Raw genomic sequence first — 57,166 nt, forward strand, 5'->3', positions numbered from 1 at the left:
ATGGAGATCAGGCTGGCCTCGGGGCGGGGGCGCTGGGTGGTTTTCACCACGGTCCTCGGGTCGAGCATGGCGTTGCTGGACTCGACCGTGGTCAATGTGGCGCTGCCGCACATCGGGGCGTCGCTCAACGCGGATCTGGCCGTGCTCCAGTGGACCGTGAACGCCTACATGCTGACGCTGGCCGGGCTGATTCTGCTCGGCGGGGCGCTGGGGGACCGCTACGGGCGGCGGCGGGTGTTCGTGGTGGGGGTGGTGTGGTTCGCGGCGGGGTCGCTGCTGTGCGGGGTGGCGCCCGGGGCGGCGGTGCTGATCGTGGCCCGCGCCGTGCAGGGGGTGGGCGGGGCGCTGCTGGTGCCGGGGTCGCTGGCGATCATTCAGGCGAGCTTCCACCCGGACGACCGGGCGCGGGCCGTCGGGCTCTGGTCGGGGCTCGGCGGGGTCGGGGCGGCCGTCGGGCCGTTCCTGGGCGGCTGGCTGGTCGACGGGCCCGGCTGGCGGTGGGTGTTCCTGATCAATGTGCCGCTGGCCGCGCTGTGTGTGCCGGTGGCGCTGCGGCACGTACCGGAGACCAGGGACCCGGCGGCGCACGGTCGGTTCGACGCGCTGGGAGCCGGGCTGGGGGCGGTGGCGCTGGCGCTCGTCACGTACGCGCTCATCGGGCGGGTGTGGTGGGCGGGGCTGCTGGGCGTGCTGGTGGCGGTCGGTTTCGTACGGGTGGAACGGCGTCGGCCGGATCCGATGCTGCCGCTGTCGATCTTCCGGTCCCGGCTGTTCACCTCGGTCAATCTGGTCACGCTCTGCGTGTACGCGGCGTTCGGCGGGTTCTTCTTCCTCGCCGCGCTCCAGCTCCAGGTCGTCGTGGGCTACTCGGCGCTCGGCGCGGGCGCGGCGCTGCTGCCGACGACGGTGCTGATGCTGCTGCTGTCCGCGCGGTCCGGCGCGCTGGCCGAGCGCATCGGGCCGCGTATCCCGCTGACCGTCGGCCCGCTGCTGTGCGCCGCCGGGATGCTGCTGATGCTGCGCGTGGGCGAGCACGCCACGTATCTCACGGATGTGCTGCCCGCGCTGGTGGTCATGGGGGCGGGGATGGTCTCGCTGGTCGCGCCGCTGACGGCGACCGTGCTCGGCTCCGTGGACACCGCGCGCGCCGGGCTGGCCAGCGGCATCAACAACGCCGCCGCCCGCGCGGCCGGGCTGCTCGCGGTGGCCGCGCTGCCGCTGCTGGCGGGCATGGGCCCGGAGGCGTACCGCTCGGCGGCGGAGTTCGGCGCCACGTTCCGGCGGGCGATGCCGATGTGCGCGGGGGTGCTGGTGCTGGGCGCGCTGATCGCCTGGACGACGGTACGTACCCCGGCCGGGGCGCCGGGTGAGACCCCCGTCCGGGCGCCGGCCGAGGTCCCGGCCGTAGCGGAAGGTACGGCGTCGGTCCGGCCCGAGTGCCGCGTCCACTGCGGGCTGACGGCGCCGCCGCTGGAGCCGAGGACCACCGCGGGCCGCGCCGGGGGCGTTGGGGGAGACGGAAGCGACGGGGGCGGCGGGTGATCCGGCCGGGCAGGGCAGACTGTAGGTATGGCCATGCATGAAAACCTCCTGGGGGGACCTCCCCCCACTCAGCTGCCCGATGACCCCAAGCCCCGTGAGCTGCTCGCGAACGGTACGCCGCCCGCCGAGGTCGCCGCGGAGTATCCGACCTCCTCGCTCGCCTGGGCACAGCTCGCCGATGGCGCGTTCGAGGGCGGGCGGGTCGTCGAGTCGTACGCGTACGCGCGGACCGGATACCACCGCGGGCTCGACTCGTTGCGGCGCAGCGGCTGGAAGGGACACGGGCCCGTGCCGTGGGAGCACGAGCCGAACCGGGGCTTCCTGCGCGCGCTGCACGCGCTCGCCCGGGCCGCGCAGGCGATCGGTGAGGAGGCGGAGTACGAGCGCTGCGCGACGTTCCTGCGCGATTCCTCGCCGCTGGCGGCCGACACCCTCGGCTGACGCGCCGCGCCGCGCCGGCCGCTCGCGTCACATGAGCCGGTGCGGGCCGCTCACCCAGCGTGAGCTGCCCCGTTCCACCAGGTGCTCGTGAGTCTCGTCACTGCGTGAAAGTGGAACCGTACGAAGGCCCCGCCCGTATCCCTGGGCGCGGGCCTTCGCTTGTTCGATCGCGCGCACTGTCGAACAAGGAGACCGTTTGTGGGCCAGCGTGCTGTCACCCTCCAAGGCCGCCGTCGGCGTCGGCCCTCCGCGCCGCTGGCGGTGGTCGGGCTGGTGGTGGCCACCGCGGTGATAGGCGGCGGCGTCGCCCTCGCCTCCTGGCGGGACAGCGGGGGTGCCGGGAGCGCGGCTGGTGGTACGGGCGCCGATGCCGCTCCCGGGGCCGTCGTTCCGGCCCCCGGCGCGGGGGCGCCCGCGGCCTCGGCGCCGGCCTCGCCCTCCGTGGAGCCGCTGCCCACGCCCACTCCTACCCCGACCCCCACCCCCACGCCGACGCCCACCCCGACCCCCACCAGCGTTCCCGTCTCCGGGCCCGGCACCTTCACCACCGCGCGGGCGCAGGGCGACCGGACCGGCTCCGGGCCGCTGCGCCGCTACCTCGTACAGGTCGAGGACGGGATCGATGTCTCGGCCGCCGGGGCCGCCGAGGAGATCCAGCAGATCCTGGCCCATCCGCAGGGCTGGGCCGCGCACGGCCGGGGCTCCTTCCAGCTGGTCTCCCAGGAGGCCGCCGCCGACTTCATCATCCGGATCGCCACCCCCACCACCGCCGACAACCTCTGCGCCAAGGAGGGCCTCAACACCCGCGGTGAGCTGAACTGCGAGACCACCGAGGGCGTCGTGGTCAATCTGCGGCGCTGGATGCTCGGATCGCCGAAGTTCGACGGACCGCCGTCGGAGTACCGGCACCTGATCATCAACCACGAGGTCGGGCACGAGATCGGTATCCGCCAGCACATGGGCTGCGGCGGCCCCGGCAAGCTCGCGCCCGTAATGATGCAGCAGATCAAGGGCCTCGACGGGTGCCGGTCCAACGCGTGGCCGTACGACAAGGACGGGGAGTTCATCGAGGGTCCGATCGTCTGACGGCCCGACCCGGGGCGGGCGGCGGGCGCCGGGTATCTCCTGGGGCGTGAGGTGCTCGTGGGGCGACCGTCCTATGATGCGAGGAGGGGACCGGGGCTCCATAGCCAATCGGAAAGGGGCGGACCGCTACCCGGCAGCCATATCGAGGAGACAGCGATGTCGCATACCCCCGATGCTCCCGGAGCCGGTTCGGACGCCCCGAACCTCGACTTCGCCGGGACCACTCCGTACGAGGACTACGTCCAGGCCGACGTCCTCACCCATTTGCAGCAGCCGCGCTCCGACGACCCCGGTGAGCTGGTCTTTCTCGTCACCACCCAGGTCATGGAACTGTGGTTCACGGTGATCGTCCACGAGTGGGAGACCGCCGCTCGGGCGCTGCGCGAGGACCGTGTGCCGCGCGCCCTGGACGCGCTCAAGCGGTCCGTACGGGAGCTGGAGGCGCTCAACGCCTCCTGGAAACCGCTCGGCCAGCTGACCCCCGCGCAGTTCAACGCGTACCGGAGCGCGCTCGGTGAGGGCTCCGGCTTCCAGTCGGCGATGTACCGGCGGATGGAGTTCCTGCTCGGCGAGAAGTCCGCGTCCATGCTCGTACCGCACCGGGGCGCGCCGCGCGTCCACGCAGAGCTGGAGAAGGCCCTCCAGGAACCCAGCCTGTACGACGAGGCCCTCGCGTTCCTCGCCCGGCGCGGGCTGCCGGTGCCGCGGACGGTCCTCGACCGCGATCCGGCGCTGCGTTACGAGCCGTCGCCCGAGGTCGAGGCGGTCTGGGCCGGGATCTACGCGGACCCCGACCAGAACGCCGAACTCGTACGGCTGGGCGAGGCGTTGACGGATGTCGGGGAGCTGGTCTGGCGATGGCGCAACGACCATCTCGTGGCCACCCGGCGCGCGATGGGCGCCAAGACGGGCACGGGCGGCTCCGCGGGTGTCGCGTGGCTGGAGAAGCGGGCCACGAAGAGCGTGTTCCCCGAGCTGTGGACGGCGCGCAGCCATGTCTGAGTCCTCGGCCGGGAAGATACCGGCACACACGGCGAACGCCACGGGCACGGTGCACACCGCGAGCGCCGCGCACACCGCCCTCGCGCTCAAAGCCCGCGCCCTCGACGCCGCCGACGAACTCGCTCCCCTGCGCGACCTGTTCGCCCTCGACGACGCGTCCGTCTACCTCGACGGCAACTCGCTCGGCGCCCTCCCCGCCCATGTCCCCGCCCGGGTCCAGGATGTGATCACCCGTCAGTGGGGTGAACTCCGTATCCGCTCCTGGTCCGAGGGCGACTGGTGGACCGCGCCCGAGCGCATCGGTGACCGTATCGCGCCGCTCGTCGGCGCGGGCCCCGGCCAGATCGTGGTCGGCGACTCGACCAGCGTCAACATCTTCAAGGCGGTGGTCGGCGCCGTACGCCTGCTGGACACCGAACGGGCGGACGAACCCGCGCGGGACGAGATCCTGGTGGATGCCACGACCTTCCCCACGGACGGCTATATCGCCGCCTCCGCCGCCCGGATGACCGGCCGGCCCGTCGTGCCCGTCGACCCCGGGCGGGTGCTCGGCTCGCTCGGGCCGCGTACCGCCGTCGTCCTCCTCAACCACGTCGACTTCCGCACCGGACGCCTCCACGACCTGCCGGGCATCACGGCCGCCGCGCACAAGGCGGGCGCGCTCGTCGTCTGGGACCTGTGCCACAGCGCGGGCGCCCTGCCGGTCGGGCTGGACGCGCACGGCGTCGACCTCGCCGTGGGCTGCACGTACAAGTACCTGAACGGCGGGCCGGGTTCGCCCGCGTTCCTCTATGTCGCAGAGCGCCACCAGTCGCGCTTCGACTCCCCGCTGCCGGGGTGGAATTCGCACGCCGATCCGTTCGCGATGGACCAGGCGTACACGGCGGCGGACGGCGCGGTACGCGGCCGGGTCGGCACCCCCGACATCCTCTCCATGCTGGCGCTGGAGGCGTCCCTCGACGTGTGGGACGGGGTGAGCGTGGCGGCCGTACGGGAGAAGAGCCTCGCCCTCACCGATCTCTTCCTGGAGTGCGTGGAGGCGTACGCGCCGAAGGCCGGCGCCGGTTCCGTCGTACCGCTGACCCCCGTCGCGCACGCCGAGCGCGGCAGCCAGGTCGCGCTGCGCTGCGCGGCGGCGCCCGCTGTCATGGCCGCGCTCATCGCGCGCGGGATCGTCGGGGACCTGCGCAGGCCGGATGTGCTGCGCTTCGGGTTCACACCGCTGTACACGGGGTTCGCGGAGGTGGAGCGGGCGGCGCGGGTGCTGGGGGAGGTGCTGGCGGCGGTTGGTGATGTCGCTGATGTTGTCGAGGTTAGTGATGTTGCTGAGGACCCGTTGAGGTGAGGTAGAGGCGGGTTCGGGGGACTTCGTCGGTGCCGGTATTGGTGCTTGCGAGGCTTGTGTGACGGGTGCTCAGGGAGGGGCGCGGGCCGAAGCGGCCCCGCCCCTGCCCCCACCCCGGGGCCGGGCAGGTGATCAACCCCCGCCGGGGCTGATAGCGTCCCCGCTGATCAGGTCAATTCGGCCCCCGCACCGAAAGGTTGGAGCAAGATGCCGGACCCCGCCGCGCACGATGCCGTTGCTCGTGACGCCGCAGAGACCGAATCGGTCTTCGCCCATCCGGTTGTCCGGCCCGATGCCACCGCCGCGTACGGCGAACATCCTGATCAGGTGATCGACTTCTACGCCCCCCGGGGCGACCGCGATCACGACCGCGTACCGCTGGTCGTGATCCTGCACGGCGGCGCGTGGCGCGCGCCGTACGACCGGGCGCATGTGACGCCGTTCGCGGCATTCCTGGCGCGGCGCGGTTACGCCGTCGCCAACGTCGAGTACCGGCGCGGGCCGGGTACGGAGGAGCCGGGCGGGGAGCGGGCGGCAGCGGCCGGGGCGCAGGGCGGGGGCCCGGTGGCCGGGCGCTGGCCCGAGACGTTCGACGACATCGCCGCCGCGATGGACGCCCTGCCCGCGCTCGCCGCCGACGCGCTGCCGCAGGCCGACGCCCGGCGGACCGTGGTGACCGGGCACTCCGCCGGTGGCCATCTCGCGCTCTGGGCCGCGGCCCGCCATGTGCTGCCCCCGGGCTCGCCCTGGCGGCTCGACGGGCCGCCGCCGCTGCGCGGGGTCGTCGCGCTGGCACCGATCGCGGATCTCGTACGGGCCGCCGAACTGGGTGTGTGCGGCGGGGCGATTCACCAACTCCTCGGTGGCGAGGAGGAGTTCAAGCAGCGCAAGGAACACGCGGACCCGGCCGCGCTGCTGCCGACGGGCATCGCGACGGCGGTGGTTCAGGGCCGTACGGACCTCACCGTGCCGTACGAGGTCGCCGAGGCGTTCGTGGACGCGGCGGCGCGGGCCGGCGAGATGGTCGGGCTGACGCTACTGGAGGAGGTCGGCCACTTCCCGCTGATCGACCCGGCGGCGGACGCGTGCGCGGTGGTGGCGGAGGAGATCGCCCAGCTGGCCTGGTGAGGGGGAGCGGGGCGGAGCGGGGGCGTTGGTCCTCCAGCGTCGTTCCGCCCCGTCCCGCCGGGGCGGCCCCGTCAGCGCGTCATCAGCGCGCCATCAGCCCGCGCAGCTCCTCGGCGATCTTCGCCGGGGCCTCCTCCGCCATGAAGTGCCCGTACGCCACACTGCTGTGCCGCAGATCCGGCGCCCACGCGCGCCACAGCGCCGCCGCGTCGAAGCCGAGCGCGGCGCCCCAGTCCTGCTGGAGCACGGTGACCGGCATACGCAACCGACGGCCGGCGGCCCGGTCGGCGCGGTCGTCGTCGAGGTCGGGGCCGGCGGAGGCGCGGTAGTCGGCGACGATCGAGGGCACCGCGTCGCGGCAGGCTGCGAGATAGGCGGCGCGGACATCGGCGGGGATCGCGTGCGGGTCGTTGGTCCAGATGTCGAGGAAGTGCCCGAAGAACGCGTCCGGGCTCGCCGCGATCATCCGCTCCGGCAGGCCCGGCGGCTGGGCCATCAGATACAGGTGGAAGCCGACGGCGGCCGTGACGCCGTGCATCACGTCCCACATGTCGAGGGTGGGCAGCACGTCGAGGCAGGCCAGGTGGGTGACCGTCGCGGGGTGGTCGAGCGCCGTACGGAACGCGACGAGGGCGCCGCGGTCGTGCCCGGCGAGTGCGAAGGTCTCGTGGCCGAGGGCGCGGGCGAGGGCGACGATGTCGGCGCCCATGGTGCGCTTGGAGTAGGTGGCCGCCGTGTCCGCCTCGGCTGGTTTGTCGCTCGCGCCGTAACCGCGCAGGTCGGGGCAGATCACGGTGTGGTCGGCCGCGAGGTCGGCGGCGACGTGCCGCCACATCAGATGGGTCTGTGGGAAGCCGTGCAGCAGCACGATCGGGGTGCCCGTACCCGTGCCCGCGGTGGCTACGTTGAGGGAGACGCCGTCGGCGACGGGGACGCGCCGGTAGTCGAAGCCGGGGATGACGGGGACGGCGGGGGCCATGGTTTGCTCTTCTCCGTAGGCGTGCTTGTGCTCGTGCTTGTGCTTCGACGAGCTTGCCGCGCGCGGATGAGCATCTGGTCAGCACACGCGGGAGATGCGGCGAGAGAGGTGAGGTGACGGGTATGCCGGAGCCGCGGTCGCAGCCGCAGTCGCAGTCGGAGCAGGTCGGGTTCGGCGTGCTGGGGCCAGTGACGGCCTGGGACGCCGCCGGGGATCCGATTCCGCTGAAGGGGCCCCGGCACCGTGCCGTACTCGCCCGGCTGATCGTCGCGCGGCGGCGTGTCGTTCCGGTCGGCCGGCTGGTCGAGGAGCTGTGGGTGGTGCCGCCGCCGGGGGCGGTGGGGGCCGTACGTACGTTCGTGGCCGCGCTCCGGCGCGCGCTGGAGCCCGAGCGCCCGCCGCGCGCGCCCGCGCGGCTCCTGGTCACGGAGGGCCCGGGATACGCGCTGCGCGCTGGGGCGGACGCGGTGGATGCCTGGCGGTTCGAACGGGCGGTGGCCGCGGCCCCGGAGCCCTCGTCCTGGGCGGGGGCGTTCGGGGACGGGGACGGGGGCGGGGAGGTGCTCGTACGGCTCGAAGAGGCGCTCGGGTGGTGGCGCGGGCCCGCGTACGCGGAGTTCGCCGATGAGCCGTGGGCGCGCGCGGAGCGGTCGCGCCTGGCGGAGCTGCGGCTGCACGCCGTGGAGCGGCTGGCCGGGGCGCGGCTGGCGCTCGGCCCGGCCGCGGCGGCGGTACCGGATCTCGACGCGCATGTCGCCGAGCACCCCTGGCGCGAGGACGCCTGGCGGCTGCTGGCGCTCGCGCTGTACCGCTCCGGCCGCCAGGGCGACGCGCTCGCCGTGCTGCGCCGGGCCCGTACGCTCCTGGTCGAGCAGCTGGGGGTGGACCCGGGCCCGGGGCTGCGCGCCCTGGAGGCGGACATCCTCGCGCAGGCGGAGCACCTGGCGGCTCCTTCTTCGGCTGGGGCCTCGGCCGCCGCTTCCGTGTGGGCGGAGGCCGCCGCCGCGTACGACCGTACGGTGTCGGCCGGCGCCCGCGCCCGCCTGGAGTCGACCGTGGGCCTCCTGCGCAACCTCGCGGTGACCGGGGGCGGCGGCCTGGAGGCGGCCCGCGGCCACCGGGTACGGGCCATCGCGGCGGCCGAGGAGCTGGGCGACGCGGAGCTGACCGCCCGGGTGATCGGCGCGTACGACGTCCCGGCGGTCTGGACCCGCTCCGACGACCCCGGCCAGGCGGCCCGCGTCGTATCCGTCGCCGAACGCACCCTGGCGGCGCTGCCCGCCACCGGCGGAGAACCGGCCCGGGCCCGGCTGCTGGCGACGATCGCCGTGGAGTCGCGCGGGGGCGACCGGCGGTCGGCAGGGCCCGCCGCGCGGCAGGCCGAGCGGATCGCCCGGGGGCTGGACGATCCGGCCCTGCTGGCGTTCGCCCTCAACGGCGTGTTCATGCAGACCTGCCACCGCGCGGGCCTCGCCCCGGAACGCGACGCGATCGGCGCCGAGCTGATCACGCTGTCGGCCCGCCACGGCCTGGTCGGCTTCGAGGTGCTCGGCCACCTCGTCCGCCTCCAGGCCCGCAGCGCACTCGCCGACTTCACCACCGCCGACACGCACGCCGCCGCGGCCGACCGCCTGGCCGAACGCCACGAGGTGCCGCTGGTCGCCGTATTCACGCGGTGGTACCGAGCACTACGCCTCGCCGCGACGGGCAAGGCAACGCCCGCCGAACAGGCAACGGCCTACCACGAGGCCGCCGCCCCACTAGCCGACGCCGGCATGCCCGGCCTACGCGACGGCCTACTCCCGCTGGCGCTGCTCAGCATTTACGTACGCACGGAGTTCGCGGGGCGGGTGGGGCCGGTGGGGCCTTCAGGGCCCACGGGGCGTACGGGGCCTGTGACGCCAGTGGTGCCCGCGACGCCTGCGGTGCCCGTGGTGCCCGCGACGCCCGTCGTGTCCACGGCGCCGACGGGGGGCCTGGGGCCCGTAGCGCCTGCCGCGCCCACGAAGCCTGCGGCACCCGCAGGGTCCCCGGCGGGCACCGGTCCCATGGCGCCTGCGGAGCCCGCGACGAGCACAGCACCGGCATCGCCCACCGCACCTGCGGCCCGCACCGGGCCCGAGGCGCCCGCATCGCAGGCGGCAGCCATACAGCCCGCGCCCGCGGAATCGGCGCCCGCCGCACCCGCAGAATCTACGGACGCCGCCGCAGGCATCGCGGCATGGACCACCGTCGACTGGGGGCCCTACGCCCCCTGGGCGCGGCCCCTCGTGCATCTTGCGCAGGGGCGTCGCGACGACGCCGCCGACGCGTTGCGTCGTACCCCTGAGCCCGCCCGTGACCTGCTGTTCGAGGCGATGTGGTGCCTTACCGCGTGGGCGGCGCTTGTGCTTGGTGATCGGGAGGTGATGGCGCGGGCGCGGCGGGCGCTTGCGCCGGCTGTTGGGGAGTTGGCCGGGGCGGGCAGCGGGCTGCTGACGTTGGGGCCGGTCTCCGGGTGGCTCGACGCGCTCGATGGCGCCCTGCGCTGCGGAAGGGCCGGACGGGCCGGAAGGGCCGGACCATCCGCGTAGTCCCACGTGCCCGCACCCCGCACCGCCCCCGTCACCCCCCGTAGTACCTGCGACGGACGCCCGAGGATCCCCTTCCGTAGGGACGACCCCGGCCCGTCGTCCGCCTACCGTGGCAGCGTGACCGAGACAACCACCGGGGAGACCCGGAGCCCTGAGTTCCACCTGGCGGCCAGGGCCTTCGCCGGACTGCGCCAGGACCTCATCCACGATGCCTTCGCGTACCGTCCGCTGCGGCCCCTGCGTACGCTCGGCCCGTTCGACCGGGTGGTTCCGCGCCGGATACGCGCGCTCGCCGCGTGGGTGCCGCACGCCGTGGTCGTCTTCGGTGCGCTGATGGTGTTCGCCGTCGCCATGGGGAGCGCCGGCCCGGTCTTCGCGCTCATGATCACACTGCCGGTGCTGCTGACGATGGCCCGGCCGGTCGGCGCGTGGTGGCTGGCGCTGGGGGTCTCCGGTGCGGTGAGCATCCTCACGTTCGGCGGCTGGCCGTGGACGGCGGGGACCTTCGCCGGATACCTCGTGGTGATCGCCATCGTGGGCGCCCGTACCCGGCCGCGCGTCGCTGTCTGGATGTGGTTGATCACGGCGGCGTACTCGCTGTTCGCCGGGATCTTCTTCGACCGCGGTTACAGCAACGTCGGCAGCGCGGTCCCCATGCTCTTCCTCTCCGCCATCGCGCTGCTCAGCGTGAGCATGGTGCACGTACGCCGCGAGGCGGAACACCAGGTCGCCGAGCAGCAGAGCGTCACCGCCGTCGAACGCGGCCGGCGCACACTGCTGGAGGAGCGCACCACCATCGCCCGCGAGCTGCACGACGTCGTCGCCCACCACATGTCCGTCGTGGCGATCCAGGCGGAGGCCGCGCCGTACCGGGTGGAGAATCCACCGCCCGAACTGGAGCAGGCGTTCGTCACCATCCGCGAGAACGCCGTCGCCGCGCTGACCGAGCTGCGCCGCATCCTCGGTGTCGTACGGGCCGACGACTACGAGGCGCCCGACGCCCCGCAGCCCACCCTCGCCGAACTCGACGGGCTGCTCGACAACGTCCGCGACGCCGGGCTGACCGTGGAGAAGACGGTCACCGGCTCGGTACGGGAGCTGCCGCCGGGCGTCGAGCTGTCGGCGTACCGCATCGTGCAGGAGGCGCTGAGCAACGCGCTGCGGCACGCGCCGGGGGCGACGGCACGGGTCGAGATCAGTTACGTACTCGGCGGGCTGGGCCTGCGGATCGTCAACACCGCGCCGCGCGGCCTGGTCAAGCCGTCGCCAGGGGCGGGGCACGGCATCACCGGGATGCGGGAGCGGGTGTCCATGCTGAACGGCGAGATGACCGCGGAGCCCACGGAGGACGGCGGCTACGAGGTCGCGGCGTTCATTCCGGTGGCGCTGGTGAGGGACACCGACAGGGACGGCGACAAGGGCAAGGGCGGTAACGCGTGATGACGGACCGCACCGGGAGCGCGGGCGGCGGCGCTGGAGCCTCCGCCCCCACCATCAAAGTGCTCATCGTGGACGACCAGGTCATGGTCCGCGAGGGCTTCTCCGTCCTGCTGAACGCCATGCCCGACATCGAGGTCGTCGGCGAGGCGGTGAACGGCCGCGAGGCGGTGGGCCGGGTCGCCGCGCTCCGCCCCGACGTGGTGCTGATGGACATCCGTATGCCGGAGCTGAACGGTATCGACGCGACCCGCGAGATCGTCGCGGCGAACGCCGACGCGAAGGTGCTCGTCCTCACCACCTTCGACCTGGACGAGTACGTCTACCAGGCGCTGCGCGCGGGCGCCTCCGGCTTTCTGCTCAAGGATGCCTCGGCGCGCCAACTGGCCGACGGTGTAAGGGTGGTGGCGTCCGGCGAGGCGCTGCTGGCACCGGCGGTCACCCGGCGCCTCATCACCGAGTTCGCCCGCCTGGCCGACAACCCCCGGGCGCCCGCGATGGCCCGGATAGGGGAACTGACCGAGCGCGAGACGGAGGTGCTGGTACTGATCGCGCAGGGCCTGTCGAACGCGGAGATCGCGGAGCATCTGGTGGTCGCGGAGTCCACGATCAAGACACATGTGAGCCGGATCCTGGTGAAACTGGGCCTCCGCGACCGCACACAGGCGGCGGTCTTCGCGTACGAGGCGCGCTTGGTGACGCCGGGGTGAGGCGGCGCCGGTGATCACTCACACGGGTGATCGCACCGGCATATGCCTCCGAGCCCGCCGTCCGTATCGCGATGCTGGCATCCGTCTGGCAGGAGGTGCACGATGACAGTTATGGCAGAGCGAACGTCGAAGGTTACGCCGCGGATGTCGGTGGAGGAGTTCGAGAGGATCGCCGAGTTTGCCGCCGTGGAGTCCGAGAGCGTCAGGCTGGAATTCATCGGCGGGCGAATCGGAGTCAGGAAGATGCCGGACGGGGATCACGGCGCGATCATCATGTGGCTGATTCGGCAGTGCATGCAGTTGAGGCCGGATCTGGACCTCGACAACATGCAGGGTCTGAGAGTGGGCAAGTACCGCAAAGGCCGCGCCCGGCCGGACGGCGCACTGGCGCCCGTCGGGCACTTCGAGGGGGAGGGCGAGTGGGCTGACCCCGACGGCGTACTGATGGTCCTGGAGGTCACCTCGTTCGACTCGGACACCCACAACCGGGACCGCAAGGAGAAGCCGTCCGCCTATGCGGATGCAGGTATCCCGGCGTATCTGCTGATCGACCGCGACGATTTCACCCTCACCGTGCACAGCGTTCCGGACGCGGCCACCGGCGCCTACCGCCACCGCGAAACGGTCGCCTTCGGAGAGCGGGTCGTCCTGCCGGACCCCATCGGCATCGAGCTGGATACCGAGAATCTGAAGAGGTATATGCGCTGACGGTGGTGGCCGTGGTGACGCCGGGGTGAGGTGGCGGCGGTGATCACTCACACGGGTGATCACACCGGCATATGCCTCCGCGCCCGCCGTCCGTTTCGCCATGCTGGCATCCGTCTGGCAGGAGGTGCACGATGACAGTTATGGCAGAGCACGTGAGTTACATGTCCGTCGAGGAGTTCGAGAGGCTGGCCAAGCTCGTCGAGAAGGAATCCGACGCCGTCAGGCTGGAATTCATCAACGGACGGATCGGGCTCAAGTACATGACGGATGGTGATCACAGCGAGATCATCAGGTGGCTCCAGAAGCGCTGTATGCAGGCCCGGCCGGACCTCTGGCTGTACGCGGGCGGCGAGATCGGGCTGCTGGTCGAGGCGTACCGGAAGGGCCGGGCCAAGCCGGACGCCGTTCTCGCGCCGGAGAAGGCGTTCGTTGGGCAGGGCGACTGGGCCGACCCGGCGCTGTCGCTGATGACGGTCGAGGTCACCTCGTACGACTCCGACACGGACCGGCGGGACCGCAAGGAGAAGCCGGCCGCCTACGCGGCGGCGGGCATCCCCGTCTATCTGCTGATCGATCGCGACCATTGCACGGTCAGTGTGTTCACGGAGCCGTCGGCCGACGGTTACGGGTACTGCCAAGTGGCCGACTTCGGCAAGAGGGTGATGCTCCCGGACCCGGTCGGTATCGAACTCGACACCGAAGAGCTGAAGGAGTACGTGCGCTGAGGGGAGCGGCGCGGCAGGTTTTGCAGCTTCCTCCACACCCTGTGGAGGAAACCGGCCGCCGTTGCCGGCGGTGTTACGGCGCGCCCCCTCACCCGGGCCACCGGTCCACCCCCCTCACCCCCGCAGATCGCGCCGTCGTAGCCCCGCCAGCCCGCCCGCCACCAGCGCCCCCGCCAGTGCCGTCATGATGAGTGCCGGGGGCCACGCCATCTCCCCGCCCGGTAGCTTCGGCAGTCGGTCGAATGGGGACAGGTCCATCGCCCAGGGCGGCAGGTTCAGTGCTGGGCCCAGCCAGCCCAGGGCCAGGGCGAGGCCGGTGGCTGCCCATGTGGTGGTGGGGGCGGCGCTTGGGGTGAGGCCGTACAGGAGGACTGCCAGGCCGCCCAGGAGCCAGATCGCGGGCAGGCGCAGCAGCGCGGCGCCCAGGATGCCGGCCGGGTCGTGGCCGTAGCCGATGGACAGGCCGACGCCGCCCAGCGCCATGATCAGCGCCGCGCCGCCGAAGGCGATCGTCAGGTGGCCCGCCGCCCAGCGCAGCCGGCCGACCGGTGACGCGAGGAGTGGTTCGGCGCGGCCTGCGGTCTCCTCGCCGTGCAGTCGGAGGACCGAGGCGACGGTGAACAGCGCCGCGACCATGCCGAGCATGCCGACCATGGACGCGAGGAACGCGTCCGTGAGCCCCCGCTGACCGCCCATGCGCTCGAAGATCCGCCGGGTCGCCTCGTTGTCGCCGACCAGCTCCGCCGCGCCGTTGGCCAGCCCGCCGAAGGCGATTCCGGCCAGCAGGAAGCCACCGGCCCAGCCGGCCAGGCCGCCGCGCTGGAGCCGCAGCGCCAGCGCGCCCGCCGTGCCGAGCGCGCCGGCCGCCGGGCCCGGCCTGGCCGGCAGGAAGCTCATGCCGAGGTCGCGCCGGCCCGCCAGGGTGTACGCGACGACGGCCTGGAGCGCGAACGCGGCGACCGGCAGCAGCAGGACCCACCAGCGCTCGGCGCCGAAGGCGCGCACGTGCTCGGCCCAGCCCATCGGCGACAGCCATGTTGTCGGTACGGGGGACGAACCGGCGCCCGCCGCCGCGTCCCCCACCGCCTTCAGCGCGAACGCCGCCCCCAGCGCGGCGGCCGTCAGCCCCTTCGCCAGCCGGGCGTTCCCGGTGAGCTGCGCGGCGACGGCCGCCGTACCGGCGAAGACCATACCGGCGCCACCGACCGCCGCCCCCAGCGCGACCGAACCGGCCACCCCCGCACCGGAGTTCACCATCCCGGCGACAATCACCAGCATCAGCGCCGCATTGGCGGCGAGCGCCGCCAGCAGCCCCGCCGTCAGCGCCGCCCGGCGCCCGACCATCGCCGCCGACAGCATCTCCTGACGGCCCGTCTCCTCTTCCTCCCGGGTGTGCCGTACGACGATCACCAGGCTCATCGCACCGGCGAGCGCCGCCCCGGTCCCGGCCATCCGCCATGCCGTCAGCCCGCCCACGGAGTCCGCGAAGACCGGACCGTACAGCGCGCGCACGGTGCCGTTCGCGGCCACCGACCGCGCGAACTCGGCGCGCGCCGCGTCCGTTTCGTACAGCGCGGCCAGCGAGCGCGCCACGGACGCGAAGGAGCCGCCGAGCGCGAGCGCCCAGAGGGGGATCAGGAGCCGGTCGCGGCGCAGGGCGAGACGCAACAGCGTTCCCGTTCCGGCGAGTTGCTCCGTCGTCGTACGGATCCTGCGGGAGTCGGCGCGGGGGACGGCGGGTACGGTCGTGGTCGTCATCGCGCGCTCACCGCCGCGCCGCCGTCAGTCCCGGCCGCTCCGTCCGCCGCGTAATGCCGCAGGAACAGCTCCTCCAGCGTCGGCGGTGTGCTCGTCAGCGACCGCACCCCGGCCGCGCTCAGCACCCGTAGTACGGCGTCCAGCTTGTCGGTGTCGACCTGGAGCCGCACCCGCCGCCCGCCCCGCACGTCCGGGCCCCGCACGTCCGGGCCCCGCACGTCCGGGCCCCGTACGTCCAGGTCCCGTACGTCCAGGTCCCGTACGTCCAGGTCCCGTACGTCCAGATCGTGCACGCCGGGCAGCCCCGCCAGCCCCTCCGGCGGCCCGGCCAGCTCCGCGCTCACGCTCGTACGGGTCAGATGCCGCAGCTCCGCGAGCGAACCCGACTCGACGGTCACCCCCTTGCGGATGATGCTCACCCGGTCGCACAACGCCTCGACCTCGCTCAGCACATGGCTCGACAGCAGCACCGTCCGGCCCCGGTCGCGCTCCTCCCGCACACACCGCTGGAACACCTCCTCCATCAGCGGATCGAGCCCCGAGGTCGGCTCGTCGAGGATCAGGAGGTCGACGTCGGACGCGAACGCGGCGACCAGCGCGACCTTCTGCCGGTTGCCCTTCGAGTACGCGCGCCCCTTCTTCGTGGGGTCCAGCTCGAAGCGTTCGACCAGCTCCGCCCGGCGCGCCGGATCGAGCCCGCCGCGCAGCCGCCCGTACAGGTCGATGACCTCCCCGCCGGAGAGGCCGCGCCACAGGGTCACGTCCCCGGGTACGTACGCGACACGCCGGTGCAGCCGTACGGCGTCCCGCCACGGGTCCCCGCCGAGGAGCTGGGCCGCGCCGGAGTCGGCGCGCAGCAGGCCGAGGAGGACCCGGATGGTGGTGGACTTGCCGGCGCCGTTGGGGCCGAGGAAGCCGTGGACCTCGCCGGTTTCTACGGCGAGATCGAGACCGTCCAGCGCGTGGGTGGTGCGGCCGAACGACTTGTGGAGTCCGGCGACGCTGATTGCCTTCGTCATGTTTCCGAACATACGCTACTTTCACAAAATCGTGAAGTTAAGGAAGCGTCAAAAGCTCCCTATAAGATCGGAGACGGCGAGACGGGGACGACGGGACGACGGGGACGAGCGAGATGAGTAGGGACATGAGCGGTACGTCGATCGACGGCGAAAGCGCGCGGAACTCGGAGGCCGTGTCGCGCTTCGTGGAGCGCTTTGCCGCCGAGATGACCGAGGCCGGCATGCAGCGGACCGCGTCGCGTGTCTTCGCCGCGCTGCTCGCCTCGGACGACGCGAGCCTGACCTCGGCCGAGCTGAGCGAACGGCTCGGCATCAGCCCGGCGGCCGTCTCGGGCGCGGTCCGCTATCTCACTCAGGTCGGCATGGTCAGCCGGGAGCGCGACCCCGGCACCCGCCGGGACCGCTACCGGCTGCACACCCAGCTCTGGTACACCACGTTCACGCAGCGGGACGCGATCCTCACCCGCTGGGAGCACACCCTGCGCGACGGTGTGGACTCGCTCGGCGAGGACACCCCGGCCGGGGCGCGGATGGCGGAGACGGCCGAGTTCTTCGCGTACGTCCAGGAGGAGCTGGAGCAGATGATGGAGCGGTGGCGGGAGCGCCAGGAGGAGCGGCGCGGGGCCATCATCGAGAAGCGTGGGACCGCCACCGAGAAGAAGCAGCGGGGAGCCGCAGGGGCATGAAACCGTAGGCGGAACCCCCGTACCGGCCTACGGTTTCATGCCACTGCGGTCCCCGCATACGCGGGTTCCCTGGCTGGTCAACCTCACGGACTACTCTAATTTCGCTGGAACCCGACGTCGTTGACGATCTGTCCACGACCTGTTGATCAGGAGTCCACACTTCCGGTGGCGCCCGTCGCGCCGGTGGCGATTTCGGCGAGCGCCTCGTACCGGCACTCGCGCGGGGAGATCCCGTACTCCGTCCGGAACGCCCGGCTGAAGACCGCGTAGTGGGCGAAGCCCCAGCGGGCGGCGATATGGCCGATGGGCACGGTGGCCTGCGAGGGATCGGTGAGGTCGCGCCGGGCGCGTTCGAGGCGCAGGCGCCGGATCCACGCCGACACCGTCGTCTCCTCGCTCCGGAACAGCCCGTGCAGATAGCTGCTGGAGATGTGGTGCGAGGCGGCGACGGCACTGGCCGTGAGCTGCGGATCGCCCAGGTTCTCGCGGATGAACGCCTTCACGGACAGCGCCAGCGCGCTCCTGCGCGCGTGCGGCGGCAGTTCGTCCTCCGCCTCCATGCCGTGCGCCAGGGTCGCGATGAAGAGATCGAGGAGGATGGCGTCCAGCCGGGACGCCTCCGCCGTGCCGGGGCGCGGGACGTCACGGGCGATGCGGGTGAGGAAGTCCGCGAGGTACGCGCCGATCCCCTCGCGCCCGGAGAGCTGCCGGGCCAGCAGCCGTTCCACCCGGCCGGTGGGCAGCGGTACGAGCTGCTTGGGTATCTCCAGGCCGATGCCCCGCATCTCGCTGCCGGTGGTCCGGCACACGAACGGGCGGTCGGTGTCGACCACGTACAGCTGGCGCCGGTAGTGAACGCTCCGGTAGGACATCTGCTCCACGTCCACCCGTCCGCTCAGCGGCAGGGAGAGGTGGTAGAGCCCGGGGTCGGAGCGCCGGATCATCCGGTCCGTCCGCACCATGTGCACCGGCGGCAGCTGCGTCGACCACACCACGGCGGAACCGAGCGGGATCACCCGCATCTCCGCCCGGAAGTCCCCGGCGGTCGGGCAGCGCAGGTCCATCGGGCAGACGGTGTCCGACATGAGCGCGCTCCAGTAGGCGAAGCGGTCGGACGCCGGGATGTCGGCGCTGCGGAAGACCGTCTCAGTCGTCATGTGTCACCTTGGGCGGCGGTGGTGCCGGGCGCGGATGCTGATGCGGGTGCGTTCGGGTACGGGGACGGGGACGGCGGCGCGAGGCGCTCCAGATACGTCCGGGTCTCCGGATCGCCCGGGTTGATTTGCCGGTACGGGTGCCGGGGCCAGAGCGGGCGGCCGTCGATCCACGGTACGACGGTCGGCGCGGCGTCCAGCCAGCCGCGCAGCTCAGCCGTCCCCACCGGCGCCACCGGCAGCCCGGTCCAGGGCCGCCCGGCCGGACCGGGGGCGAGGATCCCGAGCAGCGCCTCGGGTTGGTCGCTGTCGCCGCCGTGCGCGGGGAAGAGCAGCAGCAGCGGTCCGCCGCTGTCCGGATCGTGCAGCAGGACATACCGCCTGGGTACGGGTACGGGCGCGCGCCCGGCCCGCTGGAGCCGCCGGGCGGTGGGCGCGCCGTGGCGGAGCAGCCGGTGGAGGGAGTGCAGCCCGACGGCCGTGAAGAACGCGCAGAACACCACGCGTTGGAGTCCCAGCGCCCATCCGCCGCCGTTCGAGGCGAACCCCACGGCCGCCTGCGCGACGGCGCCGCCGAGGCCGAGCACGGTACCGGCCAGCGTCGTCGAACTCCGCAACGTCCGCACCCGCCACCACGGCACCTCCCGGATATCCCGCTCCGGCCGCGCATACCGCACGGCCCACCGATTCCCGGCCCGGGGCAACGGCACGGGAACGTACAGCCGCCGCGCCTCAGCGGCGAAGACACCGAAGGAGAGGGGACGGGCCGGCTGAGAGCCGAGGCGATGAGAGCGGACGCGGTGAGAGCTGACGCTCTCGGGGCTGGCGGCGGGGCCGGCGCCGTGGCCAGGTGCGGCGGCCTCCGCGCCAGGGGCGGCGGGCGCCGTGGGCGTGGCGGGTGCGGAGGGCAAGTCCTCGTGCCCAGACACGATCTGGCCCCCGGGCGCGGGCGCGTCCTCGGCCCTGGGCTCAGCCGTCCCGGCCGTGGCGTTATCCACGGCGGGCGTGGTCGGCACGCCTCCGTACCCGGGGCCCTCCGCGCCAGGTGCGGCGGGTGCGCCGGGCAAGTCCTCGTGCCCGGGCGCGGGTGCGGCCTCGGCCCTGGCTTCGGCGTCTGTCCCGGCCTCGGCCCCGGGCCTGGCCAAGGGCGCGACATCGGTCCCGGTGTTGGCGTCGGTCGTGGTCCCGTACCCGCCGGATCCGGCCGCGCTTGCGGCCTCGACCGCAACCCTGGGGGCGGTCTCAGCCGCCCCGGCCGTGGAGTTATCGACGGCGGGTGGGACGGGCATGCCCCCGTACGTGGGTACGGTCTTGCGCCCCGGCGCGGGCGAGGGCCCGTCCCCACCCGCCCCCGCCCCCGGGCGGTCCATCAGTCCCGCCTGTTCCGCTGCTCGGACTGCTCGGCGGCGGGTCAAGGGGCTGCGTATGGGGGTTGCCCAGACGACTTCGCCGCCGCCCGGTGGGGCCAGGACGCCGCCGGTGGAATCCTTGGTCGGGTCGCCGCACCACCACAGGAGGCCGATGGACAGGGGCTGGACCAGTGACTGGCGGCGGGCGGTCGCGATGACGGTCATCGGTCGCAGTCCGTCGGTCACCGGGTCGCGCAGCACCAGGAGCGCGGGCCGCGAGCCGCGTGGTACGGCGGCCGCGACGCAGGTCGTCCAGCGTGTCGCCGCCAAGCGGCGCCGCATCAGGCGGGACAGCCGCAGGGAGGCGAGGCCCATCGCCAGCAGGCCGATGGAGAGCCCCATGAGGCTTCCCGTTGCCTCAAGCACCCAGTCGTCGAACCCCTTCGCCCGCGCCGTCGCGGCGATCGCCGACAGACCGGCGATCAGGGCCACGCCGACCCTGATCCACAGGGCCGCGCGGGCGCGGTGGCGGGCCAGCGCGGCGGCGGTGGCGGCGCCGTCCAGCGCCGCTGCCGATGCCGCCGTCGGCTCGGAAGATCTGTCGTCAGATCTGTCGCCGCTGTCCCGCATGGAATGAGCCCCCCGTCGTACCCCGTACCCCGCCTACCGATCCGGCCCGAGGCTACCGGGCCCGGATGTACGGACCGCCCCCGCCGGGAGCATCAGCCCCCACGCCCCCGGACGCAGCGTCCACGTCCGTGTCCGTACGGGCCCGGTGACCCGGGCGTCCGCCCGGTAGCGGAAGTCCGCGCCCGAGACCGTCACGGACAGCGCGCTCGCCCGGAGCGGCTCCGCCGACGCGCGCCTGCGGATCACCACCTCGGCGCGCCCGTCCCGCGACCGTACGGTCACACCCTCGACGGGCTCGTCCAGATCGCTCAGCAGGACCCCGTCCGCCTCGACACGCAGCCGGTGCGTGTGGCCGGATATCGACTGCGGTACGGGGCGTACCAGCGTACGGACCAGGGAGCGGCACGTGTGCCACATATGCGCGGCAGCCGGCCCGACCCCGGCGCCAGGCGCAGAGGCGGCCGATGCGCCGGATTCGCCGAACGCGCCGGCAGCCGCGCCGGCCGGGGGCACCGGGGCCAGCGCCGTCCCGGCCACCGGCAGCGCCGGGATCCGGAGATCCCCCAGCACCACCCCGTCGCTGTCGTCCACCAGCAGATCCAGCCGCCGCACCGCCCCGTCCAGCACCGCGCGCGCCGCCGCCACCGCGCCCGTGGGCACGCCGAGCGAGGCCGCCAGCTCCACCGACGCGCCGATCGGTACGAGCGAGAGCGCGCCCGAGGACAGCTCCCGCTCCCGGTGGAGCAGCGCGACCATCCGCAGCAGCGCCCGGTCGTCGCCGACCAGCACCGGGCGCCGGTTCCCCCGTCTGGCCAGCGCCCGGGACAGCTCCTCAGGGCCCTCGGGGAAGCAGAGTTTCACCGCCGCTCCGCCGCTCAGCACATCTTTCGCGATCCGCACGGATTCGCCGTCGGTCCGGCCCGCGACCGGGTCGATGACCACCAGAAGCTGCTGCGCGCCGTTCTCGGCGGGCTCTGGAGCCGACACCTCGGTCCTTCCTCGGGTAGCATCTTTGTGCAAGAGCCCCTTGCGCTATTGCGCCAGGGGCTTCGTCTATTCCGGGGCATCCGGTTCGACGGTCGGATCTGTGCCGTGCAGCGCGCCGTACATCTCGTACAGCGTGTCGTACAGCGCTCTGTGTGACGTACAGCGTTGTGCGCCGCCCGCCCTGACCTTGGACATGCCCCGCCCGGAAGGGGTGTACGCCTGTGCCCGCACTTGTGCTGCTCGGTGCTCAGTGGGGTGACGAAGGCAAGGGAAAGGCCACCGACCTGCTCGGTGGATCCGTGGACTATGTAGTGCGCTATCAGGGCGGCAACAACGCCGGCCATACGGTCGTCGTCGGCGACCAGAAGTACGCACTGCATCTCCTCCCTTCCGGAATCCTCTCCCCCGGTTGTACCCCGGTGATCGGTAATGGAGTGGTCGTCGACCCGGCCGTCCTGCTCTCCGAGCTGAGCGGGCTCAACGAGCGTGGTGTCGACACATCCAAGTTGCTGATCAGCGGTAACGCTCATCTGATCACGCCGTACAACGTGACCGTCGACAAGGTGACGGAACGGTTCCTCGGCAAGCGGAAGATCGGTACGACCGGCCGTGGCATCGGTCCGACGTACGCCGACAAGATCAACCGTACGGGCATCCGTGTCCAGGACCTCTACGACGAGTCGATCCTCGTCCAGAAGGTCGAGGCGGCGCTGGAGTCCAAGAATCAGCTGCTCGCCAAGGTCTTCAACCGGCGGGCCATAGAGGCCGGCCAGATCGTCGAGGAGCTGCTGAGCTTCGCGGACCAGCTCAAGCCGTACGTTTCGGACACGACCCTCGTCCTGAACAATGCGATCGACGCGGGCAAGGTCGTCCTCTTCGAGGGGGGCCAGGGCACACTGCTCGACGTCGATCACGGCACGTACCCCTTCGTCACGTCCTCCAACCCTACGGCGGGCGGCGCCTGCACGGGCGCGGGCGTCGGACCGACGAAGATCAGCCGGGTCATCGGCATCCTCAAGGCGTACACCACGCGCGTCGGCGCCGGTCCGTTCCCGACCGAGCTGCTCGACGAGGACGGCGAGGCGCTGCGCCGCATCGGCGGCGAGCGCGGTGTCACGACGGGCCGCGACCGCCGCTGCGGCTGGTTCGACGCGGTGATCGCGCGCTACGCGACCCGGGTCAACGGTCTGACGGACTTCTTCCTCACCAAGCTGGACGTGCTGACCGGCTGGGAGCAGATCCCGGTGTGTGTGGCGTACGAGATCGACGGCCGCCGCGTCGAGGAACTCCCGTACAACCAGACCGACTTCCACCACGCGAAGCCGGTGTACGAGTACCTGCCGGGCTGGTCGGAGGACATCACGAAGGCCAAGACCTTCGCTGATCTCCCGAAGAACGCGCAGGCGTACGTGAAGGCGCTGGAGGCCATGTCGGGCGCGCCGATCTCGGCGATCGGTGTGGGTCCGGGCCGTACGGAGACGATCCAGATCAACTCCTTCATCTGAACCGGCTCGCACGACTGCGAGAACAGCACGACGGCCCGGACCCACGGTGTACGTGGGGCCGGGCCATCGTGTCGTTCCGCTCAGTGGCGGTACGTACCGCTACTTCAGCAGGTACGCCTTCTCGATGGTGACGTCGTAGACATTGCCGCTCTTGTCCGTGAGCTTCGCCTTGAAGGAGACCGACTTCGCCTTCTTCGGGTGGGTCAGGGCGAGGCTCCGCTTACCGCTCTTCGTGTTGACGGGCGCCTTCGACCACTTCTTGCCCCCGTCGTACGAGACCTGCACGGCCAGCGACTTGAAGTTCTTCGCCGCCGGGCCCTGGATCGTCAGCGGGACCGTGAACTTCTTGCCCGCCGGCGCGGTGCTCGCCAGGTCCAGCTTCGGGGCGAAGCGGACCGAGGAGAGCGGAAGCGGTGTGGAGTTGCCGCCCGAGGGCTTCTTCGAGAGGAACGTCCAGGCCGCGACGAGCCGGGTGGAGACACCGGTGACCTTCGCCGGCCGGGTCACATCCGTGCTGATCCGGTACTTGGCGGACGCGGCCGGCACGGGCAGGACGTACTGGCAGAACGGGTCCTTGACGTTGAGGAGCTGCTTGCCGTCACGCGTGACAACGGTCCGCTGCTTCGCCGGCTCCGAATGAACGACGTTCCCGGAGCTGTCCGTGAACTCCTCGACGCAGAAGTTGAGTTCGTTGCCCCACCGCCAGTTGGCGTCGGCCCTGCCGATCCTGGGGCTCATCACCCCGACGTTGAACGTCTTCGTGTACGTCTTCTTGGGCTGGTACGCCGCGGGGGAGGTCCGGTCGAAGCTGACGTCCTGTTCGTAGGAGCTGCGCGGCTCCAACTGCCCAGGAGCGAAGCTCCACTTGGCGCCCTTCGGGACGTTGACATACGTCTTCGCAGTGGCGGGCAGCGCGAACGGGTTGCTCTCCGCCTCGAACCCGCTGCCCGAGGGCAGCTCCCAGGCCGTGGCGATCTTGCCCTTGCGGTTCTTGTTGGACGCGCCGATCTTCAGGTTCATCAGGGCCAGTTCGCTCGCGGCGACCTTGTGGGTGAGCCCGGGATGCAGAGAGCCGGTGCGGTTGTAGACGAGGTTGTAGGTGGTGCTGCCCTTCTGCCAGACACCGCCCAGCTGCGCGTCGAACTCCTTCGCCGTCACCGTGGGACCGACATGACCGGTGCGGATTCCCTTGAAGGAGCCGAAGGTGAAGATCGAGCTGTAGTACGTCGACTTCGTGCTCAGGGCGTAGTTCAGATAGCCCTGAACCTGCTTGGCGGACCCCGGCGCGGTGATGTTCACCGGCTTCGTCTTGCGGGCGTCGAAGGTCACCGTGGTGTTCTTGGTGAGGGAGAGCTTCGGCTGCACCATGAGCGCGTAGTCCGTGCCGTTTTTCTGCCCGGTGGGGATCGAGACCGCGGAGTCCAGCAGATACGTGCCCTTCGGCAGCCGCACCTTGACCGTGCCGTCGCCGTCCTCGTCGTAGTGGTAGCTCATCCCGGCGTTGTCGCCGTGACCCTGGATCTGCGTGCCCGACTGGGAAGGCTTGCCCTTGGTGTCGAGGTATTTCAGGGTGAGGGTGTGCGCCTCGGACTCGCGCTCGACCGCGAAGGTGGTACGGACACTCTGGCCGCCCGTGGCCGCCTTGGCGACGAGTGTGCCGGCGAAGACACCGTCCTGGCTGCCGACACTGGTGTTGGCGGTGAGATCGACGCGCGCCGTACCGCCCGCCGGGACGGTGATCTGCGGCGCGCCGGTGGTGAAGAAGCCGGCCGGGGCCGCCTTGCCCTTGGGGCCGATGGTCTCCAGCGTCAGATCGAGGGTGACCGGGGCCGTACCGGTGTTGCGGTAGGTGATCTGCTGGGTGATCGGCTTGTCATCGGCGTGCGGCCACTGCTGCATACCGAAGTTGAGCGACGCCTGCTCGCTGAGTACGGTCTGCGTGATCGCCTTCGTCAGATCGGTGCGGCCCGCGCCCTGCTGGTACGGGGTGAGCCCGGCGCTGGGCTTGGCGGAGGAGATCAGCGCCTGCTTGATCTGCCGGCCGGTCCAGTCGGGGTGCTGCTGGGCGAGGATGGCGGCGGCGCCCGCGACATGCGGGGTGGCCATCGACGTACCGGACAGAGCAACGTAGCCGTCGGTGGCCGGGTCGCCGATGAAGCCCTTGGCGGCCTTCGCGGCGACGATGTCCACACCGGGGGCGGTGATGTCCGGCTTCAGCGAACCGTCGGCCGTCGGGCCCACGCTGGAGAAGTCCGCGATCTTGTTCTTGCGGTCGACCGCGCCGACGGTGAGCGCGGACGGCGCGCTGCCCGGCGAACCGATTGTCTTCGCCTCGGGGCCCTCGTTGCCCGCCGCGACGACGAAGAGAACGTCCTTCTGCGCCGAGATCCGCTCTACTGCGGCCTCCAGCGGGTCGACCTCCGGGACGTCCTCGCGGCCGAGGGACATGTTGACTATCTTGGCGCCCTGGTCGGCGGCCCACTGCATCCCCGCGATGATCCCGGACTCGCCGCCGAACCCGTCGTCCCCGAGGACCTTGCCGTCCAGGATCTTCGCGCCGGGCGCGACCCCCTTGAACTTCCCGCCGGACTTCGCGCCCGAACCGGCCAGGGTCGACGCGACATGCGTGCCGTGGCCGAACTTGTCGACCGTGCTGCCCGAGCCGGAGAAGTCCTTACGGAGGATGGAGACGCCCTTGAGGTCGGGGTTTGTCTGGTCGACCCCGGTGTCGAGGACGGCGACCTTCACGCCCTTGCCGTCGTAACCGGCCTGCCAGGCCGTCGGCGCGCCGATCTGCGGGACGCTCTTGTCGAGGAGCGCCTTGAGCTTGCCGTCCAGCCACACCCGCTCGATCCCGGGGGCCGTCGTACGCTCCTCGGTTTCGGTGTCGCCGGCCTCGGTGAGCGCGTCCCAGACGTCGGACGACTCGTCCTTGGGCGCGCTGAGCGCCTCGCCGGTGATGGTCGGCAGCGTACGGCGCACCGAGACATCCGCCTCCGCGAGGGCCGCCTTCGCGGTGGCGCGGTTCTTGCCGTACGAGACGATCAGCGGCACCGAACCGCGGTGCGCGTCGTCGTACTTGGCCTTCAGCAGCCCCGTCACATCGAACAGTCGACGGTCCACCTTGCGCTGGCCGATCAGCGCCAGGGCGTCGGACGGGAAGACATAGGTGCTGTCCCCGGAGCGCGTGATGGACATCCGGATGTTCTCGCGGCCCTCACCGGGCTGTACGCGGATCACCCGGCCCTCGGCGTTGACGTACACGCGGTCGCCGGTGATCAGTGTGATCACGGACGCGGTGTTCCGCGCGGTGCCCGGCGCGGTGTGCTGCTGGGTGTCTCCGGCGCCCCCCGGACCGGAGACGGAGGTCGTGCCGAACGCCGTGCCGGACGTGGCGCCGGACGCGGCACCTGACGTGAGTCCGGCCGTGAGCAGCGCGGCGACCATGGCCGCACCCGCTCGCCTCTTGTTCGTGAGCAAAGCTCCCCCACCCTTGAGATGCCTGATCGACTGTGTGGTCGCGCACGCGTTCGCTTCCGCAGTGTCAGATGCGATTTCTGGAGCGGGAGTTGCAGTCTGTCAGGCACTTTCGTTCGAGAGGCTCGGTCGGTCGCTCGGTCGCTCGATCAGGCGGGCGGCGGGGCCAGGACCGCGATGTCGTTGCCGGACCCCACCACCAGCCGCCCGTCCGGCGCCATGGTCACCGCGGTCACCTCCGAGGGGAACACCACATCGGAGCCCACCTGGCGGTGGGAGGCGAGGTTCCAGACCCGTACCGTACGGTCGTCGCCGCCGGTGACCACGAGCGGCCGGCCGCCGACCACGGCGCTGGCGACGGCCCACACCGGACCGGCGTGGGCGGTCAGGGGCGCGGGCCCCGCCGCTTCCGTACGCGTGGCCACGTCCCACACCTCGATCCGGCCGTCCCAGCAGCCGGTGACGGCGACGAGACGGCCGTCCACGACGGCGACGGCCAGCGCCACCCGCTGGCGGGGTCCTCCGGCCGGAGGCAGGACCCGGCTCTCGTGCTGACGCTCCGTCAGATCCCATACGTGGACGGTGCTGTCGTCGTGCAGGGTGAGGGCCTTGGGGCGGCCGTCCACCACGGCCGTCACCACGGTCACCACAGCGCCGAGGCGGAGTCGGTCCGTGGAGGGGTTCGTCGCGAGGACCCCCAAGGGCTCGCCCGTGGCCGGGTCCCACAGTCGCAGCTGCTGAGCATTTCCGCCGCTTCCGCCGCTTCCGCCGCTTCCGCCGCCTCCGCCGGTGAGGACCACGGAACGGCCGTCCACCACGGCCGTTGCCGCCGTCGACGCCCCGCCGTCGAGTTCCGCCAGAGGCCGGGGCCCGGTCAGCTCCCACGACCGCGCCTGCCTGGACGGATCCGCGACAACGGCGACGGGCCGGCCGTCCACCGTCGCCGTCACCACCGCCCACACCGAACCACGGGCGGGCAGGGCGTCGCCCATCCGCTCACCGGTCGCCAGGTCCCACATCAGCACGGTCTCGTCGTCGCCGCCGGTGAGGGCGACCGCGCGCCCGTCGACCACCGCCGTCGTGGCCGACCGTACGCAGTCCGCATGGCCGACCGCGCCGGCGGCCGTACCGTCGACCGCACCCACGGTCGCGCGCATCAGGCCGCCGGTGGCCCATACCGGCCGCCACCCCGCCACCGCGTCCGCCCGCCCTTCAGATCCGTCGCTCATGATCGGGAGGTTAACGCGAAACCTCCACCGGCCCGAGGTTCCGGACCGATGGAGGCTGCTGCTGCACGTCGGAAGGCCGGCTACTTCAGCAGGTACGCCTTCTCGACGGTGACGTTGTACGTGTTGCCGCTCTTGTCGGTGAGCTTCGCCTTGAAGGAGACGGACTCCGCCTTCTTCGGGTGGTTCAGCTTCAGGCTCTTCTTGCCGTTCTTCGCGGTGGTCACCGGGGCCTTCGACCACTTCTTGCCGCCGTCGTACGAGACCTGCACGGCCAGCGACTTGAAGCTCTTCGCCGCCGGGCCCTGGAGGGTCAGCGGGACGGTGAACGTCTTGCCCGCCGGGGCAGTGCTCGTCAGGCTCAGCTTCGGGACGAAGCGGACGGTCGACAGCGGCAGGGTCGCGGTCTTGCCGGCCGCGGGCTTCTTCGACGTGAACGCCCAGTCCGCGATCAGGCGGGTGGTGACACCGGCGACCTTGGTGGAGCGGGACGCGTCCGTATAGATGCGGTACTTCGCGGACTTGGCCGGCACACCGGCGATGTCCTCGCCGCCGCAGAGCGTGCTCACCACGGTCTTCTTGCCGTTGACGGAGATGAAGCTCCGCTGCTTGGTCGTCAGCGACAGGCCCTCGTTGCCGGAGCTGTCCGTGAACTCGGGCATGCAGAACCACATGTCATTGCCCGACCGCCACGCGCCGCTGTACGAACCGATCCGCGGGCTGAACACACCGACGTTGAAGGTCCGCTCGTACGTCTTCTTCGGCTGGTAGACCTTCTCGCCGTACTGCGTGAGCATGACGTCCAGCTCCGGGGAGTTCTTGCTGACGTTCTGCCCGGCGGCGAAGCTCCACGCGATGCCCTTGCCCGCCGAGACGTATGTCTTCGCCGTGGCGGGCAGGGCGAACGGCTTGCTGACCGTCTGGTAGCCGTCCTCCGACGGCAGCTCCCAGGTCGGCGAGATCGACCCGAGACGGTTCTTGGCGGAGGCGCCGATCTTCATCTTCACCAGGGCCAGTTCACCCTTGTTGATCTTGTGGCTGAATCCGGTGTGCAGCGAACCCCTGCGCGGATAGAGCACGTTGTAGGTGGTGCTCCCCTTCTGCCAGGTGCCGCCCACCTGCGAACCGAACTCCTTCGCCGGCACCGTCGGGCCGACATGGCCGGTGCGGAACCCGCTGAAGGAGCCGAGGTCCATCGTGCTCGCGTAGGCGCGGCCCGCCGTGGTGTGGTCGTAACGCACGTACGTATGCACGCTCTTGGCGGACTCCGGCGCGGTGACGCTGATCGGCTTCGCCTTGCGGGCGTCGAACGTGACCGTGGTGTTCTTGGTGACGTTGAGCTTGGGCTGCATCATCAGCGCGACATCCGGATCGGCCTTCGCGCCCTTGGGCGTCTGGACCTGCGACTCCAGCGCGTACGTACCCTTCGGCACGCGCAGCTTGACGACGCCGTCGCCGTCTGTGTCGTACCGCTCGGCCCAGAAGTCGTTGGCGAGGCCGTAGACCATGCTGCCCGACTGCGAGGGCTTGCCCTTGGTGTCGAGGTACTTCAGCGTGAGCTGGTACGACTCGGTTTCGAGCTGCGCGGCGAAGCTGGTACGGACGGACTGGCCGCCCTCGGTGGCCTTCGCGACGACCGCGCCGGCGTAGCCGCCGCTCGCGCTGCCACCGATGTTGTTGGCGCTGAGACTGACCCGCGCGGTGCCGCCCGCCGGGACGGTGACCTGCTGGGCGCCGAGGGCGAAGAAACCGGCCGGGGCCGCCTTGCCCTTGGGCCCGGTCGCCTCCAGCGACAGATCGAGGGTGACCGGGCTCGTACCGTCGTTGCGGTAGGTGACCTGCTGGGTGACCGGCTTCGTGTGCGGCCACAGCAGGGTGCCGAAGCTGACCGAGCTGCGCTCGCTGACGACGGTCTGCGTGATCGCCTTCGTCAGGTCGGTGCGGCCGGTGCCCTGCTGGTACGGGGTGAGCCCGGCGGTCGGCTTGGCGGAGGAGACCAGCGCCTGCTTGATACGTGCCCCCGTCCAGTCGGGGTGCTGCTGGGCGAGGATGGCGGCGGCGCCCGCGACATGCGGGGTGGCCATCGACGTACCGGACATGGAGACGTAACCGGCGGCGGCCGGGGTGCCGTCGACGCCCTTGGCGGCCCTGGCGGCGACGATATTCACGCCGGGCGCGGTGATGTCGGGCTTCAGCGAGCCGTCTGCGGTCGGGCCCACACTGGAGAAGCCGGCGATTTTGTTCTTGCTGTCGACCGCGCCGACCGTGAGCGCGGAGGCGGCGCTGCCCGGCGAGCCGATGGTCTCGGCATCGGGGCCCTCGTTGCCCGCCGCTATGACGAAGAGGACGTTCTTCTCGGCGGAGATCTTGTCGACCGCGGCCTCCAGCGGATCGACGTCCGCCGTGTCCTCGCCGCCGAGGCTCAGGTTGGCTATCTTCGCGCCCTGGTCGGCGGCCCACTGCATGCCCGCGATGATGCCCGAGTCCTCGCCGAACCCGTCGTCGTCGAGCACCTTGGCGTCGATGATCTTCGTACCGGGCGCGACGCCCTTGTACTTGCCGCCCGACTTCGCGCCGGATCCCGCGATGGTCGACGCGACGTGTGTGCCGTGGCCGGAATGGTCGACGGTGTTGCCCGAGCCGGAGAAGTCCTTCCGGAGGATGGAGACGCCCTTGAGGTCGGGGTGCGTCTGATCGACTCCGGTGTCCAGGACGGCGACCTTCACGCCGGTGCCGTCGTAACCGGCCTGCCAGGCGGTCGGCGCGCCGATCTGCGGCACACTCTTGTCCAGCAGCGCCTTGCGCTTGCCGTCCAGCCACACCCGCTCGATCCCGGGGGCCGCTTCACGGGCCTCGCTCTGCGGATCGCCTTCGGCGGTGAGGGCCTCCCAGACGTCGGCGGTCTCGTCCTTGGGCGCGGTGAGCGCCTCGCCGCTGACGGCGGGGAGGGTACGCCGGACGGAGATGTCCGCGTCGGCGATGGCGGCCTTGGCCTCCGCCTTCCGGCTCGCGTTCTTGGCGTACGACACGATGAGCGGGAGCGTGGCGCGGTGGGCGTCGTCGTACTGGGCCTTGAGCAGTCCCGTCACGTTGAACAGGCGTCGGTCCAGCCGCCCTTGGCCCACGAGGAGGGACGCGTCGGACGGCATGACGTACGTATCGTCCCCGATGCGCCGGATGGAGATCCGCACGCTCTCGCGGCCTTCGCCACGCTGGACGCGGACGACCTTCCCGTGGGTGTCGACGTGGACCTGATCGCCGGTGATGAGGGTGACGACGGAGGTGGTGCCGTTGCCCTGGGCGCCGAAGGTCTTGGCGGTGCTTGTGTCTGCTGAGGTCGCGGTCGCGGCGGTGGCGGAGCTGGTGACCATGCCGGAGGTGAGTCCGGCGATGAGGAGGGCGGCGAGGGTGGCCGCGCCGGCTCGTGCGGTGGTGCTTCTGGTGTTGTTGCTTCGGTCGCTGCTTCTGTCGCTGCTTCGGTCGCTGAACAAGGTTTCCCACCCCAGGATTTACTGAATCGGACGGAATTCACTCCGGGTGCCCCCACACCCTCGTGCTGCGTGCTGCGTGCTGCGTGCTGCGTGCTGCGTGGTCGTAGTGCGTGCTCGTGCTTGGGCGTCAGGCGGCGCTGGTGTTGGCGCGGGGGTTCCGGTTGGTGAACCAGCGGTACACGACCCCGAGCGCGAAGGCCTGGATGAGGGCGCTCACGGGAATCGTCATGAGGTACAGAACAACGTCAACGAAGGCCAGCGCCGGGGGAAGGATCGGGCCCAGGAGCGTGATCGGCGTGGAGATGAAGAACGAGGTCGGCGCGGTGACAACGGTGATCCATATCCCGGCGAGACTGGCGTCCCCCGAGTTGGCGTTGGAGATCGCGTCCACAGCGACCCAGGCGCAGACGGCGAGGACGATCGCGAGGTAGCCGAGGGCCACGGGGTTCACGAGGTTGTAGCGGAGCTTCTGGCGGAGGGAACCCCAGGGGGACGAGGCGGAGGACGAGGAAGAGGAGGAGGGGGCAGACATGTTGTTCTCCCGGAGGTGTTTGTTGGTGCGCTCTGTTGACCTCCACATTGCCTTCGCCGAGAGATGCTCACCTGAGTAGTCCTACTCATGTTCGTGTGGGTGAACGGACGTGCGACGAGGGCAAGTTGAACACTCGCAACGGTCAACGGATGTCACATCAGAAGTGAGAGATGCACGCGACGACACATCCGTTCCAAAATCGCCGCCGGGATCGTAAGCGGAATCGGATTCGGGGGCTCGGTGGGCAGGTGCGGGCGCGGGGGCGCTGTCCCGTATGGCCGGCATCGACGCGCACAGCACCCCCACGGCCACGACGGCGACGCTGATCGCCGCCACGACGAACCCCCACGGCCCGGCGGCGGCCGGAGCCACGGCCGAGCAGCCATCCGTCACCCCCACCCGGGCGACTCCAGCGTGAACCAGATGGCCTTGCGCCCCACGGGATCGGACGCGTAGATGGTCGTCCCCCAGGCATGCGCGAGATGCGCCACGAGGGCGATCCCCCGCCCTTCCTCGTACGCGGACTGATCCCCGCCCCCGTCCTGCCCCTGCCCCCGGACGACGACCGTGGGCACGGGCAGCACCCAGGGCCTGTCGTCAGTGACGGCCACGGTGACGCGCCCCCCTTCCAGCGCCGCGGACACCCGGATCAACGGGGTCTGGGTGTGCCGGTGCGCGTTGGTGACGACCTCGGTGACACAGAGACGTGCGTCCTCAACGAGGGCGTGATGGCGGCGGTCGATGCCCAGCAGTGAACTCACGAAATTACGTGCGATTTTCGGCGCGGCGGCCGTGTTGGGGAGCGTGAGCAGGTAGGGCTTCCGGTCGAGGAGGGGTGGCGGGGCGGTCGAGGCGGTGGCGGTAACGGTGGTCATGTCGTTCTCCCAACGCTGCGGTCTGAACTGGCGCGTTGTCCGTCGTACGTGGCGATGGCCCGTGGCCGCGCGCGGGTCAAGGCGCGCGGGAGGGGCTGCACTTCGGTCTGGGTGGCGGACGACGCGGTGCTGGGACGACCATAGCGCCCCGTACAACTGCTTGTACGGATCCGGACAAGGAGAGTGACCAGTTCGCTATCATCGAGACGGCAGTCACAATGGGGTACCGCGAGGAGGACGGGCTGATGCCACCGAGGAAGGAACCCACGGCGCGGCAGCGCCGGTTGGGCAGTGAGCTGCGCAAGATCCGGCAGCGTGCAGGTCTCTCCATCGCTGAGGCCGCTCCCATGCTTGCCACCGACCGCACCACGGTCAGTAACACTGAATCGGGGCGCTTCGGAGTAAGCCCCGAACGGGTTCGGACATGGGCCGAGAAGTACGAGTGCACAGACGCGCCCTATGTTGACGCTCTCGCGGGCATGGCGGCCGAACGCATAAATGGATGGTGGGAGGACTACCGGGGCGAGCTGCATGATGTGGCCCTCGACTTGGCCGAACTGGAGCATCACGCGGTTGCTATCCGCGCTGTTCAGTTCATGCATGTGCCCGGGCTGCTGCAGAACGAGAACTACATCCGTGCGGTGTACGCCGAGTCTGTTCCGCCTCGGAGCCCGGCCCGACAGCGACGCTTGATCTCGCACAGGCTGAAGAGGCGGGACGTACTCGATCGGGACAACCCGCCGGACTGCACGTTCCTCGTCCACGAGGCTGCCCTACGTATGGCATTCGGTGGCCCGGAAGTCCTCCGGGCGCAGCTCAGGAGCCTTCTGGAAGAGTCGGAGCGCGACAACGTGACTGTCCTGGTGCTTCCGTTCTCCGCAGGTGGAATTCCGCATGCGAGCAGTTCGGCGCATTACGTCTACGGCCCGGTCCCGCAGCTCGACACGGTGCAGACGGATACCCCGACCGGTTCGGGGTTCGTGGACGCGGAACTCCGTCTTTCCAACTGGCGAGCGGTGCTCGACAGCGCTGAGGGGAAGGCCCTCGATCCGCAGAGGTCGAGAGACTTTATCGACAAGGTTGCACAACAAATCTGAAGGCGTGAAGGTCATGCACATTCAATGGCGCAAGTCGTCCAAGTCGGCCGAACACGACGAAGCCGAGTGCCTCGAACTCGCTGAATACGATGGCGAGATCCTGATGCGCGAGAGCGACAACCCCGACGTCGTCATCCGTACGACCCGCGCCAAGCTGCGGGCGTTTCTGGGAGGCGCCAAGGAGGGCGAGTTCGACGACTTGGCGTGAGTTCGCCAGGTCTCGGCGGCGGGCGGTTTCCCATTGGCGCAGATGGGGGGCCGCCCGTTCGCATTGACCGGGACGGTCGCGATGGTTGACACCATCGCGACCGTCCCGGGGAGATGGCTGCACGACGTGTCTTGGCCCTAATTGCGGACGAGTTGGGGCGTCCTCACTCCCCGGATCCGAAGACGGGGCGATCCGGCGACATCGACTCGTCCTCGGGCGCGCCAGTGTTCTGGCAGGCGGTCAGGAGCCACCGCCCGTCTTCCTTCGCCATGATCCACAGCGGAGAGCCCACGTCCAGTCCCTCGGGTGTCTGGTACAGCTGGCGGAGCTTGACCGCGGCGACGTCGGGGCGGATGAACAACACGTGTTCCAATTCGAACGTCATCGTCAGGCCCTGCATCCCGCCAGGGAGAACTTGGTGTGTGAAGGCCGAGATCGCATCGTGGCCGAAGAGTCGCTTGCCTCCACCCGTTGTCCAGATTGCGTCGGCTCGGAAGAGGCTGAGGAACTCGTCAGGGAGTTCGTTGTTCTGGGCGTGTTCGACCGTGGCGACGACCTGCTTGATCGCTTCGATCTCGGCTTCGCGGGTCCGTGCGTCGATGTCTGTATTCATGGTGGCCACTGTGAAATATCAACCTCGCTTGAGGTCAAGGATTTGCGGCGAACTCACGGCGAGCGCGACGGCAGTCACTCATTGCGGATCGGGAACGACTGGAGCCCTGCCGGGGAGCCCGGCAGGGCTTACGTATGGGTGCTGTGTGAGCGGACATGCCGGCCTCAGCTACTCGGGGCAGGCGCTACCGCTCCCGCCCCCACTTCCGCTGCCATCCTGGCCGTCGCCGCCGCTGGGCTCGCGCGGTGCCTCCGGGGGCTTGGGGCCTCCGTCGTGCTTGCCGCCGTCGGCGTCGGCCGTGTGTGCCGGGACGTCGTCCGGCAGGCGGAACGGCACGCCGCGCCACCCCATGGGGTCGGGCGCGTGCGTCTCGTACGTATCGACCGTGTCGACGGTCTGAACGCTCATGGTTACCTCCTTGCTCTTCGCGCGCTGAGGGCGCGCTTGCCGCGTGGTTTCGGCGGCTTGAGCGGGACGCTAGTCCGTGCGATCCAGTAGCACTAGCTAAAGAAGTCCGTATCACTCGTTAGGGTCAAACACTTGATACGGAGCCGTCGCAAACGCTAGCGTCCTTGTGGCGCGACGCCGGGCCGACTCCTCGTCAGGGGACCCGGCGGCGGCCAACTCCCCTGCACTCTGCGCCTGTTGGGGAGTGTTATCGACAGGGCCCGGCCCCTCGCCTGCGGCTCGTCACGCCGGCCAAGGGCGGCTGGGGCGGGCCCTGTCTCTCTGTCTCTCTGTCTGAAGGGATGGCATGACGACGCTCAGCACATTGCCCATGCCGCATCAACTCGTATGTGAGACAACGGCCTTGGAGGACGTTGCATTACCGCCCGGTGGGATCTGGAACCTGGTGCCCGCCTCCGTACCCCGGGAGTTTGACGAGCCGACGCCGGAGTTGCTGGCGCGGGTGAGGCTGGGGCTCAGGAGGTGGGTCGCGTGACGAGGGGCAAGGGGAGTTACGCGCGGCAGCGGTTGTCGCTGCTGATCGCCATGTTCGGAGTGAACGGCGCGTTGGTCATCCCCCGGGACACCCCTCCGCCCCCCGACCCGGACCCCGGACCCGCACCCAAGCCCGCCCCTCCGGGGCCGGAGCAACCACCGCCCACAACAGACGAGTTGAGCGCCCGCATCGCAGAACGCAACAAGCGCAGCAGCCGTGGCGGGGTATGAACGGCGATGTGGGCTCAGCCCGGTAAACGGACCTGTTCAGGACTGCTCCGGCGCCGTGATCACAGCAGCCACTGAGTGATCATTCCACTGCTTCGGGTTCACCCTGCTCGAACGCGATGCGGCAGCGTTCCACCTGGTCAGCCACCAGCTCCATGAACCATTGCATGATCGCGTAGGGGATGACGTGCTCGTCAGGGCTATAGGTGCGAACGGTCGGCTCCAGATCAGGGTCCTGATCGGGGATGAGTGCCACCAGGAAGGCCGGACCGGGCAGATGGGCCGCCGCGTTGGGCGTCTCAGGCCGCGCGGCTGGCGCAGGCACAGCCTCGCTCAGCTCCACAGCCCAGGAATCGTCGGGCAAGGCGTAGTGGAACTGGATGGCGTAGTGACGACCTGCATGTTCTCTTAGCTCTGCTGGCATGACGGCAGGCTGCCACAGCATGCGGTCAAGGGCCCGGGGATATCGACCGAGGCCCAGCCGCTGGGAAGAAGTCCCGCTGGTCACCGTGGAGTTGCTGTCTGCGGGTCAGAGCGGAACTCTGTCGGGGGTGTGCCGGTGGCGGGGGTTGTTGGGCGTGGGGCCGCCCCTCCAGCCTTTGAGTGTCGCGCTTCCGGGCCGGGAGTCAAGGGCGCTCCTAAAGTCGCGTCGGCTTCGCCGATTGCGCTGCGCTCCACCCTTGACACCCGTCCCTCCAGCGCAAGTGCAGGTGCGGGAGGGGCGGCCGGGGGGAAGGGGGGCCCAGGAGGTGGCACCGTACTGCCACTCGGCTCAGGGGCTGGCGGGCCGGTGGGCCCTGCGGGGCTGCGAGGCAGAGGAATGGGGTGACTCGGCCCCGGTCCGGGGCACCTTCACGCAGTCCATGACCTCATCAAGCACGGTGCAATCGTTGACGTTGCCGGGCGGTGACGACGACGGCCAGGGGCAGGCCACGGCCATCGCAGGCGAGATGGACCTTGGTGGTCAGCCCTCCGCGGGACCGGCCGAGTGCCTGGCCAGCGGCGCTATTTGCTCGCACGCCGAATCCGTCAGCTCACCAAGACCCACCACAAGATCACTTATCCGACAGGTCCTAGGGATCCGGCCAACGGCTTCGGGTCAGGTCCGCTTGCGGTTCGCGATCTCGTCAGAGAGCTGCTGCACATGGGCGGGGTCCGCGTCCCGGGCAAGGGCGACGTAGTGGTCCATGACGGCCGGCCGGTAGCGCACGGGCAACGTCTGTCCTGGGGCGAGTCGGGTGAGTTCGGTGATCGTGAGGGTTTCGTCCGCGATACCGCGGAACGAGATGCCACCGGCGGTCTCCACGTCGAGCATCAGGACCACGCGTGGATTGCTGTTGACCTCCCGCCATTCGACGAGCACGCCGAGCGCAAGCGCCCCCGTACGCAGTTCCGCATTGCGCTTCCGTGCATCACTGCTCAGGAGCGGGTTCGGGGCGACGCCCGGGAAGTCGGGCCCGACGCCGAGCGATTCCCGACTCAGGTCGGGCCTGAGCTGCGCCATCAGATCGTTCAGATCGGTGAGCTTCTTCTTCCAACCGAACATCCTGACCCCTCCCTCACACCAGTGCCGGAATCTCGACCGGGTGCTTCGCCCCCACCGCGAGTGTACGGCGCGGCCATTCCCGACCACCGTCGCATCGCCCCGTCCCGATGTCGCGCTGTGGCGCCCGGAAGGCGGACGGTTTCCGCGGCCCGGCCGGGTCTGCGGGCCGGACACCCCGCCCACATGTCCCATATGAGATAGTTTGGCGGCCTGTTGGAGGTCTCCTCGGGCGGCACATGTGTCCTCAGGTGCGTTAGCGGCCCTCCTAGACGCATGGACGGCCTTCAAGGGCCCACTTGTCGCCACCCGCGTCCCAGTAACCCCACAACCCACACCACGGTGACCAGCGGGGCTTGTGTCTCAGCAAACAGCGGACCGTCAGCCGCCGAGACGGGGCCGAGTCACCCCACTCCTCTGCCGCGCAGCCCCGCAGGGCCCACCGGCCTGCCAGCCCCTGAGCCGAGTGGCAGTACGGCGCCACCCCTTGGGCCCCCTCCCCCCGGCCGCCCCCCCCTCATCCGCACTTGCGACTCCGGGGGAGGTGTCAAGGGCGGAGCGCAGCGGAGTCGGCGTAGCCGACGCGACGAAGGAGCGCCCTTTACTCCTCCCCCGGAGGCGCGACACTGAAGGGAGGAGGGGCGGCCCAGCGCCCAGCATCTCGCTCCCGGCCCGCCCCGGTTACCTCTTGGTACTGACCCGCACCCGACAACCCCACGGCGCCCAGCGGGGCGCGAGTCTCAACCAGCAGGCGGCCGTCAGCCGCCGAACCGACCCCCGCAGCCCCATTCAAGAGGGCGAGCCCCGCAGGGCCCGCCCGCCGGCAGCCGCCCACTGGCCGATGGCCGCCGCCCTCTGCTGGGTCAACAGAACCGCCCTCGACCTGCGGAAACAGGTCGAGGGCGGTTCTCTGCGTCCGTCTGTGCGACACCGGCCCCGGGGTGACCGGGGCGGGGCCGGACCGGCCGCTGATGGAGCGACCGGGCCGCCTCGGTTCCCGATGCCTCGGAGCCTGATGCCTCAGTTCCCGATGCCGGAGCTGCCCAGGCCGGAGTTGCCGATGCCGTGGCTGCCGAGGCCGGTGTTGGCGATGCCGGCGGTGCCGAGGCCCCAGTTGGCGATGCCTGCGTTGCCCAGACCCCAGTTGGCGATGCCCGCGTTGCCGAGGCCGTCGTTGAGGGCGCCGGCGTTGCCGATGCCGTAGTTCAGGGCGCCCGCGTTGCCGACACCCGAGTTTCCGAAGCCCGAGCTGCCCACGCTGTGACCCGGCTCCGTGTCGTGGGCGCCGGCTGCGCCGGCACCGTAGAGGGCGAGGGCCGCCGTGGCGCCCAGTGTGGCCGTCGCGCGGAGAAGAGTGGAACGCATCGTTGCATACCTCCTATTTAGGGGTTATTTGCTCCATATCTCTAGCACGCCGGTATGCCGGTACGCGGGATACGCGGGGCGGCGTCCGAAGTCGCCGTGTCGCCCTGGGGTCCTTCCGGTGTACGGCCGAATGTAAAGTCTGCTTGACGGTCAAATGTAAAGCACGCTTGACTCATGGTCATGTCGAACACGCGCAGCATTGCAGCGAGCGGCCAGAAGGCCCCGGCCGGTGTCTACGTCCTCATGTCCGTGGTGGGAGTGGGCTTGGCGATGGCAGTCGGGGCCGTGGCGGCGCTGTTCCGAGGGGAGGGTGGAGCGCTCGTCTTCGGGGTCTTCGCGGCTGCGGCGCTGGGGCCGTGTCTGTCCCTGTCGTGGCTCGTCCTCGTCTCTCGCCGTACGGTCACGCCCGACCGCCATGCCGAGGAGAACATCGAACGCCTCTGGCTCACGAACGCCACCAGCGGGGCATGCACCGACACCTGCGCGGCCTGCGGCATCGCGCTTGCCGCCGTCGCCGTCACGGGGCTGGACCTCAGCGGCAGCGTGGCGCTGGGCGGAGTCCTCGTGCTCATGCTGGTCGATACGGCGGTCCGCTACCTCGTTGAGAAGCGGCGGAGCTGCTGATGAGGAACGAACTCGCGGTCCTGCGTTCTGAGCGCGGATGGTCCCAGGCGCGCCTCGCGGAGGAGCTGGGCGTCTCGCGCCAGACCGTCATCTCCATCGAACGCGAACGCTTCGACCCGAGCCTCCCACTGGCCTTCCGCATCGCCCGCGCCTTCGACCGCCCCATCGAGGACGTCTTCCACCCGGACGCCGAAGCGTGACGAGCGCGGGAACGGACCGGGGCGGCCCAGCGCTGCACACTCGCTCCCGTACACCCCGGTCTACCTCTCGGTACCGTCCTGGCATCCTGGCTCATGGCGAGGAAGGCAGGGAACCCGTCAGGCCGCCACCGCGCCCGTGCGTACAGCGAACTCGCGCAGGCCGGCCAGGCTGCCCGGCCTGTAGAGGAGATCGGCCGTGAGTGTGCGGATCGCGGGTCGCCTGACCTCTTCGGGCGCGGTGTGCTCGATGGCTCGTAGCGCGCTGAAAGTGCGGCGTCCGTAGCCCAGTTGGTGCCATACGCGGGCCGTGTCCGTGAGGTAGCGGGCGACCCTTTCCGTGTTCGCCAACTGTGCGGGCTTGACGCGGCGGACGTACGGAACGGCGTCGTCGGGTGTGCCGAGGACCGTGAGGCTGCTGATCCGGTACATCTGGACATCGGCAGGACTGGCCGAGATCGTGAAGAGACCTGCGGGTTTTCCGCTCCGATCGACGGGGACGCGGTTGGCGGTCTCCTCCGCCTCCTGGAGCAGGCCGAGCGCGGTGCTGCGACGACCACCGGACGCGGCCGTGTAGGCGGCGGTCATGAGCAGGCAGGCGCGGGCGGCCAGGGTGTCGGCCTGCGGACCGTTCTTCTCCGCGACCAGCGAAGTCGCCGTACGGACCAGGAAGTCGACGGTGGCCGAGCTGCGGCCGGCACGGCGCATGGTGATGGCCAGGACCCGGGCGGCGTCGCTGAGGGGCCGCGGATCGCCACTGGCCCGCGCCGCGATGAGCGCACGGTCCGCGGTGGCCCAGGCGGCCTCGGAGTGCTGCTTGACGGCGAGTTCGGTGGCCAGCACGTAGGCGCGGGCAATGGCGGCCTGGGCGCGCTCCCGCGCGCGGCCGGTGGTGGCGTCCCGGGTCGCCTCGGCCGTGGCGATCAGCGGGGGAAGGGCGTTGCCGAGGGCGGCGTAGCGGGCGCCGGAGAACATCTCGCGGGCCGTTGTGAGTCCGTCGGCGAGATCGCTCAGGCTCGTCGGTCTGCTGGTGACCGGCTCGAACAGCGCCCGTTCCATGGCGGCGGCCGGGTTCTGGGCGGCCGGTTCCGCCGCGGCGGCATCGGAGCCGGCCCCGGCGATCAGACCGGCGCCGAGTCCCAGCGCCCCAGCCATCAGTTCCCGACGTCGCACATCGTCCTCCAGCTCGGCTTCGGTCACCATAGCGGCCGCCGGCGGCATAGCGGGCGCGTTGCGGCGAGCCCTGGGATCAGTGCTGCCGCTCTGGTCGGCAAGGCCCAGGAGGGAGTGCGGGATGGCGAGGCCCTCGGCGATCCGTAGCAGGACATCGACGCTCTGAACCTGGCGCACTCCCCGCTCGATCGCACTGACATCGGACTGGGCGAGCCCGGCGAGGGAGCCCACGAGGGTCTGGCTGGCGCCGGTGTACTGCCGGAAGTGCTTGATCACGGCGGCGAGGTCGCGCGCTGCGAGGGCTCGTCGCGCCTTCTCGTGATCCCAAAGATCGACGGGAACGACCAGCCGGGAGTGGCTGCGCACAGTGATCTCCCCTCCGGGGGCGGCGGCATGACCTTGTCTCAGAGTAGGGCCGTCGTGACTCCCTGTCAGGGCAGTGGGTGGGGCGGCGGGGCGCCAGAGGGCCGTCCTATAGGGCCGTCGGATGGGTTTCACCCACGTGTCCTCCCAGTCTGTGAGTGCACAGAGAACTCCAGAACTCCCCGCACAGCACTCGGCAACCGTCCGGTTCCCGCAGTTCCGTGCTGGGCTCACCCCTGGTCGAAGGAGTGTTCACATGCCGCAGCCGCCTTCTCCGCCCCCGCCGCCGCCCCCGCCGGGGCCGCTCCCGACTCCGCCCCCGCCCGGCGGCGGTGAGTAGGTCCCCGGCCCCGCTGTCTCAAGCGCAGACATCGACAAGGAGAAACCCCGTGCAGGGAATCACCGTGCTCAACCCCGACGAACTGGGGCAGGACCCCGCTGTCGGCATGGATCTGGCCCTCGTGCTGGGCGTGGGGCACCTGGAGATCCGTACGGCCTACGGTTCGAACGCCCTCGTCCTGAGCGACGCGCGGCTTCGCGAGATCCGGCGGCTGGCCGACGAACGGGGGCTGCGCGTGGCGGCGCTGGCGTCCCCGCTGTGGAAGTGGTGCCGTCCCGAGGCTGTGCCCGGCAGGGTCGACAGCTTCGGCTTTCCCACTCAGGTCCCGGCCGACGACCGGGCACGCTGGGTGGACCGCGCGCTCGCCGTCGCCGGCATCCTGGGCACCGACCGCGTCCGCGTCTTCTCCCACCTGTCCGTGGGCGAGGAGACGGAGACGTTCCGGGACGACCCGCTGCTGACGTACGCCCTCAAGGCCGCGGAACGGGCCGGGGTGCGGCTGCTGCTGGAGAACGAGCCGGTGTGCACGATCACCGAACCGGCGCAGCTCTTGGAGGTGCTCCGCGAGCACACCGGGCTGGGACTCTGGCTCGACCTGGGGAATCTGTACGAGGCCGGGCACGGCACGGCGGAAGCCGTCGAAGCCCTCGCCCCGTACGTCGAGTACGTCCATGCCAAGGACTACGTGCCGCGCGACGACGGCAGGAAGCGGTTCGTGGCGGCGGGTGACGGCGATGTGCCGTACGCGGACCTGCTTCCCGTCCTGCACCGGGTACGGCCGGTGCTGCCGTACGCGCTGGAGACGCACGTACGGGAGACTCCGGGCGAGGCGCTGACGCGTGGCGCGGCCTTCCTGCGCGGCGCCGTCCCGGGCGGCCTGGCGTGAGGCGGGTTCTGCTCATCGGCTCCGGGGAGGTCGGAGCCAAGCACACCGAGGCCCTGAACCGCACCGACGGGATGGACCTGGTGGGCGTCGCCGACCCCTCTCCAGTCGTTGCCCCACCTGCCGGGGTGCCGCTGTTCGCACAGTGGGGGAACGCGCTCGGACAACTCGCACCGGACGTTGTCGTGGTGGCTGCGCCACCCGTCACCGCTCTGGTGGCTGCCCGGGCCGCCGCGCGGGCCGGCGCGACCGTCCTCGTGGAGAAGCCGGTCACACTCAACCCCGCCGACCTGGCACCGGCACTGGAAGACCGGCGGATCTTCGTCGCCTTCCAGCCGCACTTCGCCCCCGGGCTCGCCGGGCTGCTCGACCAGGCGCCGCCGGTTCGGCGGGCCACGGTGACACTGGTGTGCCGCCGGGACCGCGCCTACTACCGGAGCTGGCGCACCCGGTACGCCACCGCCGGGGGCATCCTGCACCAGCAGGCGATCCACGGACTGGCCCTCGCCCTGCGCCTGCTGGCACCCGCGCCGATTACCTCCTGCACCGCCGAGGTACGCCGTGTCCGGCAGTGGGCCGAATCCGAGGACCGCATCACCGCGACGGTGGCGTTCGAGGGCGGCGCACTCCTGACGGTGGACGCTCGGGTCGACAGCGACGAGCCTCGGCGTCACGACGTGAGCGTGCACCTGGACGACGGGCGGCAGGTGCACGTGCGCGGCCGGAATCTCGAAGCCGGCCTCGGCAGGCCGCAGTCCGCCCCCAGCGATCTGGCGCTGCGCCAGACCATGTACCGGTCATTGCCCGCCGGTGACACCGGTCCGCGCCATCCGTCCCTGTTCCCGCTTCCTCAGCTCCGCCGCACCCTGGAGGTCATCGATTGTGCCTACCGCAACGCGCGCACCGTTTCTGAGGCCGGTACTGCCACATGACCTCGATGTCGAGGTCGTCGAGCGCAAAGGCGTCGGGCACCCGGACACCCTCGCCGACTCCATCGCCGAGCTGGCCTCGATCCGCTACAGCGACTACTGCCTGAGCGAGTTCGGCGCCGTCCTGCACCACAACCTCGACAAGGTGGCCGTCCTCGGCGGTCGCGCCCGATTCGGTGACACCGACGGCATGTACGACCGCCCCGTACGGGTGATCTTCGGCGGCCGGATCTCCAAGACCTTCGGCGGACGTGCGATCCCTGTGCGCGACATCCTCGAGAACGCCGCCGCCGAGCAACTGCGCACCGCCCTGCCGGGGTTCGAGCGGATCACCTGGCAGGTCCGGCACGAGACGACCGACTCCTCCAAGTTCGAGCGCTGGTTCGCCCCTCGTGGCCTGGCGGACCTGCCGGAGCGCCCTACGGCCTTCTCCAACGACACCGCGTTCCTCGTCGGCACGGCACGGCGCACCACGGCCGAGACCGTAGCGCTGCTCACCGAGGCATGGTTCCGCCGGCAGCCGTGGGCGGGCAGCGATATCAAGGCCCTGGTCATCCGCGACGGGCACGCACTGACGGTCACCGTGTGCGTCCCGGCCGTGGCCGGACACCTGGCAAGCAGCGCGGAGTTCGAGGACGCCGTCAGCGACGCCGCCCAGGAACTCACCACCCAGCTCCTCAACCGCTCGCCCGGTCCGGTCAAGGTCGTGTGCAACACCCGCGACAGCCGCTCGGGCCCGCTGTCGGGCCAGTACTTCACCGTCTCCGGATCGGCGATCGACTACGGCGAAGACGGGCTGGTCGGCCGGGGCAACGCCCGTTCCGGTCTGATCACACCCGGGCAGCAGGCCGGCAACGAAGCCCTGTTCGGGAAGAATCCCGCCTATCACGTCGGCAAGGTCGGCGGGTGGCTCGTCGACGAGGCGAGCCGCACGCTCGCCGAGAAGACCGGCAGGCCGTGCCGTATCGCGGTGATGTGGCGCAACGGGAGCCCCTACCCGGAGCCCGCCTCGCTCGACATCACCACCGCGGCCCTCGCCCCGTCCGGCACCGAGCTGGTGCGCGATGTGCTGCGCCGCACCGACTGGGTGCCCGATCTCGTGGACAACCAGCGCTACGTGCCCACCGTTCTGCCCGCAGCCGACCTGCTGGCCGAACTCGGCCCGCCCACGCTGCCGTGACCCCGACCGCCGTGGCGACCGGCCACCTCACCGCTGTCCTGGGGCTTCCTCCGGGGCTGGACACAGGCCCGGCCGCCACGGCGGCCAACCGGCTTCCCGGCGGCTGGTACCTGTCCGTCCCGGGCCCCGAGAGCCGGGACTGTCCGGCCGTGACGGTGACCTACGCCGAAGCGGAGCCCACCGTCGCCGTGGACGGACAGACGGTCCGCATGAGCCTCCCCCGGCCTGTGGCCCGCTCCTCGACGCTGGCCTACACGACGTACACCGCCCTGGAACGGGCCCGCCAGCAGCGGCACATGCTCACCCTCCACGCCAACGCGGCCGTCACGCCCAGCGGGCGCGGCGTCCTGCTGCTGGGCAACAAGGGCGCGGGCAAGACCAGCGTGACACTGGCCCTCGGCGCCCGCGGCTGGACCCACGCCGGTGACGACTTGACCGTCCTGGCCGAGAACGACGCGGAGCTGCTGATCCTGCCGGGCAAGGCGACCGCCGCCGTCCGCCCGCAGGACCCGCAGCTGTGGCAGTCCCCGAAGCCCATCGTCGGCCTCACCCCCTTCCTCCGCGTCCCCGTTCCCCTGGCAGGGGTCATCCGCCTCATCGTCCATCCCGCCGTCCCCCGCCCGCTGCTGGTGTCGGCCACGCCGTTCTCCGCGAACGAACAGCTCCGCCTCCACGAGGCCCTCGCCCGGTACATCAGCGGACTCCCCACCCCGCTGACCGGCCCCACCGGGGCGCCGTACGGACCGGTCTGGCCGCTGGACGACGTCCCGCTCGCCCGCTGGCGGACCCACCTGATCGCACGGCTCCAACAGCACCAGTACGGCTATCTGTACGCGCCCGACCCGCAGACCGCCGCCGACCTCATCACCGAGGAGTACGTGTGACGCCGAAGCCCGCCGCCGCGATCCTGCCCAGCCGGAACGAAGCCGCCACCGTCGCCGCCGTCGCCGCCGCGGTGGACAGCGCGCTGGACGACGCGCGGGCGGTCATCGTGCACGCGGACTCATCCGACACCTCCCACACCGCCGACTCCTTCGCAGCCGTCTCCACGCTGGCCGGGACGGTCGGGCTGACCGGGCTGGAGCGGGGCAAGGGCGCCCAGATCCTTGCCGCCGCCCGGCTCGCGAAGATCGCCGACGCCGAAGTGGTGCTGATCGCCGACACCGACACCCGCGACCCGGACCCGGCCGTCCACCGCGCGCTGCTGGACCGGGTACGCGACGGGGCCGCTCTGGCGATCGCCGACTACCCGCGCCATTGGGACGAGGCGAACCTCACCAACCATCTCGCCCGGCCGCTGATCGCCGCGACCACCGGACACGATGTTCCTCAACCGCTGGCCGGAGACCTCGCCGTCTCCCGCGAGGCCCTGGCCACCGCCGTACGGGCCGCCGCCGCGCTGCCCGCCGAACTGGCGGTGTGCACGAACGGGTACGGCATCGATGCCTTCCTGCTGCTGACCGCCGCCGCGACCGGCCCCGTCACCTCCGTACGGATCGACGAGCCCAAACGGCATGCCGGGTCCTTCGGTCACCTCCCGGCCATCTTCCACCAGGCCGTCCCGGTGCTGCTGCACCTGACCGCCGCGTGGAGCCGGTCGCCCGCACCGTCCGTCGGCCGCCCGGTCGTCTACCGGGCCGCCGACCGCGCGCTGTCGCCCGACCGGGTTCAGACCATGCTGACCGCGCTGGGCGGCCTCGCGCCGCTCCCGGACGGATACGATGGCGAGCCCTGGCCGCTGCCCGTCGCGGGAGCCTGGCGCGCTGTCAACTCCGGTACCGCACCCGCCGATGCGACCCGCCAGTTGTGGCCGCACTATCTGCACCGCGTCCGTGACTGGCTCGTCAGCGGGCACCACGCCACCACCCGGCAGAGGGCCCAGGCGCTCGCCGCCGCACACGACCGTCTGCACACCGTTCTCGTCCCCGCAGGAGCTTCGTGATGACCACCCCCACCTCCGGCTTCTCCGCCTTCGCCCTGGAACCCTTCCCCGAACTCCAGCCCGGCACCGATCTGGCCAGTGCCATCACCGACACCCTCACGCGCACCGGCACCGCCCTCCGGACCGGGGACATCGTGGTGGTGGCCAGCAAGGTCGTGTCCATCGCGGAGAAGCGCTACGTCGATCTGGCCGGCATCAGCCCGTCGCCCGAGGCCGTGGAGCTGTCCGCCAGGACGGGCAAGCCCGCCGAGGTCGTGCAGCTCATCCTGGACAACTCCACCGAGCACTTCCTGGCCACCGAACGCGGACCGATCATCGCCCGGCACACCCTCGGCCACCAGCTCACCTCGGCCGGGATCGACCGCGCCGGTACCGAGGGCGCATGGCTGCTGCCGGCAGACCCGGACTCCTCCGCCCGCGCCCTGCGCGATGCCCTGATCACCCACACCGGCGCGGACGTGGCCGTCGTCGTCGCCGACTCCGACGGCCGCGCCGACCGGCGTGGGGCGACCTGCATTTCCATCGGCGCCGCCGGGGTGGCACCCCTACGGATCACCGAGCACGACGGCAAGCGGCAGGAGGAGACCCTGACCGACATGATCGCCGCCGCGGCCGGAATCATCCTGGGCCAGCGAGGCCGCGGCGTCCCCGTTGCCGTCCTGCGCGGCATCGGCTACACCCCGTTCTCCGACGAGGGCGTGACCGCCATGCTTCACCACACCCCCGCTTCACCACGCCCCCACTCATGAGCGCCCCTCGCGATGAAGCAGCTAGCCGTACTCGGATCACCCATCGGCCAGGCACTCTCCCCGGTGCTTCACCGTGCCGCGTACCAGGCCCTCGGCCTGAACTGGACCTACGGAGCCCGCGACTGCACCCCCGATCGACTGGCCGCCTTCCTCGCCTCCCTCGACGACACATGGGCCGGCCTGTCGCTGACCATGCCGCTCAAGCGCACTGTTGTCCCGCTCCTCGACCGGGTGTCGGACACGGTGGTGCGGATTGGAGCGGCGAACACCATCGTCGTGACGGATGGCCGGCTCATCGGGGAGAACACCGACCTGTACGGCATGGTGCAGGCACTTCGCGAAGCGGGCACGGCGGCGCCGGCCGACGCCACAGTGCTCGGCGCCGGAGCGACCGCCTGCACAGCACTGGCTGCTGCCCGCGAGCTGGGCTGTGATCAAGCCACCGTGATCGCCCGCGATGCCGGACGGGCCCGTCCGGCCCTTGAGTCCACAGGCGAACGGATCGGCATCAGAGTTCGAGTCGAGCCTTGGGCCGCCGCGGTGGATCACCTCTCCGCCGACCTGGTCGTCTCCGCTCTGCCGCCCCGCGCCGCCGACGCTCTCGCGCCACTCTGGGCGCAGACACGCGCCTCAGGCACCCTCATGGATGTCGTCTACCGCCCCTGGCCCACCGCGCTCGCTCATGCTGCCGAGGGGGCGGGACGGCGTGTCGTGGGCGGGCTGCCCATGCTCGTGCACCAAGCCGCCCGGCAGGTCACACTCCAGACCGGCCGGCTCACACCGCCGATCGACAAGATGCTGCATGCCGCTACGGCTGCCCTGGCCTGAGAGGACGAGAGTCCGGGAGGGCGCGAGACGCGCTTGGGGTGGTTGGTGGCTGATGTCTTTCGGCTGGTGGGGGACTTGTGCGGGGGTGTCGGTGGGGGATGCGAGACTCGGGGCTATGGTGCTCGGCGATCTCAAGGGCGACCCGCACCGCCGTCTGACCTGGGCGCACGCGGACGCGATGGTTGAGGCGTTGCCGATGTCGTGCGTGAGGTGATCTACGGCGAGGTCCCTGGTGTCAGGAACACTGGGGCCGGTTGGTGGGTTCCTTCAAGAGGGCTCAGGGCAGGCGGAGTTGAGATCCGTGAAGCTCAGGGCGTCGGGTTGGAAGCGGGCTGAGGCGTATTTGACTCGGGTAGAACTCCGGGCAACCCAGGAAGGGGAAGGGGATGTGCCGATGACTGATATCTGGACCATCGTCGCCGCGTTAGCGGTCCTCAATGTGGCGGGCTTCCTCGTGGCGGTGGCGTTCGTCAATCTGCACCGCATTCGATGTCGTCGCCGCAGGTGAGGGGGCGTCAGTCGCCAGTCACCAGCCGCCGCCACCGCCTCCGCCTCCGCCGAAGTCGCCTCCCCCGCTGAAGCCGCCTCCACCGCCACCTCCGCCGCCTCCGCTGCTTCCGCCGCCGTGGCTGGTGATGTAGTCGATGGCGATGCCCACGGCAATGTCGCTGTTGCTCGCGCCGTGATCGCTCGTGTTTCCGCCGCCGGAGGAGCTGCCGTCGTGTGAGCCGGAGCGGCTGTTTGCGCGGGGCGTTGTGTGGGGAGTGGTGCGCCTTCGCCTGGTGCGCGGGCGGGGGGCCGGTGGTGTCCACATCTCTGTGGCCACCGCGGCCCACCAATCCGTGAACGTCATCGGCGCGCCCGCGTCGCGGCACTCCTTCCTGACCCGGGCGCGGGCCCGGGCGTCCCACTTGAGCTTGCCGCTCCGGGGATGGAGGCCCAATTCACGCAATTTTGAGTACAGTTGGCGCGCGGTCAAGGGCTCTTCTGATTCGGCCGGAGACGCGGGCAGCGGGGTCACATCGCAGCGGTACACCAGGATGGCCCCGGGCTTCGCGTTCGTCTCGGCCGCCCTGCTGGTGTAGTTCCACACGGGCTGGTCGGCGAACTGGAGGGCCACCTCGCGACGCTGTTCCGCTTCCCGGGCCCGGGAAGCGATCTCGGCCTGTTCTTCGGCCTTGAGGTCCGAGATCCGCTGTGCGATCTCCACGCGTACGGAGCGGTACGCCTTGGTCGCCGGCTCCGTGGCCGCGAGGAAGGCGCGTTGTGCGTCCTCCGACCGTACGGTGGCCCTGCGTCGCCAACCCGGCAGGGGGACGGGGCGCCCCAACCGGTCCCAGCGCGCGCGGTGTTCGTACAGATCCACGGTGATGCTCCGGCCGCCGTGGGCGCGGTAGAGCGCTTCGACCGCGCGGGAGAGCGTGTCGAGGTAGGTGCGTTCGGCGGCGGCCCAGCGCGTCAGGTCCGCTTCTGTGCAGCGCAGATTCTTGTCTCTGTCGATGCTGCGGTGGTAGGCGCGGTAGACGTGGACGCTGTCCTCGAACGCGAAGGACACGCTCGGGATGAACCTCACCCCGCACATTCCCCTGGTATCCAGGCGAATTTCGGCCAGATCCATCCGGACCAGCTCTTCCGCGGCCAGGTCCGATTCCGCCACGACCACCACCCCCACAAGCGCGCGGCCCGCTCCGACCACAGCCGCCGCCGGCCCGTGCCCCCGGGCGGCGGTCGTGGTCCCCGTATCTTCACCATAGCCGTCCGTAACCTCGGTGTCAGGAAGGGCGGTTGCGGGCCTCGTTGGTCTTCCTGACCTGGCTGGGCAGGATGAACGCGTTGACCAGCCAGCCGATTCCCCCGAGTCCCACGGTGCACAGATAGAGCACGCCGAGCCGGGTCTTCCCCAGGTAGAAGTGGTGCGCCCCGAACAGGCCGAGGGGGAACCACCAGAGGTACGCCATGCCGAGTGATGCCTGGCGGACGGCTGCCGGTGTCGGTGCCTGGGCCTCCGGCGACGGTGTTTCCGGCCGTACCTCGGGCTTCGTCCGCGGCTTGTTCAGGACCGCGGTGGCCGTGAAGGGCCCCGGTTCCGGGTGGTGGTTCCGGGGGAGCGGGATCGGCAGCGGCTCCATCCGTACAGGTGATGTCGGCGCCGGCTCCGGCGCCGCCGGCAGCACCGTTTCGTGCAGACCAATGTGGCCGTGTACGCGCTTGAGCCACGCCGGTGCCCACCAGTTGCCCTCGCCCAGCAGCGTCATGACCGCGGGCACCAGGACACACCGTACGACCGTGGCGTCCAGGGCCACCGCGAGGGCCAGGCCCAGGCCGAGCTGCTGGATCGCGCCCATGCTGCCGGTGACGAAGCAGCCGAAGACGATGACCATCAGCAGTCCGGCCGACGTGATGATCCTGCCCGAGTGCTGGAGGCCGCGCCGTACCGCCACGTCGGTCGGCAGGCCCTCGGCCACGTACTCCTTGATCCGGCCGAGCAGGAACACCTCGTAGTCCATCGACAGGCCGAACGCGAAGGCGATGACGCACACCACCGTGAACGGGCTGAAGCCGTCGACGGTCAGCAGACCCAGCGGACCGGCGAGGAAGCCGTCCTGGAAGACCAGGGCCAGCAGACCGAACGTCGCACCCAGCGACAGTGTGTTCATGGCGATCGCGGTGAGCGGTACGACGATGGAGCCGGTCATCGCGAAGAGCAGGATGATCATCGCGATGAACGTCACCGCGATCGCCAGCGGCAGCCGGTCGGTGATCTGCTGGAGTACGTCGTCGAGGGCCGCCGCGGTGCCGGTCACCCACGACTGCCCGCCGCTCGGACGGTCGGCGCGGATCTGGTGCACCAGGTCCCGTGCCGTGGCGCCCTCGGGGTCACCGGCGGTGTCGATGCCGAGGGTGGCCAGCCCGGGGCCGGCCTCCTGCGCCGGGTAGACGCGGGTGACACCGGGGCGGTCCGCCCAGCGCCGCGCCCAGTCGTCCAGGGCGGCGGCGTCGGTACGGGCGACGACCGTGATGGTCGGGGTCGCGGGCAGGTCGAACCGGTCGGTGAGCTGGTCGGTGACCCGTACGGACTCCAGGGTCCTGGGGAGCGCCCCGGGGTCGCTGAGGTGCATCGACATCGACAGTACGGGGAGGCTCGCGGCGACCAGGGCCACGCCCGTGACCAGCATGGTGGTCACCGGACGGCGCTGGACGCGGCGGGCGAGCCCGGCGAAGACGCCCGTCTCGGAGGCGTCCACCGGTGCGCCCTGAGCCTGGGACTGCGCCTCGCCCCGCGCATGGACCTCGCCCCGCGCATGGACCTCGCCCCGCGCCTGGCCCTCGCCCCGCGCCTCGCCCCGCCGCTTACGCCGCTTCGCGGGCTTGATCCGCTTGTACGCGAAGCCGGTCAACGCCGCCGTCAGCGTCAGGGCCACCAGCATCGACGCCAGCGCGATCGCGACACCGGCCGCACCGACCGCCGCCAGCTCGGGGATGTCGAACATCAGCAGCCCGGTCAGCGCCGCGGCCACGGTCAGGGCGCTGAAGGTGATGGTCCGCCCCGCCGTCGCCCAGGAGCGGTTCAGCGCCTGCTCCGGACCGTAACCGGCCGCCAGCTCCTCGCGGTAGCGGGCGACGAGCAGCAGCCCGTAGTCGATGGACAGGCCCATCCCGAGGAGTGTCACCACCGTGACCGCGTCCGATGTGATGGAGGTGAACCGGGTGATGAGCAGCAGAATGGTCATCGAGGCCGCGATCGACACGACCGCGCCGAGCACCGGCAGTCCCGCCGCGATCACACCGCCGAAGATGAACACCAGCACGATCAGTGTGATCGGCAGCGACAGCGTCTCCGCGCCCAACAGGTCTTCGGACGCCCGCTCGTTGAGCTGCTTCTCCATGGCCGGCTCGCCCCCGACGGTCACCCGGGCGCCGGTCTGGCCGCTGTCCACGAGGGTCGCGGTGAAGGCGTGCAGGGTGTCCGTGAGCGCGTCGACAGTGGCGGCCTCCGCCTCCGCGTCCTTGGTCTCGTCCTTGGCCGCGTCGTTGTTCCCGCCGTCCTTCCCGCCCTTCCCGCCCTTCCCGTCCTTGCCGTCGGCCGGCCTGGACAGGGTGATCTGTACGAGCAGACCCCGCTTGTCCTTGGCCGTCAGCATCGCCGTCTCGGCCGCCGACAGCCCCGCGTCGTACGGAGTGACGACCTCGGCCACCCCGGCCACCCGCTGGAGTGTGCCCGCGAGGGACCGTACGTCCTCGCCCACCGCCGGGGCGGCCGTGTCGACGCCGTCGATGACACCGATGACGGTTCCGCCGCGCTCGCTCCCCTTGTCGAGTACGGCGCCGGCCTCGATCGACTCCATGGTTGACGAGCCGCTCGTGCTTGAGATCGAACTGAAGACCGGTCCCGCGCTCAGGACGCCGATCGCGACCGCGACCGCCCAGATCAGCAGCGTCTGCCAGCGGTGCCGGAAGCACCAGTTCCCGGTGCGGGCGATAAGCCCCTGAGCCTCAGCCATGGTTGATTCGACCGTCTCTCTGGTCTGCCGACCGTGTGTGGAGTGATGTGGTCGATCCTTCTCCGGGGCGGGGTGCCGGACCATGGGAGAACCGCCCGAGTGCGGGGTGGTGTTAACCCCACCGCCGCCCCCGGGTCAGCCGCAGACGGGGTACGCGTCAGGTGGTCAACTCGGCTTGCCTGAAAGGCTGTTCATGCGTGATGTGTTCCGGTCATAATCCGAGGGCCCGTACGCCCCGTTCGACCCCACGCGCCGCGGAGGCTCCTGCCATGGTCATGATCGACAGCTCAACTCCCGCACCCCAAAGCGGACTTGGACGGCGCGGCTTTCTCGCCGGCGCGCTCGCGGCGTCCGCCACCGCCCTTGTCGGGGTCGGTCTCGGCGCGAGCCCCGCCCATGCCGCCACGTACGACTGGATGGGCGGCTTCGCCGACTCCACCCCCGTGCAGCGGCTCACCATCCCGGGTACGCACAACGCCGGGGCGCAGGTCGGCGGGCTCTATGTGGCCTGCCAGAACACCAGCATCGCTGATCAACTCAACAGCGGCATAAGGTTTTTGGACATCCGGTGCCGGGCGATCGACGGCGTGTTCACCATTCACCACGCCGCGTTCTATCAGAACCTCAACTTCGGTGATGTCCTCATCGCCTGCCGGAACTTCCTCCGGGCCCGCCCCTCCGAGACCGTACTGATGCGCGTCAAGCAGGAGTACTCGTCGGTCAGCGACACCGAGTTCCGGCGGATCTTCGACACCTACCTCGACGACAAGGGCTGGCGCTCCCTCTTCCGGCTGGACGGCGGTCTGCCGACGCTCGGCCAGGCGCGCGGGCGCGTGGTGCTGCTCGGAGACAACGGAGGGCTGCCCGGCCTGCGGTACGGGGACGGCAACCTCTTCGACATCCAGGACGACTTCCAGGCCCTGCCCGTCGCCAAGTACCCCAAGATCGCGGCCCAGTTCCGCAAGGCCGTGCAGCAGCCGGGCAAGTTGTACATCAACTACGTCAGTACGGCCGCCTACTTGCCGCCCCGCTGGAACTCCGACCAGCTCAACCCACAGGTGCACAGCCTCCTCGACAGCTCCGAGGGGAACGCCTGGCGCGGGCTCGGGATCGTACCGTTGGACTTCCCGGCCACCCGGGCCGGACTGGTCGAGTCCCTCATCCGGCACAACGGCTGACCGGCACAACGGCTGAGGGACTCGACGGGCGCACGCGGCCCAAGGGCGGCCGGGCGGTATGGCAGTACAGCGGTCAGTACATGTCCGGCGGCGGCTTCGGCGCCCCCGGGATACGGATCACCGCCACCGTCCCGCCGCCCGCCGCATGCCGGAGCGCGACCTCGCCGCCCGTCTGCTGGACCGTACGGGCCACGATCGACAGCCCGAGCCCCGAGCCCGGCAGCGCCCGGGCCGACGAGGAACGCCAGAACCGCTCGAAGACATGCGGGAGTTCCTCGGCCGGGATACCGGGACCGTGGTCCCGTACGGTCAGCTCGCCGCTCTTGCTCAGCGCCACCTCGATCGTGCCGCCGGCCGGGCTGAACTTCACCGCGTTGTCGAGGACGTTGACCAACGCCCGTTCCAGCGCGGCCGGTTCGGCCCGTACGAACCACGGGTTCAGATCGGCGTCGATCGTCAGGTCCGGGCCGCGCAGCCGGGCCCGCTGGAGGGCGCTGGTCATGGTGTCGTGCAGAGCGATGACCTGGAGCGGGCCCGGATCGGCGGCGTCCGGCCGGGACAGCTCCTGCAAGTCACCGATGAGGGAGGCCAGTTCGGTCATCTGTGCCTTGACCGATGCCATGAGCGCCTTGCGGTCGTCGGGCGGGATCGCGCGGCCGGTCTCCTCGCTGCGGGCGAGCAGCTCGATGTTCGTACGGAGCGAGGTGAGCGGGGTCCGCAGCTCGTGCCCGGCGTCCGCGATCAGCTGCGACTGCCGGTCGCGGGAGGAGGCGAGCGCGGCGGTCATCGAGTTGAACGACCTTGAGAGCCGGGCGACTTCGTCCTCGCCCTCCACCGGGATCCGGACCGTGAGGTCCTCCGTACGGGCCATGTGCTCGACCGCGCGCGTCAGATCGTCGACCGGCCGCAGCCCGGCCCGCGCCACCCAGAGCCCGGCGGCGCCCGCGCCGATGACACCGACTCCGGCGACGGCCGCGAGCAGCAGCGCGAGCTGGTTGAGGGACGAGTCGATCTCGGCGAGGGGCCGTGACACCGAGACGGCGGCCTGGACACCACCGGCCCGCAGCGGGATCTGCTGGCGCTGGGTGAAGACCCGGACCTTGGCACCGCTGGCGGTCGTGCTGTTGTGCAGGGCGCTGCTCTCCGCGCCGCGCGCGACGTCGGTATCGTCCGACTGCACCGTCACCGGCTCCGAGTACGAGGCCACGCAGCGCGTGCCGTCGCTCAGGACCACCTGGATATAGGCGAACGAGGCCCTGTTGTCGCTGTTGCTGGGGGCGCCGCAGTTGCTGAGGGCGTCGCGTACGGCGTCCGGCGGCGCGGCGGTGTTCTGGAGGGAGGTGTCCAGCTCGCTCTCCAGCTGGTTGCGCGTCAGCACCCAGCACGCGCCGGCCGCCGCGGCGACCGCGACGGCCACGGCGGAGGCGACCAGCAGCGCGAGCCGGGAGCGCAGCGGGAGCGTACGGAGCCGGTCGATCACAGACGTCACGACGGGCCGCCGCCGAAGCCACCGGAGGAAGCGCCCGCCCCGCCCGCACCACCGGTACCGCCCGCCGCGTCCGAGCGCAGCGCGTACCCGACCCCGCGCACGGTGTGCACCAGCCGCGGTTCGCCGCCGCTCTCCGTCTTCCGGCGCAGATACATCACGTACACGTCCAGGGAGTTGCTGCTCGGCTCGAAGTCGAAGCCCCAGACCGCCTTGAGGATCTGCTCGCGGGTCAGCACCTGCCGGGGGTGCGCCAGGAACATCTCCAGCAGTGTGAACTCGGTACGGGTCAGCTCCACCCGCCGCTCGCCGCGCGTGACTTCGCGTGTCGTCAGGTCCATCCGCAGATCCGCGAAGGCCAGCACATCGTCCGCCGGGGCCTCGCCCACGTCCGTCGCGTACGAGCTGCGCCGCAGCAGCGCGCGGATCCGGGCGAACAGCTCGTCCAGCTCGAACGGCTTGACCAGGTAGTCGTCCGCCCCCGCGTCCAGCCCGGTGACCCGGTCGCCGACGGTGTCGCGCGCGGTCAGCATCAGGATCGGCACCTTCGAACCGCCGGCCCGCAGCCGCCGGGCGGCCGTCAGTCCGTCCATCCGGGGCATCTGGATGTCGAGGACGATCAGATCGGGCGCGTACGCGGCGGCCTTCGTGAGCGCGTCGAGACCGTCCACGGCGACCTCGGTCCCGTAGCCGTCGAAGGCGAGGCTCCGCTGAAGGGCTTCCCGTACGGCGGGCTCGTCGTCGACGATCAGGATTCTGTGGGGATCGCCTTCGGCGGGACTCATGTGGCGGCTACCTCGTCAGTCGGTCGGTGGTGGTGAACGGTGTGGCGCGTCTCAGCCTCGCACGGCGGCCCGCCGGCGGCGTGCCGCCCGCGTCCTGGGGGAGACGGTACGTACCTCGTCCGCGCGCCGCGTGTGGTGCTGGAGGAGATCCTGTACGAGCGCGAGCGGAAGTGCCAGATCGGCGGGGCCCGCCGGACCGTCGGTGGCGGTCGTCGCGGTGAGATGTGTCGCCATGGTGTGCCTCCTGGGGTTTCCCTGGTACGGACGGATCAGCTGCCGCTGTCGCTGGTGCCGCCGGCGCGCAGCTTCGCGAGGTCCGCCTTGACGGTGTTGACCGGGATGGCAAAGCCGAGGCCGACGCTGCCCGCGCTGGAGCTGGAGCCGACGGACGAGGAACTCGGCGCGTACATGGCCGAGTTGATACCGATGATCTCGCCGTTCATGTTGATCAGCGCGCCACCGGAGTTGCCCGGGTTGAGAGAGGCGTCGGTCTGGAGGGCCTTGTACGTGGTCTTCGAGGACCCGGTGTCGCCGTTGAACTGCTGACCGCCGAACTCGAACGGCCAGCCGTTCCCGCCCTGCTGCTGCCCCTGCCCCTGCTGTCCCTGCTGGCTGTTGCCGTCGTCCTTCGCGACGGTGACATCGCGGTTCAGGGCCGAGACGATGCCGCTGGTGACCGTGCCGGTCAGGCCCTCGGGCGAGCCGATCGCCACGACCTGGTCGCCGACCGCCACCTGGGAGGAGTCACCGAGCGTGGCCGTCTTCAGACCGCTCGCGCCCTCCAGCTTGATCAGCGCGAGGTCCTTGTCGGGGTCGGTGCCCACGACCTGGGCGGTGTACGACTTGCCGGTGCTGAGCTGGACCTTGAGGGTCGAGGCACCGGAGATGACGTGGTTGTTGGTGACGATCTCGCCGTCGGACGTGATGATCACGCCGGAGCCGGTCGCCGCGCCGCTGGCCGATGTCGCGTTGATCTCCACGATGGTGGGGGAGAGCGCGGCGGCGACCCCGGCGACGGTGCCCTTGCTGCTCTGCGCGACGGGCGTACCGCTGATGACCGACGCGGCGCTGTTGCTCGTACCGCTGTCGGTGTACCGGCCGACCAGCGCGGCCGACCCGCCGCCGACGACCGCCGCGGCGAGGGCCACCGCGGCGAGCAGCGCGACGGGGCGCTTGGCACGGGCCGGGGCGGCGGCGGGGGCCGCGTGGTGCGCCGGGCCGGCCGGGGCGGCGGCGACCGTGGGGCCGTACGCGGGGGGCGGGGGCCAGGCGGCCGACTGGTTGCCGTAGGTCTCCGAAGCCGAAGCCGAAGCCGGGGTCTCAGAGGTGCCCGAGGTGCCCGGGGTGCCCATCGCGTTCGCGTTCACGCCTTCGGGCTGCTGCTGCGTGCTGTCACCGTCGCCGCTGCTGCGGTAGTAGTCCGTCATGGGTATGACTCTGGGCGGCGACTATGAGAGGACGCTGAGGACCCGCTGAGAACGGCTGTAAAACCGCGTATGCCCGATATAAAGGCAGGTCGCGAGGCAGACCGGCGACCGCGCGAACCGCACCGCCGGAGCCCCCGGCGCCCTACCTCACGCGCACCCGCACGACCGCCGTACCACCAGCGCCGACGGGAACTGCTTCACCCGCTCCCGGCGCGAGCC

50 protein-coding genes and 1 pseudogene (1 of these 51 cut by a window edge) are annotated in these 57,166 nt (G+C 71.0%); 26 read left to right on the forward strand and 25 right to left on the reverse strand.

The genetic code is table 11. The features are described 5' to 3' along the window. The 6 genes from DVK44_RS18295 to DVK44_RS18320 all read left to right on the forward strand — a co-directional run bounded on the left by DVK44_RS18295 (nt 1) and on the right by DVK44_RS18320 (nt 6,544). Nucleotides 1-1,542, forward strand: coding sequence for a DHA2 family efflux MFS transporter permease subunit (locus DVK44_RS18295; protein WP_114660617.1), 1,542 nt, complete (start codon nt 1-3; stop codon nt 1,540-1,542). Between the two features lie 27 nt (nt 1,543-1,569). Next, a complete protein-coding gene (locus DVK44_RS18300) occupies nt 1,570-1,983 on the forward strand; it encodes a DUF3151 domain-containing protein (protein WP_114660618.1) in 414 nt (137 codons plus the stop codon). 198 nt (nt 1,984-2,181) lie between these two features. Continuing rightward, a complete protein-coding gene (locus DVK44_RS18305) occupies nt 2,182-3,069 on the forward strand; it encodes a DUF3152 domain-containing protein (protein ID WP_228447236.1) in 888 nt (295 codons plus the stop codon). Nucleotides 3,070-3,225: 156 nt separating this feature from the next. Further along, the gene (locus tag DVK44_RS18310; RefSeq protein ID WP_114660619.1) at nt 3,226-4,071 is read left to right on the forward strand and encodes a tryptophan 2,3-dioxygenase family protein; all 846 of its coding nucleotides are present in this window, start codon (nt 3,226-3,228) and stop codon (nt 4,069-4,071) included. Next, complete coding sequence (gene kynU, locus DVK44_RS18315) at nt 4,064-5,416, forward strand: kynureninase (RefSeq protein WP_114660620.1); 1,353 nt, start codon at nt 4,064-4,066, stop codon at nt 5,414-5,416. Before DVK44_RS18310 ends, kynU begins: the two co-directional genes overlap by 8 nt. Before the next feature lie 207 nt (nt 5,417-5,623). After that, entirely contained in the window at nt 5,624-6,544 is a 921-nt protein-coding gene (locus DVK44_RS18320) for an alpha/beta hydrolase (protein WP_114660621.1), read from the forward strand. Nucleotides 6,545-6,626: 82 nt separating this feature from the next. Here the strand turns inward: DVK44_RS18320 and DVK44_RS18325 are convergent, their stop codons facing one another. Continuing rightward, nucleotides 6,627-7,523 (reverse strand): alpha/beta fold hydrolase, encoded by an 897-nt coding sequence (locus DVK44_RS18325; protein WP_114660622.1) that lies wholly within the window; start codon nt 7,521-7,523, stop codon nt 6,627-6,629. 122 nt (nt 7,524-7,645) lie between these two features. On the opposite strand from DVK44_RS18325, the gene DVK44_RS18330 reads away from it, so the two are divergent. From DVK44_RS18330 to DVK44_RS18355, 5 genes are all read left to right on the forward strand, one after another. Further along, the gene (locus DVK44_RS18330) at nt 7,646-10,096 is read left to right on the forward strand and encodes an AfsR/SARP family transcriptional regulator (RefSeq protein WP_228447237.1); all 2,451 of its coding nucleotides are present in this window, start codon (nt 7,646-7,648) and stop codon (nt 10,094-10,096) included. Nucleotides 10,097-10,213: 117 nt separating this feature from the next. Further along, complete coding sequence (locus DVK44_RS18340) at nt 10,214-11,536, forward strand: sensor histidine kinase (RefSeq protein ID WP_114660623.1); 1,323 nt, start codon at nt 10,214-10,216, stop codon at nt 11,534-11,536. Then, nucleotides 11,536-12,243 (forward strand): response regulator, encoded by a 708-nt coding sequence (locus DVK44_RS18345; RefSeq protein ID WP_114660624.1) that lies wholly within the window; start codon nt 11,536-11,538, stop codon nt 12,241-12,243. Before DVK44_RS18340 ends, DVK44_RS18345 begins: the two co-directional genes overlap by 1 nt. 102 nt (nt 12,244-12,345) lie before the next feature. After that, the gene (locus tag DVK44_RS18350) at nt 12,346-12,951 is read left to right on the forward strand and encodes a Uma2 family endonuclease (protein ID WP_114660625.1); all 606 of its coding nucleotides are present in this window, start codon (nt 12,346-12,348) and stop codon (nt 12,949-12,951) included. A gap of 131 nt (nt 12,952-13,082) precedes the next feature. Next, nucleotides 13,083-13,676 (forward strand): Uma2 family endonuclease, encoded by a 594-nt coding sequence (locus DVK44_RS18355; RefSeq protein WP_114660626.1) that lies wholly within the window; start codon nt 13,083-13,085, stop codon nt 13,674-13,676. Nucleotides 13,677-13,790: 114 nt separating this feature from the next. Here the strand turns inward: DVK44_RS18355 and DVK44_RS18360 are convergent, their stop codons facing one another. Next, a complete protein-coding gene (locus DVK44_RS18360; protein WP_228447238.1) occupies nt 13,791-15,434 on the reverse strand; it encodes an ABC transporter permease in 1,644 nt (547 codons plus the stop codon). After that, nucleotides 15,431-16,453, reverse strand: a complete 1,023-nt coding sequence (locus DVK44_RS18365; protein ID WP_114665251.1) for an ABC transporter ATP-binding protein — start codon at nt 16,451-16,453, stop codon at nt 15,431-15,433. Before DVK44_RS18365 ends, DVK44_RS18360 begins: the two co-directional genes overlap by 4 nt. Before the next feature lie 125 nt (nt 16,454-16,578). On the opposite strand from DVK44_RS18365, the gene DVK44_RS18370 reads away from it, so the two are divergent. Further along, nucleotides 16,579-17,139 carry a GbsR/MarR family transcriptional regulator gene (locus tag DVK44_RS18370; protein ID WP_181957481.1) on the forward strand — a complete coding sequence of 187 codons (561 nt, stop codon included), beginning with the start codon at nt 16,579-16,581 and terminating at the stop codon, nt 17,137-17,139. A gap of 146 nt (nt 17,140-17,285) precedes the next feature. Here DVK44_RS18370 and DVK44_RS18375 read toward each other — a convergent pair whose 3' ends face one another. From DVK44_RS18375 to DVK44_RS18390, 3 genes are read right to left on the reverse strand one after another with little or no spacing between them, the layout of a single operon-like run. Further along, entirely contained in the window at nt 17,286-18,296 is a 1,011-nt protein-coding gene (locus tag DVK44_RS18375) for an AraC family transcriptional regulator (RefSeq protein WP_114660628.1), read from the reverse strand. Further along, entirely contained in the window at nt 18,293-20,272 is a 1,980-nt protein-coding gene (locus DVK44_RS36445) for a hypothetical protein (protein ID WP_162793939.1), read from the reverse strand. The genes DVK44_RS18375 and DVK44_RS36445 overlap by 4 nt, the downstream gene beginning before the upstream one ends. A gap of 33 nt (nt 20,273-20,305) precedes the next feature. Continuing rightward, nucleotides 20,306-21,259, reverse strand: coding sequence for a diacylglycerol kinase family protein (locus DVK44_RS18390; RefSeq protein ID WP_114660631.1), 954 nt, complete (start codon nt 21,257-21,259; stop codon nt 20,306-20,308). Between the two features lie 221 nt (nt 21,260-21,480). Here DVK44_RS18390 and DVK44_RS18395 point away from each other — a divergent pair, with 221 nt between their 5' ends. Then, entirely contained in the window at nt 21,481-22,764 is a 1,284-nt protein-coding gene (locus DVK44_RS18395) for an adenylosuccinate synthase (RefSeq protein ID WP_114660632.1), read from the forward strand. A 99-nt stretch (nt 22,765-22,863) separates the two neighbouring features. Here the strand turns inward: DVK44_RS18395 and DVK44_RS18400 are convergent, their stop codons facing one another. The 4 genes from DVK44_RS18400 to DVK44_RS18415 form a co-directional block, all read right to left on the reverse strand. Then, on the reverse strand, nt 22,864-26,244 hold the full coding sequence (locus tag DVK44_RS18400; RefSeq protein WP_228447239.1) for a S8 family peptidase: 3,381 nt from the start codon (nt 26,242-26,244) through the stop codon (nt 22,864-22,866). A 146-nt stretch (nt 26,245-26,390) separates the two neighbouring features. Then, the gene (locus tag DVK44_RS18405) at nt 26,391-27,470 is read right to left on the reverse strand and encodes a WD40 repeat domain-containing protein (RefSeq protein WP_114660634.1); all 1,080 of its coding nucleotides are present in this window, start codon (nt 27,468-27,470) and stop codon (nt 26,391-26,393) included. A gap of 80 nt (nt 27,471-27,550) precedes the next feature. Further along, nucleotides 27,551-30,958, reverse strand: coding sequence for a S8 family peptidase (locus tag DVK44_RS18410; RefSeq protein ID WP_228447240.1), 3,408 nt, complete (start codon nt 30,956-30,958; stop codon nt 27,551-27,553). Between the two features lie 127 nt (nt 30,959-31,085). Then, the gene (locus DVK44_RS18415; protein ID WP_114660636.1) at nt 31,086-31,490 is read right to left on the reverse strand and encodes an SCO4225 family membrane protein; all 405 of its coding nucleotides are present in this window, start codon (nt 31,488-31,490) and stop codon (nt 31,086-31,088) included. A gap of 274 nt (nt 31,491-31,764) precedes the next feature. On the opposite strand from DVK44_RS18415, the gene DVK44_RS36450 reads away from it, so the two are divergent. Next, nucleotides 31,765-31,908 (forward strand): hypothetical protein, encoded by a 144-nt coding sequence (locus tag DVK44_RS36450; protein WP_162793941.1) that lies wholly within the window; start codon nt 31,765-31,767, stop codon nt 31,906-31,908. On the opposite strand, the gene DVK44_RS18420 is transcribed toward DVK44_RS36450, so the two are convergent. Then, entirely contained in the window at nt 31,880-32,365 is a 486-nt protein-coding gene (locus DVK44_RS18420) for an ATP-binding protein (RefSeq protein WP_114660637.1), read from the reverse strand. The genes DVK44_RS36450 and DVK44_RS18420 overlap by 29 nt on opposite strands. Before the next feature lie 245 nt (nt 32,366-32,610). On the opposite strand from DVK44_RS18420, the gene DVK44_RS18425 reads away from it, so the two are divergent. Together DVK44_RS18425 and DVK44_RS18430 are read left to right on the forward strand one after the other, a co-directional pair. Next, the gene (locus DVK44_RS18425; protein ID WP_114665252.1) at nt 32,611-33,462 is read left to right on the forward strand and encodes a Scr1 family TA system antitoxin-like transcriptional regulator; all 852 of its coding nucleotides are present in this window, start codon (nt 32,611-32,613) and stop codon (nt 33,460-33,462) included. Between the two features lie 13 nt (nt 33,463-33,475). After that, nucleotides 33,476-33,670, forward strand: coding sequence for a DUF397 domain-containing protein (locus tag DVK44_RS18430; protein ID WP_114665253.1), 195 nt, complete (start codon nt 33,476-33,478; stop codon nt 33,668-33,670). A gap of 163 nt (nt 33,671-33,833) precedes the next feature. Here DVK44_RS18430 and DVK44_RS18435 read toward each other — a convergent pair whose 3' ends face one another. The 6 genes and pseudogenes from DVK44_RS18435 to DVK44_RS18465 form a co-directional block, all read right to left on the reverse strand. After that, nucleotides 33,834-34,283 (reverse strand): SgcJ/EcaC family oxidoreductase, encoded by a 450-nt coding sequence (locus DVK44_RS18435; RefSeq protein ID WP_114665254.1) that lies wholly within the window; start codon nt 34,281-34,283, stop codon nt 33,834-33,836. Between the two features lie 168 nt (nt 34,284-34,451). Further along, the gene (locus tag DVK44_RS18440) at nt 34,452-34,691 is read right to left on the reverse strand and encodes a hypothetical protein (protein WP_114660638.1); all 240 of its coding nucleotides are present in this window, start codon (nt 34,689-34,691) and stop codon (nt 34,452-34,454) included. Nucleotides 34,692-35,535: 844 nt separating this feature from the next. Then, on the reverse strand, nt 35,536-35,877 hold the full coding sequence (locus tag DVK44_RS18450; RefSeq protein ID WP_114665255.1) for a hypothetical protein: 342 nt from the start codon (nt 35,875-35,877) through the stop codon (nt 35,536-35,538). 472 nt (nt 35,878-36,349) lie between these two features. Continuing rightward, nucleotides 36,350-36,442, reverse strand: a pseudogene (locus DVK44_RS37925) (IS5/IS1182 family transposase); the annotation flags it as partial. Between the two features lie 110 nt (nt 36,443-36,552). Beyond that, nucleotides 36,553-36,999 (reverse strand): hypothetical protein, encoded by a 447-nt coding sequence (locus DVK44_RS18460; protein WP_114660640.1) that lies wholly within the window; start codon nt 36,997-36,999, stop codon nt 36,553-36,555. A 1,017-nt stretch (nt 37,000-38,016) separates the two neighbouring features. Beyond that, entirely contained in the window at nt 38,017-38,361 is a 345-nt protein-coding gene (locus tag DVK44_RS18465; protein ID WP_114660641.1) for a hypothetical protein, read from the reverse strand. Nucleotides 38,362-38,541: 180 nt separating this feature from the next. Between DVK44_RS18465 and DVK44_RS18470 the strand changes: the two genes are divergently transcribed. After that, nucleotides 38,542-38,985: a hypothetical protein gene (locus DVK44_RS18470; RefSeq protein ID WP_162793943.1), complete on the forward strand. Its 444-nt coding sequence runs from the start codon at nt 38,542-38,544 to the stop codon at nt 38,983-38,985. Then, nucleotides 38,985-39,185, forward strand: coding sequence for a helix-turn-helix transcriptional regulator (locus DVK44_RS18475; RefSeq protein WP_114660643.1), 201 nt, complete (start codon nt 38,985-38,987; stop codon nt 39,183-39,185). Before DVK44_RS18470 ends, DVK44_RS18475 begins: the two co-directional genes overlap by 1 nt. 117 nt (nt 39,186-39,302) lie before the next feature. Here the strand turns inward: DVK44_RS18475 and DVK44_RS18480 are convergent, their stop codons facing one another. After that, nucleotides 39,303-40,721: a helix-turn-helix domain-containing protein gene (locus DVK44_RS18480; RefSeq protein ID WP_162793945.1), complete on the reverse strand. Its 1,419-nt coding sequence runs from the start codon at nt 40,719-40,721 to the stop codon at nt 39,303-39,305. A 386-nt stretch (nt 40,722-41,107) separates the two neighbouring features. On the opposite strand from DVK44_RS18480, the gene DVK44_RS18485 reads away from it, so the two are divergent. The 7 genes from DVK44_RS18485 to DVK44_RS18515 are packed head-to-tail and all read left to right on the forward strand — an operon-like array spanning nt 41,108 to nt 47,569. Further along, nucleotides 41,108-41,944, forward strand: coding sequence for a sugar phosphate isomerase/epimerase family protein (locus tag DVK44_RS18485; RefSeq protein ID WP_114660645.1), 837 nt, complete (start codon nt 41,108-41,110; stop codon nt 41,942-41,944). Further along, nucleotides 41,941-42,873 carry a Gfo/Idh/MocA family oxidoreductase gene (locus DVK44_RS18490; protein WP_114660646.1) on the forward strand — a complete coding sequence of 311 codons (933 nt, stop codon included), beginning with the start codon at nt 41,941-41,943 and terminating at the stop codon, nt 42,871-42,873. The genes DVK44_RS18485 and DVK44_RS18490 overlap by 4 nt, the downstream gene beginning before the upstream one ends. Further along, nucleotides 42,824-44,050, forward strand: a complete 1,227-nt coding sequence (locus tag DVK44_RS18495; protein WP_114660647.1) for a methionine adenosyltransferase — start codon at nt 42,824-42,826, stop codon at nt 44,048-44,050. Before DVK44_RS18490 ends, DVK44_RS18495 begins: the two co-directional genes overlap by 50 nt. After that, entirely contained in the window at nt 44,047-44,934 is an 888-nt protein-coding gene (locus DVK44_RS18500; protein ID WP_114660648.1) for a phosphoenolpyruvate carboxykinase (ATP), read from the forward strand. Before DVK44_RS18495 ends, DVK44_RS18500 begins: the two co-directional genes overlap by 4 nt. Further along, entirely contained in the window at nt 44,931-45,992 is a 1,062-nt protein-coding gene (locus tag DVK44_RS18505) for a hypothetical protein (RefSeq protein ID WP_114660649.1), read from the forward strand. Before DVK44_RS18500 ends, DVK44_RS18505 begins: the two co-directional genes overlap by 4 nt. Then, nucleotides 45,992-46,741: a coenzyme F420-0:L-glutamate ligase gene (locus DVK44_RS18510; protein ID WP_269439624.1), complete on the forward strand. Its 750-nt coding sequence runs from the start codon at nt 45,992-45,994 to the stop codon at nt 46,739-46,741. Before DVK44_RS18505 ends, DVK44_RS18510 begins: the two co-directional genes overlap by 1 nt. A 12-nt stretch (nt 46,742-46,753) precedes the next feature. Beyond that, the gene (locus DVK44_RS18515) at nt 46,754-47,569 is read left to right on the forward strand and encodes a shikimate dehydrogenase (protein ID WP_114660651.1); all 816 of its coding nucleotides are present in this window, start codon (nt 46,754-46,756) and stop codon (nt 47,567-47,569) included. 526 nt (nt 47,570-48,095) lie between these two features. Here the strand turns inward: DVK44_RS18515 and DVK44_RS37180 are convergent. Beyond that, the gene (locus DVK44_RS37180; RefSeq protein WP_228447241.1) at nt 48,096-49,226 is read right to left on the reverse strand and encodes a hypothetical protein; all 1,131 of its coding nucleotides are present in this window, start codon (nt 49,224-49,226) and stop codon (nt 48,096-48,098) included. Nucleotides 49,227-49,341: 115 nt separating this feature from the next. Next, nucleotides 49,342-52,071 carry an MMPL family transporter gene (locus DVK44_RS18530; RefSeq protein WP_162793947.1) on the reverse strand — a complete coding sequence of 910 codons (2,730 nt, stop codon included), beginning with the start codon at nt 52,069-52,071 and terminating at the stop codon, nt 49,342-49,344. Nucleotides 52,072-52,340: 269 nt separating this feature from the next. Between DVK44_RS18530 and DVK44_RS18535 the strand changes: the two genes are divergently transcribed. Further along, nucleotides 52,341-53,249 (forward strand): phosphatidylinositol-specific phospholipase C, encoded by a 909-nt coding sequence (locus DVK44_RS18535; RefSeq protein ID WP_114660654.1) that lies wholly within the window; start codon nt 52,341-52,343, stop codon nt 53,247-53,249. Nucleotides 53,250-53,322: 73 nt separating this feature from the next. Here DVK44_RS18535 and DVK44_RS18540 read toward each other — a convergent pair whose 3' ends face one another. The 5 genes from DVK44_RS18540 to DVK44_RS18560 all read right to left on the reverse strand — a co-directional run. Next, nucleotides 53,323-54,729, reverse strand: coding sequence for a sensor histidine kinase (locus DVK44_RS18540; RefSeq protein ID WP_114665256.1), 1,407 nt, complete (start codon nt 54,727-54,729; stop codon nt 53,323-53,325). Nucleotides 54,730-54,734: 5 nt separating this feature from the next. Continuing rightward, entirely contained in the window at nt 54,735-55,520 is a 786-nt protein-coding gene (locus DVK44_RS18545; protein ID WP_114660655.1) for a response regulator transcription factor, read from the reverse strand. 51 nt (nt 55,521-55,571) lie between these two features. Next, nucleotides 55,572-55,754 (reverse strand): hypothetical protein, encoded by a 183-nt coding sequence (locus DVK44_RS18550; RefSeq protein ID WP_114660656.1) that lies wholly within the window; start codon nt 55,752-55,754, stop codon nt 55,572-55,574. Nucleotides 55,755-55,789: 35 nt separating this feature from the next. Next, nucleotides 55,790-56,947, reverse strand: a complete 1,158-nt coding sequence (locus DVK44_RS18555) for a S1C family serine protease (RefSeq protein ID WP_408055333.1) — start codon at nt 56,945-56,947, stop codon at nt 55,790-55,792. A gap of 147 nt (nt 56,948-57,094) precedes the next feature. Continuing rightward, a protein-coding gene (locus DVK44_RS18560; RefSeq protein ID WP_114660657.1) for a LacI family DNA-binding transcriptional regulator crosses the window boundary here: on the reverse strand, nt 57,095-57,166 show its final stretch. The gene runs 951 nt beyond the window's last position; 72 of the gene's 1,023 nt are visible here — the last part of the coding sequence; its start codon lies off the right edge, out of view — the gene reads right to left on this strand; the stop codon is at nt 57,095-57,097.

The organism is Streptomyces paludis (assembly GCF_003344965.1).
Lineage (GTDB): Bacteria > Actinomycetota > Actinomycetes > Streptomycetales > Streptomycetaceae > Streptomyces > Streptomyces paludis.

Excerpts from the sequence above, each read along its gene's own strand:
- DVK44_RS18295 (WP_114660617.1), top strand. The coding sequence starts at position 1 with ATGGAGATCAGGCTGGCCTCGGGGCGGGGGCGCTGGGTGGTTTTCACC.
- DVK44_RS18300 (WP_114660618.1), top strand. The coding sequence starts at position 1,570 with ATGGCCATGCATGAAAACCTCCTGGGGGGACCTCCCCCCACTCAGCTG.
- DVK44_RS18310 (WP_114660619.1), top strand. The coding sequence starts at position 3,226 with ATGTCGCATACCCCCGATGCTCCCGGAGCCGGTTCGGACGCCCCGAAC.
- kynU (WP_114660620.1), top strand. The coding sequence starts at position 4,064 with ATGTCTGAGTCCTCGGCCGGGAAGATACCGGCACACACGGCGAACGCC.
- DVK44_RS18320 (WP_114660621.1), top strand. The coding sequence starts at position 5,624 with ATGCCGGACCCCGCCGCGCACGATGCCGTTGCTCGTGACGCCGCAGAG.
- DVK44_RS18325 (WP_114660622.1), bottom strand. The coding sequence starts at position 7,523 with ATGGCCCCCGCCGTCCCCGTCATCCCCGGCTTCGACTACCGGCGCGTC.
- DVK44_RS18330 (WP_228447237.1), top strand. The coding sequence starts at position 7,646 with ATGCCGGAGCCGCGGTCGCAGCCGCAGTCGCAGTCGGAGCAGGTCGGG.
- DVK44_RS18345 (WP_114660624.1), top strand. The coding sequence starts at position 11,536 with ATGACGGACCGCACCGGGAGCGCGGGCGGCGGCGCTGGAGCCTCCGCC.
- DVK44_RS18350 (WP_114660625.1), top strand. The coding sequence starts at position 12,346 with ATGACAGTTATGGCAGAGCGAACGTCGAAGGTTACGCCGCGGATGTCG.
- DVK44_RS18355 (WP_114660626.1), top strand. The coding sequence starts at position 13,083 with ATGACAGTTATGGCAGAGCACGTGAGTTACATGTCCGTCGAGGAGTTC.
- DVK44_RS18360 (WP_228447238.1), bottom strand. The coding sequence starts at position 15,434 with ATGACGACCACGACCGTACCCGCCGTCCCCCGCGCCGACTCCCGCAGG.
- DVK44_RS18365 (WP_114665251.1), bottom strand. The coding sequence starts at position 16,453 with ATGACGAAGGCAATCAGCGTCGCCGGACTCCACAAGTCGTTCGGCCGC.
- DVK44_RS18370 (WP_181957481.1), top strand. The coding sequence starts at position 16,579 with ATGAGCGGTACGTCGATCGACGGCGAAAGCGCGCGGAACTCGGAGGCC.
- DVK44_RS18375 (WP_114660628.1), bottom strand. The coding sequence starts at position 18,296 with ATGACGACTGAGACGGTCTTCCGCAGCGCCGACATCCCGGCGTCCGAC.
- DVK44_RS36445 (WP_162793939.1), bottom strand. The coding sequence starts at position 20,272 with ATGCGGGACAGCGGCGACAGATCTGACGACAGATCTTCCGAGCCGACG.
- DVK44_RS18405 (WP_114660634.1), bottom strand. The coding sequence starts at position 27,470 with ATGAGCGACGGATCTGAAGGGCGGGCGGACGCGGTGGCGGGGTGGCGG.
- DVK44_RS18415 (WP_114660636.1), bottom strand. The coding sequence starts at position 31,490 with ATGTCTGCCCCCTCCTCCTCTTCCTCGTCCTCCGCCTCGTCCCCCTGG.
- DVK44_RS36450 (WP_162793941.1), top strand. The coding sequence starts at position 31,765 with ATGGCCGGCATCGACGCGCACAGCACCCCCACGGCCACGACGGCGACG.
- DVK44_RS18420 (WP_114660637.1), bottom strand. The coding sequence starts at position 32,365 with ATGACCACCGTTACCGCCACCGCCTCGACCGCCCCGCCACCCCTCCTC.
- DVK44_RS18425 (WP_114665252.1), top strand. The coding sequence starts at position 32,611 with ATGCCACCGAGGAAGGAACCCACGGCGCGGCAGCGCCGGTTGGGCAGT.
- DVK44_RS18430 (WP_114665253.1), top strand. The coding sequence starts at position 33,476 with ATGCACATTCAATGGCGCAAGTCGTCCAAGTCGGCCGAACACGACGAA.
- DVK44_RS18435 (WP_114665254.1), bottom strand. The coding sequence starts at position 34,283 with ATGAATACAGACATCGACGCACGGACCCGCGAAGCCGAGATCGAAGCG.
- DVK44_RS18440 (WP_114660638.1), bottom strand. The coding sequence starts at position 34,691 with ATGAGCGTTCAGACCGTCGACACGGTCGATACGTACGAGACGCACGCG.
- DVK44_RS18450 (WP_114665255.1), bottom strand. The coding sequence starts at position 35,877 with ATGCCAGCAGAGCTAAGAGAACATGCAGGTCGTCACTACGCCATCCAG.
- DVK44_RS18460 (WP_114660640.1), bottom strand. The coding sequence starts at position 36,999 with ATGTTCGGTTGGAAGAAGAAGCTCACCGATCTGAACGATCTGATGGCG.
- DVK44_RS18465 (WP_114660641.1), bottom strand. The coding sequence starts at position 38,361 with ATGCGTTCCACTCTTCTCCGCGCGACGGCCACACTGGGCGCCACGGCG.
- DVK44_RS18470 (WP_162793943.1), top strand. The coding sequence starts at position 38,542 with ATGTCGAACACGCGCAGCATTGCAGCGAGCGGCCAGAAGGCCCCGGCC.
- DVK44_RS18475 (WP_114660643.1), top strand. The coding sequence starts at position 38,985 with ATGAGGAACGAACTCGCGGTCCTGCGTTCTGAGCGCGGATGGTCCCAG.
- DVK44_RS18510 (WP_269439624.1), top strand. The coding sequence starts at position 45,992 with ATGACCACCCCCACCTCCGGCTTCTCCGCCTTCGCCCTGGAACCCTTC.
- DVK44_RS18515 (WP_114660651.1), top strand. The coding sequence starts at position 46,754 with ATGAAGCAGCTAGCCGTACTCGGATCACCCATCGGCCAGGCACTCTCC.
- DVK44_RS18530 (WP_162793947.1), bottom strand. The coding sequence starts at position 52,071 with ATGGCTGAGGCTCAGGGGCTTATCGCCCGCACCGGGAACTGGTGCTTC.
- DVK44_RS18535 (WP_114660654.1), top strand. The coding sequence starts at position 52,341 with ATGGTCATGATCGACAGCTCAACTCCCGCACCCCAAAGCGGACTTGGA.
- DVK44_RS18545 (WP_114660655.1), bottom strand. The coding sequence starts at position 55,520 with ATGAGTCCCGCCGAAGGCGATCCCCACAGAATCCTGATCGTCGACGAC.
- DVK44_RS18550 (WP_114660656.1), bottom strand. The coding sequence starts at position 55,754 with ATGGCGACACATCTCACCGCGACGACCGCCACCGACGGTCCGGCGGGC.
- DVK44_RS18555 (WP_408055333.1), bottom strand. The coding sequence starts at position 56,947 with ATGACGGACTACTACCGCAGCAGCGGCGACGGTGACAGCACGCAGCAG.